The organism is Halomonas urmiana (genome assembly GCF_005780185.1).
GTDB classification, from domain to species: Bacteria; Pseudomonadota; Gammaproteobacteria; order Pseudomonadales; family Halomonadaceae; genus Halomonas; species Halomonas urmiana.
Map to the genome: position 1 here is coordinate 1 of NZ_VBUI01000021.1, position 56,404 is coordinate 56,404.

General features: G+C 68.0%; 55 protein-coding genes (1 of these 55 cut by a window edge). 30 read left to right on the top strand and 25 right to left on the bottom strand.

Annotated elements, in window-relative coordinates:
• The 11 genes from FEI13_RS19520 to FEI13_RS13570 form a co-directional block, all read right to left on the bottom strand.
• Positions 1–122 (bottom strand): pyruvate kinase (locus FEI13_RS19520; protein ID WP_240036532.1); only part of this gene is annotated, 122 nt, incomplete at its 3' end.
• Entirely contained in the window at positions 119–1,459 is a 1,341-nt protein-coding gene (locus FEI13_RS13525; RefSeq protein WP_138182049.1) for a glycerate kinase type-2 family protein, read from the bottom strand. The genes FEI13_RS19520 and FEI13_RS13525, both read right to left, overlap by 4 nt.
• Before the next feature lie 202 nt (positions 1,460–1,661).
• The gene (locus FEI13_RS13530; RefSeq protein ID WP_138182050.1) at positions 1,662–2,549 is read right to left on the bottom strand and encodes a 2-hydroxy-3-oxopropionate reductase; all 888 of its coding nucleotides are present in this window, start codon (positions 2,547–2,549) and stop codon (positions 1,662–1,664) included.
• A 50-nt stretch (positions 2,550–2,599) separates the two neighbouring features.
• A complete protein-coding gene (gene hyi / locus FEI13_RS13535) occupies positions 2,600–3,376 on the bottom strand; it encodes a hydroxypyruvate isomerase (protein WP_138182051.1) in 777 nt (258 codons plus the stop codon).
• An 87-nt stretch (positions 3,377–3,463) separates the two neighbouring features.
• A complete protein-coding gene (gene gcl / locus FEI13_RS13540) occupies positions 3,464–5,239 on the bottom strand; it encodes a glyoxylate carboligase (protein WP_138182052.1) in 1,776 nt (591 codons plus the stop codon).
• A gap of 403 nt (positions 5,240–5,642) precedes the next feature.
• On the bottom strand, positions 5,643–6,416 hold the full coding sequence (locus FEI13_RS13545) for a 2-keto-4-pentenoate hydratase (protein ID WP_138182053.1): 774 nt from the start codon (positions 6,414–6,416) through the stop codon (positions 5,643–5,645).
• Positions 6,417–6,418: 2 nt separating this feature from the next.
• Complete coding sequence (gene hydA, locus FEI13_RS13550; RefSeq protein ID WP_138182054.1) at positions 6,419–7,861, bottom strand: dihydropyrimidinase; 1,443 nt, start codon at positions 7,859–7,861, stop codon at positions 6,419–6,421.
• A gap of 68 nt (positions 7,862–7,929) precedes the next feature.
• Positions 7,930–9,231, bottom strand: coding sequence for a TRAP transporter large permease (locus tag FEI13_RS13555; RefSeq protein ID WP_138182055.1), 1,302 nt, complete (start codon positions 9,229–9,231; stop codon positions 7,930–7,932).
• The gene (locus FEI13_RS13560; protein ID WP_138182056.1) at positions 9,228–9,863 is read right to left on the bottom strand and encodes a TRAP transporter small permease subunit; all 636 of its coding nucleotides are present in this window, start codon (positions 9,861–9,863) and stop codon (positions 9,228–9,230) included. The genes FEI13_RS13555 and FEI13_RS13560 overlap by 4 nt, the downstream gene beginning before the upstream one ends.
• Positions 9,864–9,915: 52 nt before the next feature.
• Complete coding sequence (locus FEI13_RS13565) at positions 9,916–10,959, bottom strand: TRAP transporter substrate-binding protein (protein ID WP_166462137.1); 1,044 nt, start codon at positions 10,957–10,959, stop codon at positions 9,916–9,918.
• A gap of 76 nt (positions 10,960–11,035) precedes the next feature.
• On the bottom strand, positions 11,036–11,779 hold the full coding sequence (locus tag FEI13_RS13570; protein WP_138182057.1) for a maleate cis-trans isomerase family protein: 744 nt from the start codon (positions 11,777–11,779) through the stop codon (positions 11,036–11,038).
• 205 nt (positions 11,780–11,984) lie between these two features.
• Here FEI13_RS13570 and FEI13_RS13575 point away from each other — a divergent pair, with 205 nt between their 5' ends.
• The 6 genes from FEI13_RS13575 (at position 11,985) to FEI13_RS13600 (ending at position 17,590) form a co-directional block, all read left to right on the top strand.
• A complete protein-coding gene (locus FEI13_RS13575; RefSeq protein ID WP_158294549.1) occupies positions 11,985–12,683 on the top strand; it encodes a GntR family transcriptional regulator in 699 nt (232 codons plus the stop codon).
• Between the two features lie 366 nt (positions 12,684–13,049).
• Positions 13,050–14,048 carry a TRAP transporter substrate-binding protein gene (locus FEI13_RS13580; RefSeq protein WP_138182059.1) on the top strand — a complete coding sequence of 333 codons (999 nt, stop codon included), beginning with the start codon at positions 13,050–13,052 and terminating at the stop codon, positions 14,046–14,048.
• Positions 14,045–14,602, top strand: coding sequence for a TRAP transporter small permease (locus FEI13_RS13585; protein WP_138182060.1), 558 nt, complete (start codon positions 14,045–14,047; stop codon positions 14,600–14,602). The genes FEI13_RS13580 and FEI13_RS13585 overlap by 4 nt, the downstream gene beginning before the upstream one ends.
• Entirely contained in the window at positions 14,599–15,879 is a 1,281-nt protein-coding gene (locus FEI13_RS13590) for a TRAP transporter large permease (RefSeq protein WP_138182061.1), read from the top strand. Before FEI13_RS13585 ends, FEI13_RS13590 begins: the two co-directional genes overlap by 4 nt.
• 110 nt (positions 15,880–15,989) lie before the next feature.
• Entirely contained in the window at positions 15,990–16,754 is a 765-nt protein-coding gene (locus tag FEI13_RS13595) for an aspartate/glutamate racemase family protein (RefSeq protein ID WP_138182062.1), read from the top strand.
• A 134-nt stretch (positions 16,755–16,888) separates the two neighbouring features.
• The gene (locus FEI13_RS13600) at positions 16,889–17,590 is read left to right on the top strand and encodes a GntR family transcriptional regulator (protein WP_138182063.1); all 702 of its coding nucleotides are present in this window, start codon (positions 16,889–16,891) and stop codon (positions 17,588–17,590) included.
• A 71-nt stretch (positions 17,591–17,661) separates the two neighbouring features.
• Here the strand turns inward: FEI13_RS13600 and FEI13_RS13605 are convergent, their stop codons facing one another.
• The 4 genes from FEI13_RS13605 to FEI13_RS13620 all read right to left on the bottom strand — a co-directional run bounded on the left by FEI13_RS13605 (position 17,662) and on the right by FEI13_RS13620 (position 20,838).
• Positions 17,662–18,513, bottom strand: a complete 852-nt coding sequence (locus FEI13_RS13605; RefSeq protein WP_138182064.1) for a bifunctional allantoicase/(S)-ureidoglycine aminohydrolase — start codon at positions 18,511–18,513, stop codon at positions 17,662–17,664.
• Positions 18,510–19,046: an ureidoglycolate lyase gene (locus tag FEI13_RS13610; protein WP_138182065.1), complete on the bottom strand. Its 537-nt coding sequence runs from the start codon at positions 19,044–19,046 to the stop codon at positions 18,510–18,512. The genes FEI13_RS13605 and FEI13_RS13610 overlap by 4 nt, the downstream gene beginning before the upstream one ends.
• Before the next feature lie 67 nt (positions 19,047–19,113).
• On the bottom strand, positions 19,114–20,046 hold the full coding sequence (gene puuE, locus FEI13_RS13615) for an allantoinase PuuE (RefSeq protein WP_138182066.1): 933 nt from the start codon (positions 20,044–20,046) through the stop codon (positions 19,114–19,116).
• 132 nt (positions 20,047–20,178) lie between these two features.
• Entirely contained in the window at positions 20,179–20,838 is a 660-nt protein-coding gene (locus tag FEI13_RS13620; RefSeq protein WP_138182067.1) for an aspartate/glutamate racemase family protein, read from the bottom strand.
• Between the two features lie 437 nt (positions 20,839–21,275).
• Here FEI13_RS13620 and FEI13_RS13625 point away from each other — a divergent pair, with 437 nt between their 5' ends.
• From FEI13_RS13625 to FEI13_RS13665, 9 genes are all read left to right on the top strand, one after another.
• On the top strand, positions 21,276–22,067 hold the full coding sequence (locus FEI13_RS13625; RefSeq protein WP_138182068.1) for an aspartate/glutamate racemase family protein: 792 nt from the start codon (positions 21,276–21,278) through the stop codon (positions 22,065–22,067).
• Between the two features lie 277 nt (positions 22,068–22,344).
• Positions 22,345–23,802: an ABC transporter substrate-binding protein gene (locus tag FEI13_RS13630; protein ID WP_240036530.1), complete on the top strand. Its 1,458-nt coding sequence runs from the start codon at positions 22,345–22,347 to the stop codon at positions 23,800–23,802.
• A gap of 81 nt (positions 23,803–23,883) precedes the next feature.
• Positions 23,884–24,873, top strand: coding sequence for an ABC transporter permease (locus FEI13_RS13635; RefSeq protein ID WP_138182069.1), 990 nt, complete (start codon positions 23,884–23,886; stop codon positions 24,871–24,873).
• An 11-nt stretch (positions 24,874–24,884) separates the two neighbouring features.
• Positions 24,885–25,820: an ABC transporter permease gene (locus tag FEI13_RS13640; protein ID WP_138182070.1), complete on the top strand. Its 936-nt coding sequence runs from the start codon at positions 24,885–24,887 to the stop codon at positions 25,818–25,820.
• Between the two features lie 11 nt (positions 25,821–25,831).
• On the top strand, positions 25,832–26,872 hold the full coding sequence (locus tag FEI13_RS13645; protein WP_138182071.1) for an ABC transporter ATP-binding protein: 1,041 nt from the start codon (positions 25,832–25,834) through the stop codon (positions 26,870–26,872).
• 13 nt (positions 26,873–26,885) lie between these two features.
• A complete protein-coding gene (locus tag FEI13_RS13650; RefSeq protein WP_275668752.1) occupies positions 26,886–27,983 on the top strand; it encodes an ABC transporter ATP-binding protein in 1,098 nt (365 codons plus the stop codon).
• A 34-nt stretch (positions 27,984–28,017) separates the two neighbouring features.
• Positions 28,018–28,719 (top strand): flavin reductase family protein, encoded by a 702-nt coding sequence (locus FEI13_RS13655; protein WP_138182072.1) that lies wholly within the window; start codon positions 28,018–28,020, stop codon positions 28,717–28,719.
• A gap of 26 nt (positions 28,720–28,745) precedes the next feature.
• On the top strand, positions 28,746–29,939 hold the full coding sequence (locus FEI13_RS13660; RefSeq protein WP_138182073.1) for an amidohydrolase family protein: 1,194 nt from the start codon (positions 28,746–28,748) through the stop codon (positions 29,937–29,939).
• A 23-nt stretch (positions 29,940–29,962) separates the two neighbouring features.
• The gene (locus FEI13_RS13665) at positions 29,963–31,438 is read left to right on the top strand and encodes an amidohydrolase family protein (RefSeq protein WP_138182074.1); all 1,476 of its coding nucleotides are present in this window, start codon (positions 29,963–29,965) and stop codon (positions 31,436–31,438) included.
• A 92-nt stretch (positions 31,439–31,530) separates the two neighbouring features.
• Here FEI13_RS13665 and FEI13_RS13670 read toward each other — a convergent pair whose 3' ends face one another.
• The 3 genes from FEI13_RS13670 to uraH form a co-directional block, all read right to left on the bottom strand.
• Positions 31,531–32,271, bottom strand: coding sequence for a GntR family transcriptional regulator (locus tag FEI13_RS13670; protein ID WP_138182075.1), 741 nt, complete (start codon positions 32,269–32,271; stop codon positions 31,531–31,533).
• A gap of 124 nt (positions 32,272–32,395) precedes the next feature.
• Positions 32,396–33,634 (bottom strand): urate hydroxylase PuuD, encoded by a 1,239-nt coding sequence (locus FEI13_RS13675; protein ID WP_138182076.1) that lies wholly within the window; start codon positions 33,632–33,634, stop codon positions 32,396–32,398.
• A gap of 72 nt (positions 33,635–33,706) precedes the next feature.
• Positions 33,707–34,060, bottom strand: coding sequence for a hydroxyisourate hydrolase (uraH, locus tag FEI13_RS13680; protein ID WP_138182077.1), 354 nt, complete (start codon positions 34,058–34,060; stop codon positions 33,707–33,709).
• Positions 34,061–34,260: 200 nt separating this feature from the next.
• Here uraH and uraD point away from each other — a divergent pair, with 200 nt between their 5' ends.
• Positions 34,261–34,785: a 2-oxo-4-hydroxy-4-carboxy-5-ureidoimidazoline decarboxylase gene (gene uraD / locus FEI13_RS13685; RefSeq protein ID WP_138182078.1), complete on the top strand. Its 525-nt coding sequence runs from the start codon at positions 34,261–34,263 to the stop codon at positions 34,783–34,785.
• A gap of 229 nt (positions 34,786–35,014) precedes the next feature.
• Here uraD and FEI13_RS13690 read toward each other — a convergent pair whose 3' ends face one another.
• Both FEI13_RS13690 and FEI13_RS13695 read right to left on the bottom strand, forming a co-directional pair.
• A complete protein-coding gene (locus FEI13_RS13690) occupies positions 35,015–36,454 on the bottom strand; it encodes a uracil-xanthine permease family protein (protein ID WP_138182079.1) in 1,440 nt (479 codons plus the stop codon).
• 181 nt (positions 36,455–36,635) lie between these two features.
• Positions 36,636–37,499, bottom strand: a complete 864-nt coding sequence (locus tag FEI13_RS13695) for a hypothetical protein (RefSeq protein ID WP_138182080.1) — start codon at positions 37,497–37,499, stop codon at positions 36,636–36,638.
• Positions 37,500–37,729: 230 nt separating this feature from the next.
• Between FEI13_RS13695 and FEI13_RS13700 the strand changes: the two genes are divergently transcribed.
• Complete coding sequence (locus tag FEI13_RS13700; RefSeq protein WP_338035088.1) at positions 37,730–38,407, top strand: phosphoribosyltransferase; 678 nt, start codon at positions 37,730–37,732, stop codon at positions 38,405–38,407.
• A gap of 139 nt (positions 38,408–38,546) precedes the next feature.
• Here FEI13_RS13700 and FEI13_RS13705 read toward each other — a convergent pair whose 3' ends face one another.
• Positions 38,547–38,903: a phasin family protein gene (locus FEI13_RS13705; RefSeq protein ID WP_138182082.1), complete on the bottom strand. Its 357-nt coding sequence runs from the start codon at positions 38,901–38,903 to the stop codon at positions 38,547–38,549.
• A 193-nt stretch (positions 38,904–39,096) separates the two neighbouring features.
• On the bottom strand, positions 39,097–39,804 hold the full coding sequence (locus tag FEI13_RS13710; RefSeq protein WP_138182083.1) for a glutathione S-transferase N-terminal domain-containing protein: 708 nt from the start codon (positions 39,802–39,804) through the stop codon (positions 39,097–39,099).
• Positions 39,805–40,142: 338 nt separating this feature from the next.
• Here FEI13_RS13710 and FEI13_RS13715 point away from each other — a divergent pair, with 338 nt between their 5' ends.
• Positions 40,143–41,843, top strand: coding sequence for an L-lactate permease (locus tag FEI13_RS13715; protein ID WP_138182084.1), 1,701 nt, complete (start codon positions 40,143–40,145; stop codon positions 41,841–41,843).
• A 103-nt stretch (positions 41,844–41,946) separates the two neighbouring features.
• On the opposite strand, the gene glcC is transcribed toward FEI13_RS13715, so the two are convergent.
• The gene (glcC, locus tag FEI13_RS13720) at positions 41,947–42,726 is read right to left on the bottom strand and encodes a transcriptional regulator GlcC (protein WP_138182085.1); all 780 of its coding nucleotides are present in this window, start codon (positions 42,724–42,726) and stop codon (positions 41,947–41,949) included.
• Between the two features lie 192 nt (positions 42,727–42,918).
• Between glcC and glcD the strand changes: the two genes are divergently transcribed.
• The 10 genes from glcD (at position 42,919) to FEI13_RS13770 (ending at position 53,416) form a co-directional block, all read left to right on the top strand.
• A complete protein-coding gene (glcD, locus tag FEI13_RS13725) occupies positions 42,919–44,418 on the top strand; it encodes a glycolate oxidase subunit GlcD (protein WP_138182086.1) in 1,500 nt (499 codons plus the stop codon).
• A gap of 9 nt (positions 44,419–44,427) precedes the next feature.
• Positions 44,428–45,546 (top strand): glycolate oxidase subunit GlcE, encoded by a 1,119-nt coding sequence (gene glcE / locus FEI13_RS13730; protein ID WP_138182087.1) that lies wholly within the window; start codon positions 44,428–44,430, stop codon positions 45,544–45,546.
• A 23-nt stretch (positions 45,547–45,569) separates the two neighbouring features.
• A complete protein-coding gene (gene glcF, locus FEI13_RS13735; protein ID WP_138182088.1) occupies positions 45,570–46,853 on the top strand; it encodes a glycolate oxidase subunit GlcF in 1,284 nt (427 codons plus the stop codon).
• Between the two features lie 66 nt (positions 46,854–46,919).
• Positions 46,920–47,321, top strand: coding sequence for a heme-binding protein (locus FEI13_RS13740; RefSeq protein ID WP_138182089.1), 402 nt, complete (start codon positions 46,920–46,922; stop codon positions 47,319–47,321).
• Between the two features lie 153 nt (positions 47,322–47,474).
• Positions 47,475–47,741 carry a DksA/TraR family C4-type zinc finger protein gene (locus tag FEI13_RS13745; RefSeq protein ID WP_138182090.1) on the top strand — a complete coding sequence of 89 codons (267 nt, stop codon included), beginning with the start codon at positions 47,475–47,477 and terminating at the stop codon, positions 47,739–47,741.
• Positions 47,742–48,083: 342 nt separating this feature from the next.
• The gene (locus FEI13_RS13750) at positions 48,084–49,655 is read left to right on the top strand and encodes a bifunctional GNAT family N-acetyltransferase/carbon-nitrogen hydrolase family protein (RefSeq protein ID WP_138182091.1); all 1,572 of its coding nucleotides are present in this window, start codon (positions 48,084–48,086) and stop codon (positions 49,653–49,655) included.
• Between the two features lie 4 nt (positions 49,656–49,659).
• On the top strand, positions 49,660–50,481 hold the full coding sequence (locus FEI13_RS13755; protein ID WP_138182092.1) for a M90 family metallopeptidase: 822 nt from the start codon (positions 49,660–49,662) through the stop codon (positions 50,479–50,481).
• 105 nt (positions 50,482–50,586) lie between these two features.
• A complete protein-coding gene (locus tag FEI13_RS13760; protein WP_138182093.1) occupies positions 50,587–51,351 on the top strand; it encodes a glycosyltransferase family 2 protein in 765 nt (254 codons plus the stop codon).
• Entirely contained in the window at positions 51,348–51,629 is a 282-nt protein-coding gene (locus FEI13_RS13765) for a lipid-A-disaccharide synthase N-terminal domain-containing protein (protein WP_138182094.1), read from the top strand. Before FEI13_RS13760 ends, FEI13_RS13765 begins: the two co-directional genes overlap by 4 nt.
• Positions 51,630–51,658: 29 nt before the next feature.
• Entirely contained in the window at positions 51,659–53,416 is a 1,758-nt protein-coding gene (locus tag FEI13_RS13770) for an ArnT family glycosyltransferase (protein WP_138182095.1), read from the top strand.
• On the opposite strand, the gene FEI13_RS13775 is transcribed toward FEI13_RS13770, so the two are convergent.
• Positions 53,413–54,291: a LysR substrate-binding domain-containing protein gene (locus FEI13_RS13775; protein WP_138182096.1), complete on the bottom strand. Its 879-nt coding sequence runs from the start codon at positions 54,289–54,291 to the stop codon at positions 53,413–53,415. The genes FEI13_RS13770 and FEI13_RS13775 overlap by 4 nt on opposite strands.
• Positions 54,292–54,398: 107 nt before the next feature.
• On the opposite strand from FEI13_RS13775, the gene FEI13_RS13780 reads away from it, so the two are divergent.
• Together FEI13_RS13780 and FEI13_RS13785 are read left to right on the top strand one after the other, a co-directional pair.
• A complete protein-coding gene (locus FEI13_RS13780; RefSeq protein WP_138182097.1) occupies positions 54,399–55,571 on the top strand; it encodes a TauD/TfdA family dioxygenase in 1,173 nt (390 codons plus the stop codon).
• A gap of 96 nt (positions 55,572–55,667) precedes the next feature.
• Entirely contained in the window at positions 55,668–56,348 is a 681-nt protein-coding gene (locus FEI13_RS13785) for a TVP38/TMEM64 family protein (protein WP_138182098.1), read from the top strand.
• Positions 56,349–56,354: 6 nt separating this feature from the next.
• On the opposite strand, the gene FEI13_RS13790 is transcribed toward FEI13_RS13785, so the two are convergent.
• On the bottom strand, positions 56,355–56,404 hold the 3' portion of the coding sequence (locus FEI13_RS13790) for a glycosyltransferase (RefSeq protein ID WP_138182099.1). It continues 1,279 nt past the right edge of the window; only the last 50 of its 1,329 coding nucleotides appear in the window; its start codon lies beyond the right edge, outside the window; the stop codon is at positions 56,355–56,357.

Consider the following 56,404-nt stretch of genomic DNA (forward strand, 5'->3'; position numbering starts at 1 on the left):
TCGACGCCGGCGGACAGCATCTCTTCCAGCACGCCCTCCCGGTCGCTGGCGGGACCCAGGGTGGCGACGATCTTGGTACGGCGGATGGGGGCGTGAGTCGGGGCGTGGGTCGGCAGCGTCATGAGGTCCTCGGCAGTACCAGGATGGCACGAAAATCGTTGACATTAGTGCGCGTCGGCCCGGTGACGATCAGGTCGTCCAGGGCCTCGAAGAAAGTATACGCGTCATTGCGTGACAAGTAGTCGTCGGGATCGAGCCCCGCCGCCTGCGCCCGCCCCCAGTCCTCGGGGGAGCAGTGCGCACCAGCGTTGTCCTCGGAGCCGTCGATGCCGTCGGTATCCACGGCCACGGCGTAGATGCCGGGGGCGCCCTTGAGGGTCGCGAACAGGCCCAGCAGGTACTCGACGTTGCGCCCGCCGCGGCCATCACCCTCGACGGTCACGCTGGTCTCGCCGCCGGAGAGGATCAGCAGCGGCCGCTCCAGGCCGTCCTGGGCAGAGAGCGCCATGCGGCCCTGGGCGTGGCCCAGCGCGCGCGCCTCCCCTTCCAGGTCGTCGCCGAGCAGGCGAACCTCGATGCCGTCGTGCTCGGCGGCGGCCTGCCCGGCCGCCAGGGCGTCTCGGGCCCGGGCGAGGATCTCGCTGTCGTCCCGGGCGAAGCCGGGATCATCGGGCCGGGGTGGCGTGGCCTGCCCCGTCAGGCACTGGCGCACGCCGGCGGAGATCTCGATGGCGTGGCGCTCGAGGATCGCCAGGGCCTCGGCCGGGCGGCTCGCGTCGGACAGGGTCGGCCCGGAGGCGATCAGCGAGGCCTCGTCGCCGGGCACGTCAGAGATCAGCCAGGTCAGCACCCGGGCCGGGTGCGCGGCGGCCGCCAGGCGGCCACCCTTGATGGCGGAGAGGTGGCGGCGCACGGTGTTGATCTCGCGAATCGGCGCGCCGCTTCTCAGCAGCGCCTTGTTGATCGCCTGCTTCTCGGCCAGGCTCACGCCCGGTGCCGGCAGGGTCATCAGCGACGAGCCGCCGCCGGAGACCAGCGCGATCACCAGGTCGTCCTCCCCCAGGTCCTGCACGGCCTCGAGCATGCGGCGTGCCGCTCGCTCGCTCAGGTCGTCGGGCATCGGGTGCGACGCCTCGAGGACCTCGATGCGCCGGCACTCGCTCTCCGTCCCCTGGGGGCCCTTCCCTTGTAGACCATGGCCATAGCGGGTCACCACCAGGCCCTCGAGGGGCGCCTCGGGCTGATGGGCCTGCCAGCTGCGCTCCAGGGCCGCGGCCATGGCGGCGGCGGCCTTGCCCGCGCCGACCACCACGGTGCGCCCGCGGGGCGGCTCGGGGAGCCGGTCAGGCAGCAGGGTATCGGGGTGCACGGCCGCGATCGCGGTGTTGGCCAGCTGTCGAAGCCAGTCGCTCGGCGCCGCGAGCGCGCCGTGAGAGACCTGGGGGCTGAGTGTGTTCATGGGAGTCTCCTTCACGAAAAAGGCCCGGTGACGGGAGGGTACTTCAGGGGGAACCCACCACCGGGCAACGATCGCCAGCGGCGATCCGGCAGGCGACGACCCGACGCCTGCCGTCAGGGAGCAGTCACCTCCCTGTCACCCGCCGGCCCACAATGACGGCCGACGGGCAGAGTTCACGACCTGTCGATGAACGCGTCGTCACTCAGTCCTGGCCGATCTCGTGGTTGGCCAGAGACTCCAGGGCCCGAACCATGCCGGCGTGATCCCAGTCGGCACCGCCGTGGGCGGCACAGGCCTGGAACAGCTGCTGGGCGTTGGCGGTACCGGGCAGCGAGAGGTTGAGGGTGCGCGCGCCTTCCAGCGCCAGGTTGAGGTCCTTCTGGTGCAGCTTGACCTTGAAGCCCGGATCGAAGGTACGGTTGATCATGCGCTCGCCGTGTACGTCGAGGATCTTCGACTGGGCGAGGCCACCGAGCAGCGACTCGCGGACCTTGGCCACGTCGGCGCCGGCCTTGGAGGCGAACAGCAGCCCCTCGGAGACCGCCTCGATGGTCAGGGCGACGACGATCTGGTTGGCCACCTTGCAGGTCTGGCCGGCACCGTGTCCACCGATGTGGGTGATGGTCTTGCCCATGATCTCGAGCAGCGGCTGGGCGCGCTCGAAGCCTTCCGGGGTGGCACCGACCATGATGGTCAGGGCGGCATTGATGGCGCCGCCCTCGCCGCCGGAGACCGGGGCGTCGACGTACTCGCCGCCGGCGTCCTGGATGCGCTTGGCGAATGCCTGGGTGGGGATCGGCGCGATGGAGCTCATGTCGATCACCAGGGTGCCGGGCTTGAGGCCCTCGATCACGCCGCCCTCGCCGAACAGCACCTCTTCGACGTCGGGGGTGTCCGGGACCATGGTAATGATCACCTCGGAGGCCTCAGCGACTGCCTTGGGGTCGGCCAGCGCCTGCATGCCCTTGGAGGCCAACGTCTCGTCCAGGGTACCGCGCTTGACGGTGGTCAGTTCGTGGCCGGCGTCCAGCAGGTGGCCCGCCATGGGACGACCCATGATGCCCAGTCCAATAAAACCGATCTTGCTCATGATATCTCTCCTGTCACCTAGATGCGTGTCGTGAAATGTCGGAGTCCGGATCAGCGAACGCCGTCCAGCCAGCCCAGGCCTTCCTGGGTACCCGCCTTGGGCTTGTACTCGCAGCCGATCCAGCCGTCATAGCCGAGGCGATCGAGGTGCGCGAACAGGAAGGGATAGTTGATCTCGCCGGTGCCCGGCTCGTGGCGGCCGGGGTTGTCGGCCAGCTGCACGTGGGCGATGCGCGCGAGGTTCGCCTCGATGGTTGGGGCCAGATCCCCTTCCATGATCTGCATGTGGTAGATGTCGTACTGCAGCTTCAGGTTGTTCGAGCCCACCTCGTCGAACAGCGCCAGGGCCTGGGCGGTGCGATTGAGGAAGAAGCCCGGGATGTCGCGGGTGTTGATCGGCTCGGCGATCAGCAGGATGCCCTCGGCCGCGAGCTTCTCGGCGGCGAAGCGCAGGTTCTCGACCAGCGTCTGGCGCGCCTGATCGTCGCTGACGCCCTCTGGCTTGATGCCGGCCAGGCAGTTGACCTGAGTATTGCCCAGCACCTTGGCGTAGGCGATCGCGCGATCGACGCCTGAGCGGAACTCCTCGACGCGGTCCGGATGGCAGGCGATGCCGCGCTCACCCGCGCCCCAGTCGCCGGCCGGCAGGTTGAACAGCACCTGGGTCAGGCCGTTGTCGTCGAGGCGCTTTCTGATCTCGGCGGCCTCGACATCGTACGGGAAGAGGTACTCCACGCCCTTGAAGCCGGCCTTGGCGGCGGCCTCGAAACGGTCGAGGAAGTCGACCTCGGTGAACAGCATGCTGAGATTGGCGGCAAACTTGGCCATGTGCATCTCCCTGTCTCTTTTCGTGTGTTTCAGTCGTCGTCTCGGGGGCTCGCCGCCGGTCCCCACCGGCGGCGAGCCTGCTGCCCCTCAGCGAAGGGCGGCGATGGAGCTCGGGGCATCGGCGACGTTCTCGGCCAGCGCCTCGAACTCGTTGATGCCGCCCAGGTCGGTGCCCATGGCGATGTTGGTCACCTTCTCGAGGATGACCTCGACCACCACCGGCACACGATACTGCTTCATCAGCTCGCGGGCCTCGGCGAAGGCCGGCGCGATCTGGTCGGGCTCGGTGACGCGGATCGCCTTGCAGCCCAGCCCCTCGACCACGGAGACGTGATCGACGCCGTAGCCGTTGATCTCCGGGCAGTTGATGTTCTCGAAGGCGAGCTGCACCTGGTAGTCCATCTCGAAGCCGCGCTGGGCCTGGCGGATCAGCCCCAGGTAGGAGTTGTTCACCACCACGTGGAGGTAGGGCAGGTTGAACTGCGCCCCGACCGCCAGCTCCTCGATCATGAACTGGAAATCATAGTCGCCGGAGAGCGCGACGATATCGGTGTCCGGATCGGCGCGACGCACGCCCAGGGCGGCCGGAATGGTCCAGCCCAGCGGACCCGCCTGGCCACAGTTGATCCAGTGGCGCGGCTTGTAGACGTGCAGGAACTGCGCGCCGGCGATCTGCGAGAGCCCGATGGTGCTGACGTAGCGGGTGTTCTTGCCGAACGCCTTGTTCATCTCCTCGTAGACGCGCTGCGGCTTGACCGGCACGTCGTCGAAGTGGGTCTTGCGCAGCAGGATGCGCTTGCGCTCCTGGCACTCCTCGGCCCAGGCGCGGCGATCCTTGAGCTTGCCTTCGGCCTGCCACTCGCGGGCCACCTCGATGAACAGCTCGAGCGCCGCCTTGGCATCGGAGACGATGCCATAGTCGGGGCCGAAGATGCGCCCGATCTGGGTCGGCTCGATATCCACGTGAACGAACTTGCGATCCTTGGTGTAGGTCTCGAGCGTGCCGGTGTGGCGGTTGGCCCAGCGGTTGCCGATGCCCATCACGAAGTCGGACTCGAGCATGGTCGCGTTGCCGTAGCGGTGCGAGGTCTGCAGACCGACCATGCCCGCCATCAGGCGGTGATCGTCGGGAATGGTGCCCCAGCCCATCAGGGTCGGGATCACCGGCACCCCGGTCAGCTCGGCGAACTCGGTGAGCAGGTCGCCAGCATCGGCGTTGATGATGCCGCCTCCGGCCACCAGCAGCGGCTTGTCGGCCTCGTTGAGCATGCCCAGCGCCTTCTCCACCTGGGCGCGGCTGGCGGCCGGCTTGTAGACCGGCAGCGGCTCGTAGGTGTCCGGATCGAATTCGATCTCGGTCATCTGCACGTCGATGGGCAGGTCGAGCAACACCGGGCCCGGACGCGCGCTGCGCATCAGGTGGAAGGCCTGCTGGAAGGCGCGCGGCACCTGGGCCGCCTCCAGCACGGTGATGGCCCACTTGGTGACCGGGCCGGCGATCGCCTGGATGTCGACTGCCTGGAAGTCCTCCTTGTGCAGCTTGCCGGTCGGCGCCTGGCCGGTGATGCAGAGGATCGGGATGGAGTCCGCCGAGGCGGAGTACAGCCCGGTGATCATGTCGGTGCCGGCCGGGCCGGAGGTACCGATGCACACGCCGATGTTGCCCGGCTGGGTGCGGGTGTAGCCCTCGGCCATGTGCGAGGCCCCCTCGACATGGCGCGCCAGCACGTGGTCGACGCCCCCGACCTTGCGCATCGCGGCGTAGAAGGGGTTGATGGCGGCGCCGGGCAAGCCGAAGGCGACATCGACGCCCTCCTTGCGCAGCACGTGAACGGCAGCTTCCGCGGCGGTCATGCGAGCCATGGCGGTTCCTCCAGTGGCGGGTTTTATTCTTTGGAAAATATTTCTGTATACAGAGACTAGGCGCCGTCCACGGGACTCGTCAAGATTTCCTGGAAATTATTTCCAATATATTTTTAGGCCAAAAAATATTATTTAATATCAGAATCTTATATAGATGGAAAAATTTATCGAAAACTCACCCTACCGCCGAACGGGCGAGCGAGGCGCCCCCAGAACGGGCGACGTCGGAGCGAATAAGTGTATGCAATCCTGACAGGCGGCTCGCGACAGGGCCCGTCACGAGGGTGAGACACAGAGAGAGGAGGTGAAGCGGTGATGAAGAGGGCACAAGGCACCACGGCGCCCCAGGGCGCCGCGGTGCGTTGCGTCGGGCGAAGGGAGAGAGGGTCGAATCGAGCGCCGGCTAGTCGAGCGCCAGCATGGCCTCGCCGATGCCGGCGAAGGCGAGCCGGGCCCGCTGGCCGGCGCGCATCTCCACCACGCCGTTGAAGGTGCCGGTGGTGATCACCTCGCCGGCCGCGATGCCCTGCCCCGTGGCCGCCATGTGGTCGTTGATCATCTCCACCAGCAACCGCGCCGGGTCGCCCCCCGGATGACCGCCCTGGCCATCGAGCACCGGCTCGCCGTCCAGCTCGAGGCGATAGGCCGCGTCGCGCATCTGACCGAGATCTCCCGCCGGCGCGGCCTCGCCCAGCACGAAGGCACCGTGGCTGAGCCCGTCGGCCAGCTGCCAGAGCGCCGGCACCGCCGGCCACTCGACGAAGCGGCTGTCGACCAGTTCGATCGCCGCGTGGAGGCTCTCGACCCTGGCCGCGACCTCGTCGAGACGATAGGGCGCCTCCCGGAACGGCAAGGCCTCGCCCATCACCACCGCGAGCTCCGGTTCCAGGAAGACGCGATGGAAGGCGTCGCGGGTGAAGTTCCCCGGCGAGGCCTGGCTCCACTCGGCGAGCAGCCGCGAGTAGCGCGGCGTCTCGCCCGCCACGATGCCGCCGAGCTTCCAGCCGCGGGGCGTGCCCAGCGCGGCGGAGACCCGCGCCTGGACGGCATAGGCCTCGCGCTCATCCTCGAGGACCAGGTCCGTCGGCACCGGGATCATCGCCGCGGGGGGATAAGCCTCCAGCAGGCGCTGGGCGGCGCGGTCGATCCGGTCGTCGGTTCGCTCTTGCTGGGCCATCCTCAGAACCCCTTCGCCTGGCCGCGCGGCCGAGCGGGCGTGGGCTTGTCGCAGGTCAGGAAGCGCCCATGGCCGGCCGGCGCGGTGAAGGCACCGTCCCGGGACACCGCCTGGCCACGGCACAGCGTCAGCACCGGTTTGCCGGTGAGTTCCACGCCCTCGTAGGGGGTGTAGTCGACGGCATGGTGCAGGTCGGCGTTGCGGATGGTGGTGCGGGCGGCGGGATCCCACAGCGTCAGGTCGGCGTCGCTGCCGATGGCGATGGTGCCCTTCTGCGGATAGAGGCCATAGATCTTGGCCGGGTTGGTCGCGGTCAGCGCCACGAAGCGCGTCGGGTCGATGCGCTCCTTGACCACCCCCTCGGAGAACAGGATCGACAGCCGCGTCTCGAGCCCCGGGATGCCGTTGGGAATGTGCTCGAAGCTGGCCGATTCGCCGTGCAGCTTCTTGCCCTGGGGGTCGTCGAAGCGGAAGGGGGCGTGGTCCGAGGAGAACACCTGGAAGACGCCGCTCTCCAGAGCCTGCCACACCGCCTCCTGGGCCGCCTTGTCGCGGGGCGGCGGGCTGCACACGCACTTGGCGCCCTCGAAGCCCTCCTTGTCCAGGTCGGAGGCCGTCAGCATCAGGTACTGGGGGCAGGTCTCGCCGTAGACGCGCAGCCCGCGCCCCTGGGCCCAGCGGATCTGCTCGATCGCCTCGGGGCCGGAGACGTGCACGATCAGCAGCGGCACATCGATCAGCTCGGCCAGCGAGATGGCGCGGTGGGTCGCCTCGCGCTCGGCGATCGCCGAGTGCGCCACGCCATGGTAGTAGGGTGAGGTCTGGCCCTGGGCCTCGAGCAGCTCGGTCAGGTAGGCGATGCAGTCGGCGTTCTCGGCGTGGACCATGACCATGCCACCCTCGCGTCGGGCCATGGCCAGCACGTTGAGCACCTCGCGATCGTTGAGCTTCAGGTCGTCGTAGGTCAGGTAGATCTTGAAGGAGCTGTAGCCCTCGTTGATCAGCGCCGGCAGCTCCTCCTTGAGCACCGTCTCGGTGGGGTCGGTGACGATCATGTGGAAGGCATAGTCGATGAAGGCCTTGCCGTCGCTGCGCCGGTGATAGTCCTCCACGGCGGCGCGCAGGCTCTGACCCTTCTGCTGGGCGGCGAAGGGGATCACCGTGGTGGTGCCTCCCGCCGCCGCCGAGCGGGTGCCGGTCAGGAAATCGTCGGCCATCACCGCGCCGTCGCCGAGCGGCTGGTCGAGGTGGCAGTGGGCGTCGATGCCGCCGGGCATCACCCAGAGCCCCTGGGCGTCGATGACCTCGTCGGCCTCGCCCAGCGCCTCGCCCAGCGCCTGGCCCAGGGCGACGATGCGCCCGCCCTTGATGCCGATGTCGGCCGTGTAGCGGTCGGCCGCGGTGATCAGCTGGCCGTTCTTGATGATGGTGTCGAAGCGTGACATGTCGCGTGCCTCGTCTGAAGTGTCGGAATGGGCCGGCGGGGCGCCGGCCATGAAATGACGTCAGGGGCCTAGCCCATGGCCTCGGGCAGCCATAGCACCAGGCCCGGCCAGATGATGATCAGCGCCACGAAGGCCAGCATGATGGCGAGGAACGGCAGGCTGCCGAGCATCACGTCGGAGATCGAGCCGCGGCCGCGCACGCCCTGCACCACGTAGAGGTTCATGCCGATGGGCGGGGTGATCAGCGAGATCTCCATCATGATCACCAGGAAGATGCCGAACCACACCGGGTCGAAGCCGAACTGCACCACCATCGGCACCACGATGGGCACGGTGGCGATCATCATCGACAGCGTCTCGAGGAAGCAGCCCAGCACCAGGTAGAAGACCACCAGGGCGAGGATCAGTCCCAGCGGCGAGAGCCCCAGGTCGGCGACCCACTGGGTCAGGGTGTGGGGGATGCCGAGGATGCCGACGATGTAGTTGAGGAAGAAGGCCGCCACGATGATCAGCATGATCATCGCCGTGGTTCTCGCCATCGACAGGAAGCACTCGTGGAGCATGCTGAGCGTCAGCTTGCGGTTGATCGCGGCCAGCAGCAGTGCGGCCACCACGCCGAGCGCCGCGGCCTCGGTGGGCGTGGCCCAGCCGCTGTAGATGCTGCCGATGACGATGGCGAAGACGAAGGCCGGCGGCAGCAGGTCCACCAGCGAGGCCAGGCGCGCGCGCAGCGGCACCCGCGGCTCGCGCTCGCCGGCGACCTCGGGGCGCAGCAGGCTGAAGGCCATGATCGCCAGCATGAAGGCCCCGGCCAGCGCCAGCCCCGGCAGGATGCCGGCGATGAACAGCTTGCCGATGGAGGTGTTGGTGATCGCGCCGTAGATGATCATGTTGATGCTGGGCGGGATCAGGATGCCCAGCGTCGCCCCGGCGGCCAGGGTACCCAGCGCCAGGCGCTCGCTGTAGCCGCGCTCGGCGAAGGCCGGCAGCGCCACGGTGCCGATGGTGGCGGCGGTGGCCACCGACGAGCCGGACATGGCGGCGAACACCGAGGAGGCGCCGATGTTGGTGTGCAGGAGCCCTCCGGGCATGCGGTTGAGCCACACCGACAGGGCGCTGTACATCCGCTCGGTAATGCCACTACGGAGGAGTAATTCCCCCAACAGGATAAACAGCGGGATGGCGGTGAGGATGAAGTCGTTGAGCGTGCCCCACAGGGTGTCGCCGAAGGAGTAGAGCAGCGGCGTGCCCAGGTACATCAGGGTGCCCAGGGCGGCGACCGAGAAGATCGCCACCGCCACGTGGATGCCGGCCGCCATCATGCCCAGCATGATGCCAAAGCCGATCAGGACCTCGAGTGCGCCGATCATGTCGCATCACCTCCCTGGGTGGCGGTGGTGGCGGTGCGAGCGGTCGGGGAGACGCTGCCGCCGTAGTCCTGCTGGGCCTCATCCAGCTCATCCTGGGCGCTGCGCGGACCATAGTCCCGGTTGAGCGCCCTCACGCGGCCGGTGACCAGTTGCGCCAGGGCGTGCAGCGCCAGCAGGCTGGTGAGCAGGGCGAAGACCCCCAGGCCGATCACCCACAGGCTCTGGGGAATCCACAGCGGGGTCTGCAGCGGCGTGCTGGCCAGGCTGCCGAACTCCAGGGTCTCGTGGAGGGTCTCGATCGCCCGCCACAGCATGAACAGCGAGAAGGCGGCGAGCATCAGCATCGCCGCGGCGTTGAGCGGCGCCTGCAGCACGGCCGGCAGCCGCGCCATCAGCACGTCGACCCGGGTGTGGGCGCGGTGCAGCAGGGCGTAGGCGAAGCTGAACGAGACGCCGATCGCCAGCACATAGCCGCCGATCTCGTCGACGCCCTGCAGGGAGAAGTTGAACAGCTTGCGCGCAATCACCTCGAAGGTGATCAGCAGCGACAGGCCCAGCGCGGCGTAGCCGGCGGCCACGGCGGCGCCGTGGGCCAGGCTGCGGGCGAGCCAGTAGGGATTCCGGGGTAGCATCGGGCACCTCCAGGGGCGCCCCGGCCGCGGCCGGGGCGCGGGTTGACGACGCTTACTGGATGCTCAGGCCGGAGGCCTCGCCCACGGTGCGATTCCAGACCGCGGCGCAGTCGTCGTACTGCTGACTGCAGGTCTCGGCCCACACCGGCAACACCGCCTCGCTGGTGATCTGCTCGACGAGCTCGCGGGAGCTCGGGTCGATCTCCACCAGCTCCATGTCGTAGGCCTCGTGGTTGGTGCAGCTCTCCTGACCGGTGTTGCAGGCGATGGCGTCGTCGTTGACCTCGGAGGCCAGCCCCCACATCTGTGCTTCCAGGCGGGCGAAGGCCTCGGTCAACTCCTGCTGCTGGGCCTCGCTGAAACCGTTCCAGGTGTCGAGGTTCATGAAGTGGCCCTGCACCGAGTAGGCCAGCGGCAGCGGCACGAAGGTGTCGGTGACCTCCGGCCACTTGCCGTTGTTACCGGCGGAGGGCGCGGTCACGCCGCAGTCGGCCACGCCGCGCTGCAGCGCCAGGTAGACCTCGCTGAACTGCAGGGTCACCGGGGTGGCGCCGAGGCCTTCCACCAGGCGCGACATGGAGGGGGTGAAGACGCGCACCTTCTTGCCGGCGAGGTCCTGGACGCCGTCGATGTCGCCGTTGCAGAACATCATCTGCGGGCCGAAGGGCCAGAGCGTCATCAGCTTGGCATTGAAGCGCTCCTGCAGGCGCGCATCGAACGCCTCGCGCACCGCATCCACCGCCTCGCGCTGGGCATCGAGGCTCGGCGACACGCCGGCCAGGTCGATGCCCTCGAAGAAGGGCTCGTCCCGGGAGGCCATGCCGATCTGCACCGACATCACATCGAAGGCACCGGAGCGGATCAGGCGCAGGGCGTCGGCCGCCTCGACGCCGATGGCGTCCATGGGGTTGTAGACGACCGCCAGGTCGTCCCGGGCATCGAGCTCGTTGAAGAACGGCCGTTCGACCTCCTCGACGTGCAGCTTGTTGCCGGAGAAGTTGCCGACGGTGCGCAGCATGGTCTCGGCCTGGGCCAGGCCGCCGAGCAGCAGGCCGGTGGCCAGCGTACCGCCCAGCGCGATCTGTTTGGGGGTCATGGTTGGCATCGGGTCACCTCGTGATTGGGATTGTTGGTGGTGGTCTTGCCGTGGAGGTCGGGGAGCGTTGCCCGGCTCACGCCCGCAGACGCGAGTCCTGGAACAGCCCTCCCCAGCCGGTGATGCGGGCGGGATCGATCCCGGCCAGGGCCAGGGCCTTCCACACCGTGACGCTGACCGAGTCGTAGATGGGAATGCCGAGTTCGCGTTCCAGCGCCGGCACGATGCCGGCGCCGCGCAGGTTGGTGCAGAGGATGGTGATGGCCTGGGGCTTCGGCTTCGCCTTGGCCACCTCGCGCACCATCTGGGCCAGGGTCGCCTCATCGACCTCGGAGAAGGAGAAGTTGCCGCGGTCGTTGAGGTGGCGCTCGGCGACCACCTCGACGCCCTCGGCCCGGTAGTTGTCGATGATCGCCGCCTGGATGTCGTCGAGGTAGGGCGTCACCAGCCCGAGCCGGGCCACGCCGGTGCGTTCGAGCGCCTCGTTGAGCGCCAGCACGCTGGTGGTCGCCGGTGCGCCGGTCACCTCGGTGATGGCGGCGCACAGCCGGCGGTCGGCCGCGAAGCCCAGCCAGCTCGCCGAGGTGCCGTTCCAGGCGATGACGTCCATGCGGGCGTCGTTGAGCAGGCCGGCGGCCTCGAGCAGCGGGGCCGGGTCGAACTGCGCCAGCGCCGTCTCGCTCAGGGAAATCTCCTTGACCGTGAAGCGCTGAAAATGGGCGGTCACCTCGGGCATCAGCTCGCCAAGCAAGGCCGCGGTATAGGGCTCCAGCACGGTATTGGAGGAGGGAGTGAGCATCCCGATCAGGGTGCGTGGCATGGGCAGGATCCTTGTTCTTGTCGGCTGGCTTGTCGGGCGTTGTTTTCACCCTTCTTGTTCGGGCCTGTTACCGGGCCTTTGGCGTGCTCTGAATTTTGAATTCAAAATACAGTATGCAAAGAGTCGCACAAGATCCAGATTTTGCAAGTACACTTTTCGGCAACCGGCGACGCGGGTTCGCGTCGCCTTCCAACAGGAGATGACCATGGACGACACCGCAGATGTGAAGGCCCCCGAGGCCCTCGCCGGCTCGGCGCCGCTGCGCCGCCTGTCGCTCTACGAGGTGGTGGCGGAGCAGCTTCGCGAAATGGTGCTGGAAGGCGAGCTGATGCCGGGCAGCCGGATCTCCGAGAAGCGCCTCTGCGAGTCCTTCGAGGTCTCGCGCACCCCGCTGCGCGAGGCCCTCAAGGTGCTGGCCAACGAGGGGCTCGTGGAGCTGCTGCCCAATCGCGGCGCCAAGGTGACCGAGGTGGATCCCCGGGAGGTGGCCGACCTGTTCGAGGTCATGGTGGAGCTGGAGGCGCTCTCCGGGCACCTGCTGGCGCGGCGCGCCAGCGACGCCGAGATCGCCGAGCTGCGCGCGATGCACCAGCAGATGCTGGATCACTACCGGCGCCAGGAGCGGCCCGAGTATTTCCGCCTCAACCAGCGGATCCATCGCCGGCTGGCCGAGATCTCGGGCAACGGCGTGCTGCTCGAGCTCGAGACCGCGCTCAACCTCAAGATCACCCGCGCCCGCTACGCGGCCAACATGAAGCTCGGCCGCTGGGACGAGTCGGCCCGCGAGCACGAGTGCATCCTGGAGGCCCTGGAGCGCCGCGATGACGAGGCCCTGGCCGACGCCATGCGCGACCACATGCGCAAGACGGGCGATGCAGTGCTCGAGGGCCTGGCGGCGCGCTGAGCCCGGCCGGCACCCGCCGGCCGCTGCCTTGCGCGCCCTCGCCTCCCGATGTTCGCCCTGAGTGCCGTAGGGTCTCCGCTCGGAGGTGAGGCGCGCCCCTGCGCCTACTGTCCTCCCCTGGTTCTTCCCGACGCCTCGTCACGACACCCCAGGGATCACTGCGCCGGGGCCTCGCCTGCTGCTCCTGGTGAAAAGCCCGCTTCCATCGCCCTTTTTTAAAAACATAACAAACTGATTTTATTTGATAAATAAAAAAAACGTATTCTGTATTTTGAATTTTTATAAACCCTGACCTATGGTTTCCCTGAGTCTTCGGCGCGCTCCGGCCCGCCCCGCTTCCCCTCCATTGCCGCGAAGGAACCTAGGATGACAACAACAACGCGCACCGCTCGTTACACCACCCCCCTGCTACTGGCCCTGGGCCTCGGCGCGCCGCTGATGGCCGGCGCCGACACCCTGCGCTTCGGTGGCAACTTCACCGACGATCACTCCAGCAGCCGCGCCATGGAGATCTTCCAGGAGCAGCTCGCCGAGCGTACCGACGGCGACCTGACCGCCCAGCTGTTCCCCAACATGCAGCTCGGTGGCGCCGGCGAGAACGTCGACCAGGTGAACTCGGGCGCCATCATGGGCACCTGGATCGGCATCTCCTACCTGTCGCGCACCGTGCCCGAGCTCGAGGCGCTGAGCCTGCCCTTCGCCTTCGATAGCCGCGAGGACGCCTTCGCGCTGATCGACGGCGAGGTCGGCGGGCTGCTCGACGAGAAGCTCGCCGAGGCCGGCTTCACGGCCCTGGGCTACATGGAGCTCGGCTTCCGCCACGTCACCAACAACGCCCACCCCCTCGAGACCGTGGAGGATTTCCAGGACCTCAAGATCCGCCTGCAGCCCAACCAGACCCACCTGGACACCTTCCGGGCCATCGGCGCCAACCCGGTCTCCATGGACATCAACGAGGTCTACGGGGCCCTCCAGCAGGGCGTGCTCGACGGCCAGGAGAATCCCTACAGCATCATCAGCACCAAGCGCCTCGACGAGGTGCAGAGTCACCTCTCCGACACCGGCCACTTCTATGACTACATCGTGGTGGTCGCCAACCGCGACAAGTTCGAGTCGCTGAGCGACGAGCAGCAACAGGCCGTGCAGGCCGCCATGGACGAGGCCGTGGCCTGGCAGCGCCAGACCGCCGCCGAGGAGGACACGGCCGCCCGCGAGACGCTGATCGAGCGGGGCATGGAGTTCACCCCGATCAGCGACGAGACCCGCAGCGCGCTGCGTGACGCGAGCCAGGGCGTGGTCGATGACCTGCGCGACAAGATCGGCGCGGAGATCGTTGACCGGGTGCTCGAGGAGCTGGGGTCATGACACCCGCCTGGCACCGGCTGGAGGCGCATGCCTCCAGCCCGTTCACCCGCCATTTCCTGCACGGCCTGGCGCTGCTGGATCGCACCTCCTACTTCGCCATCCTGCTGGCCATGACCCTGATGACCGTGCTGGTCTCGGCCCAGGTGTTCGCCCGCTACGTGCTCGGCACCTCCATCGACTCCGCCGATGAGCTGTCGCGCCTGTGCTTCGTGTGGGCGATCTTCCTGGCCATTCCCCACGGCATCAAGGTGGGTATCCACGTCGGCATCGACGCCCTGGTGTGCCTGCTGCCGAAGGCCCTCCAGGCGCAGCTGGCTCGTCTGATGGCGCTGGTCGGCGCCGCGCTGATGGCGGTCCTCGCCTGGATCAGCGTCGGTGCGGTGGCCGACAAGTGGCAGGAGATGATGCCGACCCTGCCGATCACCGCCGCCGTCTTCTACATCGCTGTGCTGGTCTGTGCCGTCCACTGCTGCCTGCACCTGATCGCCCAGGCCTGCCGGCTGGAACCGCTGCAAAGCGCCCCGCCCGGTCGTCAAGGAGGGAGCGCCTCATGACCCCCGCCATCATCTTCACCTTCCTGGGCTTCGCCCTGCTGCGCATGCCGCTGGCCTTCGCCCTGGGCCTGGCCTCGCTGGTCGGCCTCTACGTCGGCGGCATGGACTTCTCGGTGATGCCCCAGCGCATGATGCACTCGGTCAACAGCTTCCCGCTGATGGCCATCCCTCTGTTCATGCTGGCCGGCGAGCTGATGGTCGCCGCCGGCATCCTGCAGCGCCTGGTCGACTTCGCCAACTCGCTGATCGGTCGCGTCCACGGCGGCCTGGCCCACGTCGCCATCGTCGCCGGCATGGTGCTGGCCGCGGTCAGCGGCGCCGCGGTGGCCAGCGCCAGTGCCCTGGGCAGCTCGCTGGTGCCCTCCATGCGCCAGCAGTACGACACCGGCTACAGCAGTGCCGTGGTGGCCTCGGCCGCCAACCTGGGCGCCATCATCCCGCCCAGTAACGCCATGATCATCTACGCCCTGATGGCCGGCTCCTCGGTCTCGGTGGGCGGGCTCTTCATGGCCGGCGTGATCCCCGGCGTGATCCTGGCACTGGGCTTCATGGGCCTGGCCAGCTTCATGTCGATGCGCCGCGGCTATCCGCTGGTCGGCGGCGTGGTGGGACTGCGCCACGTGCTGGTGCAGACCTGGCGTGCCCTGCCGATTCTGCTGATGCCCATCGTGGTGGTCGGCGGCATCGTCGCCGGCGCCTTCACCCCCACCGAGGGGGCCGCCATCGCCGTGGTCTATGCGCTGCTGATCGGCTTCTTCGTGACTCGCCAGCTGCGCCTCTCCGACCTGCCCAAGGCGATGTTCAACGCCGCGGTGACCGCCGCCATGGTGGGCGCACTGATCGCCTTCGCCTCGACCATGACCTTCGCCTTCACCATCGACCTGATCCCGATGCAGCTCACCAACTGGATCCAGGGGCTCACCGACGACCCGCTGATGTTCCTGCTGCTGGTCATGGCGCTGCTGATCGGCGTGGGCATGTTCATCGAGTCCAACGCCGCCTATATCATGCTGGTCCCGCTGCTGGCTCCCATCGCGCTGGCCTACGGCGTCGACCCGCTGCTGTTCGGCTTCCTGTTCGTGATGAACCTGGTGGTCGGCATGATGACGCCGCCGGTGGGCGTGCTGCTGTTCGTGATGTGCGGCATCTCCAACCTCAGCCTCAACGAGCTGATGAAGAGCGCCTGGCCGTTCATCCTCTTCCAGTACGCCGTGCTGATCGCCTGCATCGCCTTCCCCGGCATCGTCACCTGGCTGCCCCGCACCCTGGGCTACTGACCACGACCCGACCCTAACGAGAATCCCGCGCGCCGCCCGCCTTCACAGGCGGGTTGCGAGGGCCCCTGCGCCCAGAGCGCGGCATCGACACCCGCACACGAGAGCACGCCATGAAACTCCTGGTCATCAACCCCAACATCTCCACCGACGTGACCCGCCTGATCGAGGCCGAGGCGCGGCGCAGCACCCGCCCCGGCACTGAGCTGACCATGGCCACCGCGCCCTTCGGCGTGGCCTACATCGAGACCCGGGCCGAGTCTCAGGTCGGCGGCTATGCGGCCATGCAGGTCGCCGCCGAGGCCCATGCCAACCACGACGCCGTGGTGGTCGCCGCCTTCGGCGACCCCGGGCTTGCCGCGTTGCGCGAGATCCTGCCCATCCCGGTGGTCGGCATGACCGAGGCCGCCCTGGTCACCGCCTGCCAGCAGGGCAGCCGCTTCTCGGTGATCGCCATCTCTCAGCGCATCCAGGCCTGGTACCGCGAGACCATCGCCAACTACGGCTTCGCCGACCGCCTGGCCAGCATCCGCGCCCTGGACGAGCCACTGGCGCGCATCGGCCGCGTCCAGGAGGACCAGGGCGATCGCCTGGTGGCGCTGGCCGAGCGGGCGGTGGCCGACGACGGCGCCGACGTGCTGATACTGGCCGGCGCGCCGCTGGCGGGGCTCGCCCGCACGGTGGCGCATCGCCTGCCGGTGCCGGCCCTGGACGGGGTGACCTGCGCCCTGCACCAGGCCCAGGCGATGGTCGACCTTGCCCCCACCGCGCCCCGCGGGGGCAGCTTCGCCGTGCCGCCCAGCAAGGAGTGCCAGGGTCTGGGCGAGGCGCTCTCGCGGCTGGTCGGTCGCCAGCCGCTGGCGGCCACGCGGGTCTGAGCGGAGACCGAGCCGGCCGCCGGGACAGCTCCGGCGGCCTTCCCGCCCCGCCGCGACGCGCCCTATACTGAGCCCATTCGCCCGACGAGCATCTTCCGGCTCACCGCTGCTGCCCACCCAAGGAGACCCTTCCCATGACCCTGGACAGCGATGCCGCATCCGATATCGCCGACTCGCCGCCCAGCCGACGCCGCATCCAGACCACCTCGCTGGCCCAGGAGGCCTACGAGGTACTGCAGCGCATGATCGTGCGCGGCGAGCTGGCCCCCGGCGAGCGCATCGCCGAGCCGGCGCTGTGCGAGCAGCTGGGCATCTCCCGCACGCCGCTGCGCGAGGCGCTGCGCATGCTGGCCAGCGACGGCCTGATTGCCACGCGACGCAACCGCAACGCCGTGGTTACGCTGATCGACCCCCGCGAGCTCGAGCACCTGTTCGAGGTCGAGGCCGGCATCGAGAGCCTGGCCGTGAGCCTGGCCGCCCAGCGCATGACCAACACCGAGCTCAAGCAGCTGGAGACCCTGCAGGAGCGCCTCGAGAAGCTCCATGCGAAGGGCGACCGCGACGGCTACTTCGCGCTCAACCAGCGGATCCATGCGCTGCTGGTGGCCGGCGCCAAGAACCCGGTGCTGGAGGAGACGCACCGGCGGCTGCTCGGTCGCCTGGAGCGCGCCCGTTACCTGGCACTGGACCGCATCGGTCGCTGGCAGGAGTCCACCGACGAGCACCGCGCCATTCTCGAGGCGCTGAAGGCTCGCGACGGCGAGCGGGCGAGGCGCTTATTAATCGACCACGTCCAGCACACCGGCGAGTCGATCACCCAGATCAATCGCGACTGACGCCCCCTCTCCTACAACGACGACACCCGCCTCTCGGCGGGTGTCGTCGTTCGACGGGGCCGTGGGTCGCCTCAGCGGCGCTGGCTGTAGGGCAGCGCCATGTGACGGTTGACGTCCTTGTAGAGCAGGTAGCGGAAGGGCCCCGGGCCGCCCGCGTAGCAGGCCTGCGGGCAGAAGGCGCGCAGCCACATGTAGTCGCCGGCCTCGACCTCGACCCACTGCTGGTTGAGGTGGTAGACCGCCTTGCCCTCGAGCACGTAGAGGCCGTGCTCCATGACATGGGTCTCGTCGAAGGGGATCACGCCGCCGGGCTGGAAGGTGACGATGGTCACGTGCATGTCGTGGCGCAGGTCGTCCGGGTCGACGAAGCGGGTGGTCGCCCACACCTCGTTGCAGTCCGGCATCACCGTCGGCGGGATGTCGTTCTCGTTGACCACGAAGGCCTCCGGCACGTCGATGCCGTCGACGTATTCATAGGCCTTGCGGATCCAGTGGAAGCGCACCGGGGCGTCGGCCTCGTTGCGCAGCTGCCAGTCGCTGCCGGGCGGCAGGAAGGCGTAGCCGCCCGGCACCATGCGGTGCTTCTCGCCTTCGATGGTCAGCGTCATCTCGCCGTCCACCACGAACAGCACGCCCTCGGCGCCGGCGTCGGTCTCGGGACGCTCGCTGCCGCCACTCGGCGAGACCTCCATGATGTACTGGGAGAAGGTCTCGGCGAAGCCGGAGAGCGGCCGCGACAGCACCCACAGCCGGGTCTTCTCCCAGTGCGGCAGCTTGCTGGTGACGATGTCGCGATACACGCCCCGGGGAATCACCGCGAAGGCCTCGGTGAACATGGCACGGTCGGTGGTCATCACCTTCTGGCTCGGGTGGCCGCCCTGGGGGGCATAGTACTGGTGAGAGGACTGACGCGGCTGACTCATGAAGTGGACTCCTGTTCGCTATGCCTCGGCGCGACGGCCTCGCCTTGCGGCAGGGTCACGCGGATGTCGATGGGGTACTCGTCGCAGTTGTTGCCCTCGCCGCCGCGGTCGACCACCAGGAACTCGCCCTCGCGCTCGAGCACCGACTGGATGGCGTGCCAGGTGCCGGCGCGGTAGTTGACGCCCTGGCGGCCGTCGGTGACGAAGGCGCGCACGTCACCCGGCTCGATGGCCTCGCCGGGCGGCGCCACCACCACGATGAAGCGCTCCTCGTGCATCGGCACGAAGGCCTGGCTGCCCTGGGGATGGCGCTCGAGGAACGGCAGCTCGAGGGGCACCTCGACCGGCTGGCTGACGAAGATGCTGATCAGCGCGCGGGCCTGCTCGCCGAGGGTCTCGACCCGGGCCAGATCGTGGTAGCGCCGGGTGCGGCCGGCGTTGATGGGAAAGTAGTCGGAGGTGCGGGTATCGATCACGTCGCCGAAGGGCGCGAAGGCCTCCGGGGTGAGGGGCTGGGCCTCGAGTTCAAGCATGACGGCTCCTGAAGAATGCAGGGCGGGGCGGACGGCGCACCGCCCCGGGCTCGGGGATGACGCCGGATCAGGGCGCCGGGTGGTGATCGGCCCAGTGGCGGGCGATGTCCACGCGGCGGGTGACCCAGACACGATCGTGGGCCTCGATGTGGTCGAGGAAGCGCTGCAGGGCGCGGAAGCGTCCGGGACGGCCGAGCAGCCGACAGTGCATGCCCACGGAGAGCATCTTCGGGGTGTCCTCACCCTCCGCGTAGAGCACGTCGAAGGCATCCCGCAGGTAAGTGAAGAAGTGATCCGCGGTGTTGAACCCCTGGGGGGCGGCGAAGCGCATATCGTTGGTGTCCAGGGTGTAGGGCACCACCAGGTGACTACGCTCCTGGCCCTGGCTGTCCGCCTCGCGGGTCCAGAACGGCAGGTCGTCGCCGTAGTAGTCACTGTCGTAGAGGAAGTTGCCCTCGTCGAGCACCAGCCGGCGCGTGTTGGGGCTGTCGCGGCCGGTGTACCAGCCCAGCGGCTTCTCGCCGTAAAGCGACTGGAAGATCTCGATCGCCTTGCGCATGTGCTCGCGCTCGAGCTCTTCCGGGACGTTCTGGTAGTGGATCCAGCGATAGCCGTGGCAGGCGATCTCGTGACCCAGCTCCTTGAAGGCATGGGCCACCTCGGGGTTGCGCTCCAGCGCCATGGCCACGCCGAACACGGTCAGCGGCAGGCCGCGACGCTCGAACTCGCGCAGGATCCGCCACACGCCCGTGCGGGAGCCGTACTCGTAGATCGACTCCATGCTCAGGTGCCGATCGGGGAAGGAGGGTGCGCCGATGATCTCGGAGAGGAACTGCTCGGACCCCTCGTCGCCATGCAGCACGCAGTTCTCGCCGCCCTCCTCGTAGTTGAGCACGAACTGCACGGCGATGCGCGCCTTGCCGGGCCAGTTGGCCTGGGGCGGCGTGCGGCCATAGCCGATCAGGTCACGCGGATAGTCCCCTCGGGTCGGTGAGGTCATGGCGTAGCTTCCTTCTTGTTAGGGGCCGATGGTTAGGGGCTGGCTCGATGGCACATGGCGGCCATTTTGAGCAACACTAAATGTATACAATTAAATAGTAGATTGTGCCCATTATAGTTGCAAGATCCCCTGTCAGTCGGCAGTCAGCTGCATCAGCGCCAAGCTCTGGGCCAGGCCGGCGTCCAGGGAGTCGATCAGCCGCGTTCCGGGAGACGTGGCGAGCCCCGCGGCCAGGCCGGCGAAGGCGGCCCCGCCGATGATGATCGCCTCGTGCGAGAACCGCTCCTGCTGGTCGTCGACGGCCGCCTGCACCCGCTCGCGGGCGGCATCGCGCTCGGCCGGCAGGGCCAGGTCGCCGATCTCGACCGGCGTGATGCCAAGGCAATGACGCGCGGCGCCCAGGTCGTGGAGCACGTCCTCGATCATCCGCGGCCAGCGATGCCCGGGGGTCACGATCGAGAAGCGACCGCCGAGCTGCAGCGCCGAGAGCACCGCGGCCTCGAGCAGGCCGATCACCGGCACCGAGCTGATCTCGCGCGCCGCCGCCAGCCCCGGTTCGCCGAAGCAGGCCAGCAGCACGGCCGCGTGCTCCTGCGCGCCTCGCGCCTCGAGACTCGCCACCACGGCGGCACCGGCCAGGGCGCAGTCGCGCCGCGAGCCGATGTAGGCCACGCCCTGCTCGGCCGTCTCGGCGTCCACCTCGACCGCCTCGCCGAGAAAGGCCCTGGCCCGAGCGGCCATGGCATCGGTCATGGCGGCGTTGGTATTGCCGTTGAGCATCAGCAGGCGCATTGCATTTCCTCCGATCGAGCCGAGGCGCGTCCCTCAGACTCCAATTTTGTATACAAGAAATCAACCCCCCACGCCAAAGGAAAGGCGCCGCGTCGTCATCTCGCGCCGGATTCGCCCGTGTCTTCGCCCTCCCAGGGGGCGTCCGTCTCCGTCAGGGCGCCGCGATGACGAAGGGCAAGTCGTCACCGCCGCTATTGTATTCACTAGAAAGAGAAAAATGTATGCATTCCATAAAGAGAAGTAAATACAACATGTTGTATACATTGCATGACGGCACAACTTTTTCTCTAATTATTATTCATGCTCCTGATTTTAAAGGTTTTATGGGGCTGCATCACTGCTCCATCCGGACTTGATTTGCCGACCTTGGCATCCTATTTTGTGTACAAGAAATAAATTCCTTGTTCACAAAAATAATGAGACAGCGAGAGACCCCCATGCAGATTCGCGTCATCAACCCCAACACCACCCGCGGCATGACCGACACCATCGGCACCGCCGCCCAGGGCATCGCCGCCCCCGGCACCGTCATCACTGCCACCCAGCCGGCGCACGGGCCGGTCTCCATCGAGAGTCACTTCGACGAAGCCATCAGCGCCGTGGGCGTGCTCGAGGAGGTGATGGCCGGCGAGCGCGACGGCGTAGATGCCTACATCATCGCCTGCTTCGGCGACCCGGGCCTGCTGGCGGCCCGCGAGCTGACCCGGGCCCCGGTCATCGGCATCGCCGAGGCGGCCTTCCACATGGCCACGCTGATCAGCACCCGCTTCTCGGTGGTCACCACCCTGGGCCGCACCGGCATCATCGCCGAGCACCTGCTCGAGCAGTACGGCTTCGGCCAGCACTGCCGGCGGGTCCGCGCCGCCGAGATCCCGGTGCTCGACCTGGAGGATGACGGCGACGCCGCGCTCACCCGCATCATCGAGGAGGGCCGCCGCGCCCGCGACGAGGACGGCATCGGCGCCATCGTGCTGGGCTGCGGCGGCATGGCCGACCTCACCAACGAGATCAGCGAGGCCGTCGGCCTGCCGGTGGTCGAGGGTGTGACCGCCGCGGTCAAGCTCAGCGAGGCGCTGGTCGGCCTGGGACTCGGCACCAGCAAGGTGGGCGACCTGGCCTTCCCGCGCGCCAAGGCCTTCACCGGGCGCTTCGAAGACTTTTCTCGATACAGCTCACCGGAACCCTCAGCACTAAATCCATATCATCAACTGGAGCGCGCACCCACGTAACATCAAGATTCATTTATAGCACTTCCAATGTCGCAACCTTGGACATTCATTGGTATGAAAATGGCGAAATCCTGGCACTAGTTAATAAACATGCCTGGACCTATAACCGGCACACGAAAAATAATAATTTCAATTAGTTAACAATAACCGAGTGGAGAAGACCACCATGCAAAACATACATAAAAAGTTTGTGCTTTCTCTTCTGTCGAGCAGCATACTGATAGGCTCGGCTCATGCTAACACTATCACCTGGGCGGACACCTCCGACGTCTACTCGATGGATCCCCACGGCCAGGCCATCAGCCCGACTCTGGCCTTCCTGCACCATATCTACGAGCCGCTGGTGCGCTACAACAAGGAGCTGGAGATCGAGCCGGCGCTGTCCACCGGCTGGGAAGTGGTGGAGCCCGACCTGTGGCGCTTTACCCTGCGCGAGGGAGTGACCTTCCACGACGGCAGCGCCTTCACCGCCGAGGACGTGGTCGCCTCGCTGCAGCGGGCCACCCATCCGGATTCGCCCATCCGCGGCAACCTGCCCGCCGTGGCGAAGGTCGAGAAGGTCGACGAGTACACCGTCGACATTCACCTGAACGGCAACTACCCCCTGCTGCTCAACGATCTCACCAACGTCTATGTCCTCGACAAGACGTGGATGGACGAACACGGCGCGCTGAATCCCGTCGACCCCAGCAAGGGGGAGCAGAGCTACGCCACCACGCACACCAACGGCACCGGTCCCTTCGTGCTGGATATCCGCCGCCCAGACGCCGAGACGGTGCTCACCGTCAACGAGCAGTGGTGGGACGAGGCCCAGCACAACCTGACGCGCATCGAGTTCACCCCCATCGCTTCGGACGCCACGCGGGTATCGGCCCTGCTCTCCGGGCAGATCGACATGATGCTGAGCGTGCCGCTGCAGGATATCTCCCGCCTGGAGAACGCCCCGGGGTTCAACATTCTCGAGACGCCGGGGCTGCGGACCATCATGCTGGCGCTCAACCAGTCACCGGAGACGCTGGGGGACAGCGGTGACAACCCGCTGCGCGACCTGGGCGTGCGCAAGGCGCTCTATCAGGCCATCAACATGGAGCTGATCCGCGACAAGCTGATGCGCGGCAAGTCGCGCAACGCGGCCCTGCCGGTGGCCCCGGCCGTGCCCGGCTACGATGCCTCGCTCGACGAGCGCTTCCCCTATGATCCCGAGGCCGCCCGGCAGCTGCTCGCCGAGGCCGGCTACCCCGATGGCTTCAGCATCGGCCTGGACTGCCCCAACGATCGCTATGTCCGCGACGAGGAGATCTGCCAGGCGATCGCCGCCATGTGGGCGCGGGTCGGCGTCGAGACCCGGGTCAATGCGCGCAATGCCAGCAACCACTGGCAGACGGCCTTGAACGGCGGCTCCGATGTCTGGATGTTCGGCTGGGCCACCCTGCCGATGCTCGACTCCTTCAGCATCCTCTCCCAGGTGCTGACCAGCCCGCACGACAAGTACGGCGCCTGGAACCCCGGCGGCTATGAAAACGCCGAGGTCGACACACTCGTCGAGAAGATTTCCGTCGCCCAGGACGAGCAGGAACGCCTGTCGATGATCGCCGAGGCCTTCGCCATCACCAAGGCCGAGGTCCCGCTGATTCCCCTCCACCAGCAGCCGCTGATCTGGGCCACCAACGACAACATCCAGCTGCCCCAGACGCCGGATAACAAGGTGCGACTGTGGTACGCCACCGTCGAATAAGCCCGCCCTTGCGCTGGCAGGCGACGGCCTGAACCGGGCCGTCGTCCACCCCCTCACCTCCCAACGGGATAGGGCAATATCATGATTGCATTCCTGATTCGCAGGCTACTGCAGGGCGCGCTGGTCATGCTCACGGTCGCCTTCATCGCCTTTAGCATGTTTCGCTTCGTCGGTGATCCGGTCACCAACATGCTGCCCCAGGACGCCACGCTCGAGCAGCGCACCGAACTGCAGGAGCGGCTCGGCCTGAACGACCCGCTGCCCCTCCAGTTCGGCCACTTCGTCACCAACGCCGTGCAGGGTGACTTCGGCATCTCCTATCGCAATCAGCGGCCGGTCTCGGACCTGATCGCCGAGCGGCTTCCGGCCACCATGGAGATGGTCTTCGCTGCGGTGGTGCTGTCGCTGGTGATCGGCATTCCCATGGGCGTCTACACCGCCCTGCGGCGCGACAGCTGGCTCAGCCACCTGTTACAGGGTGTCTCGCTGGCCGGGATTTCCGTGCCGACCTTCGTCACAGGCATCCTGCTGATCCTGGTGTTCTCGGTGTGGCTCAACTGGCTGCCCTCCTTCGGCCGCGGCGACGTCGTGGAGATCGGCGGCTGGAGCACCGGACTCCTGACCGTCAGCGGCATCAAGGCGCTGATCATGCCGGTGATCACCCTGTCACTGTTCCAGATCACCCTGATCATGCGACTGGTCAGAGCGGAGATGCTGGAGGTCCTCAAGACCGACTACATCCGCTTCGCCCGGGCGCGCGGGCTGACCAACCGGGCCGTGCATTTCGGCCATGCCCTGCGCAACACCCTGATGCCGGTGATCACCATTACCGGGCTGCAGATCGGCGCCCTGATCGCCTTCGCCATCATCACCGAGACGGTCTTCCAATGGCCGGGCATGGGACTGCTGTTCATGCAGGCGGTGAGCTTCGTGGATATCCCGGTGATGTCCGCCTACCTGGTCATGGTGTCGCTGATCTTCGTGGTCATTAACACCATCGTCGACATGCTCTATTTCGTGGTCGATCCGCGCCTGCGCGTCGATGCGGGCAAGAACACCACCGGCGCCTGAGGAGCCTAGTTATGAGCACCGTAACGCAACGACTCAACGACGACTGGCGCAGGTTCATCGACAGTGACCTGTTCTACAGCTTTCGTCGCTCACCGATCACCATCGTCGCCTTCGTGGTGGTGGTCACCCTGATCCTGGCGGCGATCTTCGCCCCCTGGATCGCCCCCCACGATCCCTTCGATGTCAGCACGCTGAGCCTGCTCAACAGCGAGCTGCCTCCCGCCTGGGTCGCGGGCGGCGACCCGGCCTTCCTGCTGGGCACCGACGGCCAGGGACGCGACGTGCTGTCGGCCCTGCTCTACGGCGCCCGGATCTCGATCCTGGTGGGCCTGGCGAGCGTCGCCTTCGCCATGACGCTGGGGGTCTGTCTCGGCCTGCTGGCCGCCTACGTGGGTGGCACGGTCGATGCGCTGATCATGCGCATCGCCGACGTCATGATCAGCTTCCCGCCGATCCTGGTGGCCCTGCTGATCAACGGCGTCGCCCGCGGCGTCCTGCCGCCCGAGATGCAGCACGACGCCGTGATCTTCGTACTGATACTGGCCATCGGCCTGACCACCTGGGTGCAGTATGCGCGCACCGTGCGCGGCTCCACCCTGGTCGAGAAGAACCGGGAATACGTGCTGGCCGCCCGCGTCATCGGCCTGCGCTCGCGCTCGATCATGGCCAAGCACATCCTGCCCAACGTGATCGGACCGATCCTGGTGGTGGCCACGGTGAACCTGGCGATCGCCATCCTGATCGAGGCCGCCCTCTCCTTCCTGGGCGTGGGCATGCCACCCACCGAACCCTCGCTCGGCACGCTGATTCGCATCGGCAACGAGTTCCTGTTCTCGGGCGTCTGGTGGGTCGTGATCTTCCCCTCCGCCGTACTGGTGCTGCTGGTGCTGTCGGTGAATCTGCTGGGCGACTGGCTCCGCGATGCCCTCAACCCCAAACTGCGCTGAGCGAGGCAATCATGACAGAACACAACAACACCTCCCCCGTGCTGGACGTGCATGACCTGCACATCGAATTCGATACCCGCCACGGCGCCCTGAAGGCCATCGACGGCATCTCGCTGCAGATCGCCCCGGGAGAGATCCTGGGCGTGGTCGGCGAATCCGGCGCCGGCAAGTCGCTGACCGGCACCGCGATCACCGGCCTGCTGGAGAGCCCCGGGCGCATCTCCGGCGGCGAGATTCGCCTGGAAGGCCAGCGCATCGACAACCTCTCCCAGGACGAGTTGCGGCGCCTGCGCGGTCGGCGTATCGGCGCCATCTTCCAGGACCCGCTGACCAGCCTGAACCCGCTCTACACGGTCGGCCGCCAGCTCATCGAGACCATTCGCACCCACCTGCCGATGAACAGGGCCCAGGCGCGCCAGCGCGCCATCGAGCTGTTGGCCGAGGTCGGCCTGCCGGCGCCGGAGACGCGCATCGACCAGTACCCGCACCAGTTCTCCGGGGGCATGCGCCAGCGTGTGGTCATCGCCCTGGCACTGTGCGCCGATCCCAAGCTGGTGATCGCCGACGAGCCGACCACCGCCCTGGACGTCTCGGTGCAGGCGCAGATCATCACGGTGCTCAAGCGCCTGTGCCGGGAGCATGGCACCGCCGTGATGCTGGTGACCCACGACATGGGGGTGATCGCCGAGGCCGCCGATCGCGTGGCGGTGATGTATGCCGGACGCCTGGTGGAGGTCGGCCCCGTTGCCGACGTCATCAAACATGCCAAGCACCCCTACACCCAGGGCCTGATGAACTCCATTCCCACCATCCTCCATGATGTCGAACGCCTCGAGCAGATCGAGGGCTCGATGCCGCGACTGACCGCCATTCCCGAAGGCTGCGCCTTCAACCCACGCTGTCCGCATGCCTTCGAACGTTGTCGAGTCGAACGCCCCGACCTGATCGCCGTCGACGAGGGCGCGGCCGCCTGCTGGCTCGTCGAGGAGGGCGCCACCCCGCCACCCCAGGCGCGGGCCACCGCCGACACGCTGGTCGACCACCATGATTAAGGAGGCAGGGACCATGAACATGACCGAAACCATGTCAGCAAGCATGCGCGAGGCCGCGCCGCTGGCGGCCTCGCAGAACGCCGGGGCGAGCGTCGACTCCTCCGCGGAGCAGCCGGTGTTTCGCATCACCAACCTGAAACGCCATTTCGACGTCTCGCCGCCGCTGCTCAACCGCCTGCTGGAGCGCAAGGGCAGGCAGATCGTCAAGGCGGTGGATGGTGTCGACTTCGAGATCTATCGCGGCGAAACCTTCAGCCTGGTCGGCGAGTCCGGCTGTGGAAAATCGACCATCGCCAAGCTGGTCGTGGGGCTGAATGGCACCACGGACGGCAGCATCGAGTTCGAGGGGCAGGATATCGCCCGCCACAGCCGGCGGGACATGGACGCCGTGCGTCACCGGCTGCAGATGATCTTCCAGGACCCCTATGCCAGCCTCAATCCGCGCTGGCGGGTGGGCGAGATCATCGCCGAGCCGATCCAGGTCTTCGGCCTGCTCGAGGGCAAGGCCGAGATCAAACAGCGCGTCAAGGAGCTGCTGGAGGGGGTCGGCCTCAACGCCCAGGACAGCGAGAAGTATCCCCACGAGTTTTCGGGGGGCCAGCGCCAGCGCATCTCCATCGCCCGGGCGCTGGCCAGCAACCCCGAGTTCATCGTCTGCGACGAGCCGACCTCGGCGCTGGACGTCTCGGTGCAGGCGCAGATCCTCAACCTGATGAAGGAGCTGCAGCAGCAGCACGACCTGACCTACCTGTTCATCAGCCACGACCTCTCGGTGGTCTACCACATCTCCGACCGGGTGGGCGTCATGTACCTCGGGCGGCTGGTCGAGGTCGGCGAGAAGCACGAGCTGTTCCGGCGGCCCCAGCACCCCTACACGCGCATGCTGCTCGACTCCATTCCCGACCTGGAGATGACCGGCCGCGCGCGCACGCCGGTGGGCGGCGAGGTGCCGAGCCCACTGGATCCCCCCAGCGGCTGCGCCTTCCATCCGCGCTGCCCGCACGCCACGGCGCGCTGCCAGCAGGAGGTGCCCCTGCCGATCCACAACGTCGAACGCGGCTTCGTCGCCTGCCATGCGGTCGAGGAAGGGCGACTCATCGCCACCGACTGAGCCCTGCTCGAGAGACTCCGGAAAGGAAGAGACCATGGATTTCGATTTCAGCGAACTGACCAAGCAGGAGCGTTACAAGCTGCTGGTCAGCTTCATCGTGCCGCGCCCCATCGCCCTGGTCACCACCGTCGATGCCGACGGGGTGTCCAACGCCGGGCCGATGAGCTTCTTCAACGTGTTCGGCGACGAACCGCCGATCCTGATCCTGGGCATCCAGCACCGCCCGGACGGACGCTTCAAGGACACCACCCGCAACATCCACGACAGCGGGGAGTTCGTGGTGAACCTGGTCAATGAACGGATCGCGCCACACATGATCACCACCTCCCTGGACTTCGCCCCCGAGGAGGACGAGGCCTCGGCCGCGGGGCTGACCCTGGTGCCCAGCCGCCACCTGCGCGCCAGGCGCATCCAGGAGGCGCCGGTGGCGCTGGAGTGCCGCAAGACCGAGTCCCTGGAGTACCCCAACCGCTCGGTGATCGTCGGCGAGGTGCTGCACATGCACGTGCAGGACGAGTACATCGACCCGGCCACGCTGCGGGTGCGTCCCGAGGCCTACCACCCCCTGGCGCGCCTGCACGCCGACGCCTACTTCTACGCCGAGACGCAGTTCGAGCTGCCCCGGCCAAGCCTGGAGGAGTGGCGCGCCACCCAGGAGACCGTGGCCGAGCATGGCGTCACCGCGGCGTGCGCCACCCCCGTCACGAGCCATGACATCGACCAGACGGTCGACTAGAGCATCGACACAACAAGGAGGCGTGCATGTCGAATCCCCTGCTGCTGCGCAACGTTCGTCCGCTCGAGGGCGAGGCCCAGGACGTGCTGATCCGCGACGGCCACATCAGCCGCGTGGGCCCATCGCTCGAGGCGCCCGAGGCGCGCGTCGTGGATGGCCGAGGCGGCATCCTGCTCCCCGGCCTGGTGGATGCCCACACCCACCTGGACAAGACCCACTGGGGCCAGCCGTGGCACCGCCACAGCGCCGGCCCGACCATCGCCGAGCGCATCGCCAACGAGCGCGAGGTCAGGCGCCAGCTCGGCTACTCGCCGGCCGAGCAGTCGGCCAACCAGGTGCGCCAGGCCATCGCCATGGGCACCACCCATATCCGCACCCACGTCGATATCGACACCGACGTCGGCCTGGCCCACCTCGAGGGCGTGCTGGCGACCCGGGAGCGCTTCCGTGACGCCCTGACCATGCAGATCGTCGCCTTTCCCCAGAGCGGGCTGCTGGTGCGCCCCGGCACCAAGGAGCTGATGGCCGAGGCGATGCGCGCCGGCGCCGACCTGGTGGGCGGCATCGATCCCTCGAGCATGGATCGCGATCCCGTCGGGCACCTCGACAGCATCTTCGCCCTCGCCGAGCAGCAGGGGCGCGGCGTGGACATCCACCTGCATGAACCCGGCATGCTGGGCGCCTTCGCCCTCGAGCTGATCGCCGAGCGCACCGCGGCACTGGGCATGCAGGGTCGGGTCACGGTGAGCCACGCCTTCTGCCTGGGCATGGTCGACGACGCCTACCTCGAGCAGCTGACGAGGCTGCTGCTCGACAACCGCATCGCCATCATGACCCACGGTCCCGGCCACATCGAGTTCCCCCCGGTGCGCCGCCTGCTCGACGCCGGCGTCACCCTGTGCTGCGGCTCCGACGGCATCCGCGACTCCTGGGGCCCCTACGGCAACGCCGACATGCTGGAGCGCGCCATGCTGGTGGGCTTTCGCAGCGGCTTCCGGCACGACGAGGACCTCGAGCACACCCTCGATATCGTCACCCAGGGCGGCGCGACGGTCATGGAGGCCGAGGCCTACGGGGTGGCGCCGGGCTGCCGGGCCGACCTCGCCGTGGTGGCCGGGGAGACCCGCGTCGAGGCGATGATGAATCGTGCCCCGCGTATCGCCGTGATCAAGCACGGCCGCCTGGTGGCCGCCGACGGCGACTGCCTGATCCGAGACTGACCGCTACCCCACAGGAGGCCTCGATGACGAGGACACTGATCACCGGCCGCTACGTCGTCGGCTACGACGGCCAGGGCCATGTCATCCTCCCCGACGGGGAGGTCGTCTATGAGGGCGACACCATCATTCACGTCGGCTACGGCTACGATGGGCCGGTGGACGAGCGCATAGATGCCGGCAACGCCGTGGTCGGTCCCGGTTTCATCGACCTGGATGCCCTGGCGGACCTGGACTCCACGGTGCTCGGCTTCGACAACGCGCCGGGCTGGCGCCACGGCCGGGTCTGGGCCAGCACCTACGTCGAGCAAGGCCCCCGCGAGGCCTACACCGCAGAGGAGGAGGACACCAAGAAGGAGTACGCCTTTGCCCAGCTGCTGCTCAACGGCGTGACCACGGCGCTGCCCATCACCTCCCTGCTCTACCGGGAGTGGGACGAGACCTACACGGAGTTCGCCCGCGCCGCGGCGATCGGCGCCGAGCTCGGCATCCGCCTCTACCTGGGGCCGGCCTACCGCACCGGGGCCTCGGTGGTCCACCCCGACGGGCGCTTCGGCATCCACTGGGACGAGGCGCGGGGCAGGCGGGGCCTCGAGGCCGCCATCGCCTTCGTCAAGGACTACGAGGGCTACGCCGACGGCCTGGTGCGCGGCATGCTGGCGCCCGATCGCATCGAGTGCTGCACCCGGGAGCTGCTGGAGCAGACGGCTCAGGCCGCGCGCGCCCTCGACTGTCCCGTGCGCCTGCACTGCTGCCAGTCCCCGCTGGAGATCGAGACCATGGAGGAGCGCTTCGGCCGCTCTTCCATCGGCCTGCTGGACGAGATCGGCTTCCTGGACCGCCGCGCCCTGCTGCCCCACGGCATTCGCCTCGGCGGCCATCGACCGACGACGGCGAGCGTCGAGCAGGACCTCGACGCCCTGGCAGGCGCCGACGCGACCCTGGTGCAGTGTCCCATGGTGAGCGCGCGCATGGGCCACTTCATGGATTCGTTTGCCCGGATGCAGCGCCGCGGCATCAACGTCGGCTTGGGCACGGATACCTTCCCCCCGGACGTCATCACCAACCTGCACACGGGCATCATGGCGACCCGGCTGGTGGAGGGCGACGAGTCGGCCTGCTCGGCGGCCGACTACTACACGGCCGCCACCCTGGCGGGGGCGAAGGCCCTGAACCGTCCCGACCTGGGCCGGCTCGCGCCGGGGACCAAGGCCGATATCACGGTCTTCGACCTGAGTGGCTTCCACCTCGGCCAGCTCATAGATCCCATCCAGACCATGATCATGAGTGGCTCCGGGCGGGACTTCACGCGGGTCATCGTCAACGGCAGGACGATCGCCCAGGATCGGCAGATCAAGGGCATCGACCTCACTCGCCTGGCCGATCAGGCGCAGCGTCAGTTCGATCGCCTGCGCGCCTCCTACCCGGAGCGCACCCACCGCCACCCGCCGGAGCACGAAATCTTCCCCGGCGCCTTCCCGGTGCGGCGCACCTCGCTGTAGCGTCGATACCGACTCTCGAAAGCGCCCGCAACGCAACGCGCCCCGTGCCACTGGCACGGGGCGCGTCGTCGTTGGCGCGGCGAAGGAAGGCGCTAGCCGGAGAATATCTCGAACAGGTCCGGCGCTTCGTCCTCCTCGACGTGGATCGACAGCGAGGCCTCGATGGCCTTCAGGTGGCGGCCCATGAAGGCCTCGGCGCGCTCGCCGTTGCCGGCCTCCAGATAGCCGATCAGATCGTCGTGGTCGTGGGACTCGCAGCCCAGGTGGCCGGCGTTGCCGTAGACCGCGAGGATCAACGAGGAGCGCGAGCAGAGCCGCTCGACGAAGTCGGCCAGGGTGGCGTTGCCCGAGATGCTCGCCAGGCGCGTATGAAAATCCGCCGAGAGCCGGATCGCCGTGCTCTGCTCGCCGGATTTCAGGGCCTGGCGTTCGCGCTGTGCCATGTCGCGCAGCGCGACCAGGTCCTCGGCGGTGATCCGCCGGGCGATCTCCGGCATCAGGCCGCACTCGACCATCAGCCGCGCATCGAAGACGTCCTTGGCCTCATCGGCGGTGGGCCGCGTCACGCTGGCCCCGCGGCGCGGCGTCAGGGTCACCAGCTGCTCCAGGGCCAGGCGCTGCAGGATCTTGCGGATCCCGGTGCGGCTGATGCCGAACACCTCGGCCAGGGCGTCCTCGCGCAGGCGCGCCCCGGGCTTGAGACGGTGCTCGATGATCGCATCGCTGATCGACTGGTAGATCGCCTCGTGCCGCTTGGGGCCATCGCCGTTCTTGCCGGGGCGGCCCCCGCCGTCGCCGGACTTGTCCCCGGCAACGAACTGACGCTGGTTCATGGCCGCTACGCCTCCGTGGAAAACCCGATATATCGATCATTGTATACGCTTTTCGGCCCCCAACACGACAGCCGCCCGCCAAAAAGGCGGGCGGCTGGCAGCAACGCAAGGCCACGACCTCAGCTTACGGGGTCCAGGCGGCCACCTCCGCACGCTCCTCGTCGGTCATCCGGGTGATGTTGCCCAGCGGCATGTAGCCGCTCGCCACCACCTGGCGGACCTGGTCGATCTGGCGCAGCAGCTGATCCTCGGTCTCGAGGATCACCCCGGCCGGCGCCGCCGCGAAGCCGGCATGCTCGGGCGACTGAGCATGGCAGCTCACGCAACGCTGCTCGATGATCGCATGCACCTCGCCGAGCGAACCCGAGGCGGCCGGCGTCGGCGCCTCGCCGCTCACCGAGGACGACACGGCGGCCGTGGCCACGCCGTCGTTGCCGCTCGGCGCACCGACCCAGATCGCCACCAGGATCAGCGCGACGCCCGCCGCCGGGTAGGCCGGCTGGATGGAGCCCGCGTGCATCAGCACGAAGAACTGGCGAATCAGCGCGCCGGCGAAGATGAACAGCGCCATGATCACCCAGGAGAGCTCATGGGTGTAGGTGAAGGAATAGTGGTTGCTGAGCATCAGCAGCACCACCGGCAGCGTGAAGTAGGTGTTGTGGACCGAGCGCTGCTTGCCGCGCTTGCCATCGATCGGGTTCGGGGTCTCACCGGCCTTCATCGCCTTCACCATGCGGCGCTGACCCGGGATGATCCAGAAGAAGACGTTGGCCGACATGGCGGTGGCCATCACCGCACCGGTGAGCAGGAAGGCGGCGCGGCCGGCGAAGATCTGGGTGCTCAGGTAGGCGACCACCACCATCATCACCGCCACGGCCAAGCTCAGGATGCCGTCGCGCTCCATGTTGGGGCTGATGCGCTTACACAGCTCGTTGTAGACCACCCAGCCCGACAGCAGGAAGAACAGCGCTACCGCGTTGGCCTGCCAGCCGGTCAGTTCGGCGGCCCAGGCCCAGTCGCTGCCCGGGTTGACCAGGTAGAAGCCGGGATTGGTCATGTAGAGCAGCACGAACAGGCCGAAACCGGAGAGCCAGGTGGTGTAGGCCTTCCAGAACGACCAGTGCAGGTCCGCGGGCAGCTTCGCCGGGGCGCTGGCGTACTTCTGGTTGTGGTAGAAGCCGCCGCCGTGCACGGCCCACATCTCGCCGAACACGCCCTTCTTCTTGTCCTCGTCGGCCTTGGGTGGCCGCAGGCCGTTGTCCAGCATCACGAAGTAGATGGACTCGCCGATCCAGGCCACGGCGGCGATCACATGCAACCACCGCAGCAGGAGGTTGGCAAAGTCCAGGAGATACGCTTGCATGAGTCAGCTCTCGTCTTGTTCGTTGTTCGTCATCGCCCGGGCAGGGAGCCCGGGCCAGCGGCGCCGAGGGGCTCAGCTGCCGCGATAGGTGGAGTAGCTGTAGGGCGATACCAGCAGCGGCACGTGATAGTGCTGCGAGGCATCGGCGACGCCGAAGCGCAGCGGGATCACGTCGAGAAAGCGCGGGGTATCGCCGGCCAGGCCCTGGCGATCGAGATACTCGCCAGCATGGAAGACCAGCTCGTATTCGCCCGCGGTGAAGGCCTCGCCCTCCAGGATCGGGGCATCGCAGCGGCCGTCATCGTTGGTCACGACCTCGCCGATGCGCTGGCGGCTCTCGCCCTCGAGGCGGTAGACCTCGATGCGAATGCCCTGCCCCGGTCGGCCCTGTGCCGTGTCCAGCACATGTGTGGTCAAGCGTCCCATGAGTCTCTCCTCTACGCGGTAGCCGGCTCCCGTGGCGCGGGTGACCGGCGAGCAAGTGTATGGCGACGACCGGGGCGCCCTCCCGGATGTCGATACAGACATTTTTAGCTCGAAAGGGAGTACATTTCAAAGCATTTTTTGTATACAGTCGAAGTCTGTCTTGCGAGACACGCATCACCACCCGCAATGGAGGTCACGGCATGAGCGACAACACCCTTACCCCTCGCCCCAGCGAGCTCGACCAGGCGCGCTTCGTCGAGCAGTACGGCGAGATCTACGAGCACTCCCCCTGGGTCGCCGAGCTGGCCTGGCAGCAGGGCCTGGGCGGCAAACAGGACACGCCCGAGGGCCTGGCCGAGGCCATGGGGCGGGTGCTCACCGGCGCCAGTGCCGAGCGCCAGCTCGAGGTGATCCGCGCCCACCCGGACCTGGCCGGCAAGGCCGCCATCGCCGGGGAGCTCACCGACGACTCCACCCGCGAGCAGGCCGGTGCCGGCCTGGACCAGTGCACGCCCGAGGAGATGGCGCGGTTCGAGCGCCTCAACGCCGCCTACAAGGAGAAGTTCGGCTTCCCCTTCGTGATGGCCGTCAAGGGCAACGACCGTCATGACATCCTGGCCGCCTTCGAGACACGCCTGGAGAACGATCAGGCCGAGGAGCGCCGCACCGCGGTCGAGCAGATCAACCGCATCGCCCGCTTCCGCCTGCAGGCCCGCCTGGGCTGAGCCCAGGCGGTCGGCGCCTTCGGGCACACACCGAGACCGCCCCTGCATCGACGAGCCGCCGGCCTGCCGGCGGCTCGTTTTTTTATGCTCCGCCGTTGTGTGCCACCGGCGTCGGCTCACCGATCACACGAGCGGTGCGGGCGCGGCGCCGTCACTCCCTCGGACACGCCGACGCGGATGCCCGGCCGCTCATGGCCGGGCATCCGCGCTCGCCGGCTTACCGGTCGTGCTATTTGGTGGCGCTCGCCACCCGGGAGGCACGGCCTGGGTCATCGCCACCATCCGATGCATCGGCGTTGGCGCCGGCCGCCTCGGCATCCGCCCTGGCGATCTCCTCACGCTCTCGCGCCTCGTCCGACAGCGACTTCTTCGGCAGCGCGATGTTGAGCACGAAGGCGGTGATCGCCGCCACCACGATGGGCGCGCCGCCGATCACGTTCTGCAGCATCGCCGGGAACTGCTCGATGGCCGACGGCACCGAGGAGATGCCAAGGCTCAGCGCCAGCGCCAGCCCGACGATGGTCATGTTGCGGGCGGAGAGCTCGTCTTTGATCAGCAGCTGGATGCCGGTCATGGTGATCATGCCGAACACCGTGATGGTGGCCCCGCCCAGCACCGGGTAGGGGATGGTGGTCATGATGGCGCCGAACTTAGGGCTGAGGCCGGCCGCGATCATGAACACGCCGGCGATGGCCAGCACCGAGCGGCTGATCACCTTGGTCATGGCCACGATGCCGACGTTCTGGCTGAAGGTGGAGGTCGGCAGGGCGCCGAAGAAGGCGCTCGCCGCGGTGGTCAGGCCGTTGCCCAGCAGGCCACCGGTCAGCTCCTTGGTCTTCAGCTCGCGGTTCATGCCCGCCACGCTGGTGGCCGAGAGATCGCCGATGGTCTGTACGGAGTTGATCACGCAGATCACCACCATGGAGACGATGGCGGCGGTGTGGAACTCCATCTCGAAGGGCATCACCTCCGGCACGGCGATCCAGCGGGCGTTGGCCACGGCCTCGAAGCTGACCATGCCCAGCGCCAGCGACAGCAGGTAGCCGACCAGGATGCCGACGATGATCGCCGAGAGCTTGACCACGCCGCGCCCGAACTGAGAGGCCGCCAGCACCGTCAGCAGCGTGACGATCCCCACCACCCAGTTGAGCGGCTCGCCGAAGTTCGGCGCATTGACGTTGCCGCTGCCGGCCATGTAGCGAATCGAGATGTCGTAGAGCGACAGGCCGATGACCAGCACCACGGTGCCCGCGACGACCGGCGGGAAGAGATGGCGGATGTACTGAATGAAGTAGCCCACCACCATCATGGTGATGCCGCCCACCAGCTGGGCGCCGAGGATGCCCTCGATGCCGAACTGGCCGCCCACCGCGATCAGGGTCGGCACGTAGGCGAAGCCCACACCGAAGATGGCCGGCAGGCGGGCGCCGAACTTCCAGACGCCGTAGAGGTGGAACAGGGTGCAGATCCCCGAGGCCAGCACGGCGATCTGGATCAGCAGTAGCTTCTCCGCCGGGGTCGCCCCCACTACGCCGGCGATGATGATCGGCGGGGTGATGACGCCGGCGATCATCGCCAGCACGTGCTGCAGCGAGAGCGGCAGGGCCTTCCCGATGGGTGGCCTGCCGTAAAAATCGAAGATCGAGGTGTTCCTGGGATTGTTTGGCATGGTTGGACCACAGCTGTTGTTATGAGGGAGGGAGCGGTAATTGTTGTATGCCAGACAAGCTGCCACATTGTCGTACGATTTTAAATGCAACTAGATACAAAGTCGTACACAAAAGATTTTATAATAGTATACATTTACCGCCGACAGTGGGATGCGAGGCCTGCGGCCTTACCCGCGCAGGTTAGAGATGCCACTCCAGCTGGAGCATCAGGGCATCGGTATCCACGCCCGGCTTGTCCTGATTGCCGAACTTGTTGCGCCAATACTCGTAGCCGGCGCCGACCCAGAGGGTGTTCTCCCCGCCCCAGGCCAGCCGCCCCACGTCGAGCATCAGCGAGGTGCGCATCAACTGCTCGGCCGCGGTCTCGGCACCGAAATAGTCCTCGCCCTTCTCGCCATTGAGGTTGAAGAAGCCCTGAAACTTCATCGGCAGCGCCCCCGCCTCAAACGGCAGGCCCCAGGCCAGGTTGAGCTGGTAGTAAGGGTCGAAGCTGATGTCGGTCTCGTTGCCCGGCGCCGCGCAGGCGTCGAGGCCGCAGTGATTCCACTCATAGGAGTAGAAGAGGCTGAGGTCGAGAAAGCCCCGGGGCACGTCGAACTTCAGGGTCGGCCCCAGCAACAACTGGCGCTTGCGCGGCGCGAAGGCGGTGTTCTTGGTGTTGAGGTCAAAGCCGCCGCTCAGCGCCACGTCCCTAACCGGTCCGAAGGCCAACGGTGCGTCGAATACCTTGCCGGCGTGCAGCTGGTGGCGATAGACCAGGTAGGCCTCGGTGGCGCCCTCGTCGCTGTTGCGGGCGGGGTCGGCGCTGTCGGACTGCAGCAGGTCGAGGTTGAAGAAGTTCTGGCCCAGCGAGTAGCCGCTCGCGTGGGTGAACTGCAGGACGTGCTTGGCGACGTCCTCGCCATTGCCGGGTTCCCGGAACTGGGTGCCGTAGCGATAGCCAATGGCGGTATCGCTCCAGGTGGCGGCCTGGGCCGAGACGGAGGCGACGGCGAGGCACAGGGCCGCGCCCGCGGCCAGCGGCTGGGAAGTGCGTTGGAACATGTCAGGCATCTCCGGTTGTTGGTGTTATACCGAGACCGTTCCGTACCGACGCGACACCCATAGGATGTCGCCATCATACGGACAACATGTCCAACACTACCTAACAATTTTGTATACTGGAAATTATTTCCGTTAAATGCACAAACGGAGCACATTCCCCTGATAGGTAGCCGTCCGACGCCCGCCAAGAACTCGACCACCGGGACGAGAAGCGCGGCAAGAAGGGGCGCTTGCCGGGAGCGAGGGCCTACACTGAGAGAACACCTATCAGCCGGGAGCCCGCCATGTTTCGTGATCGCCGCGAAGCGGCCGAACACCTCATCGACCGCCTCTCCTACCTCAAGACAGAGAACCCGCTGATCCTGGCCATCCCCCGCGGCGCGGTGCCCATGGGGCGATGGATGGCCGATGCCCTGAACGGCGAGCTGGACGTGGTGCTGGTGCGCAAGGTGGGCGCGCCGAGCAACCCGGAGTACGCGATTGGCGCAATCGACGAAAACGGCCGCGTGGCCCTGGAGCCTGCCGCCGCCTACTACCGCGAGGAGGCGGTGAATCGAGAGGTGGAACACCAGCAGGCCCTGATCGAGGAGCGCCGCCGGCGCTATACCCCGGTGCGCTCGGCCATCGATCCCAGGGGGCGCATCGTGGTGGTGGTGGACGACGGCAGCGCCACGGGCGCGACCATGGCGGCTGCCCTCACCGCCCTGCGGGCCCGTGACCCGCGACGGCTGATCGCCGCCCTGGGGGCGGCGCCGCCCGAGACCGTGGCGCGGCTCGAGGCGCTGGCCGATGAGGTGATCTGCCTGGAGACCTCCCGGGACTTCCGGGCCGTGGGGCAGTTCTTCGCCGACTTCGGCCAGGTGGAAGACGATGAGGTGATCGCGCTGCTGGGACGCAATCACGGCTGAGCAGCCGCAGGCAAAGCGGACGGCGCCGAGCGCGCCTACATGACGCAAACGGGCGCCACCCGAAGATGGCGCCCGTATACGTTGGCGTGGCTCCCGCTCGCCCGGTCTTTACGGAGGCTCCGGCGAGCGCAGCCGAGCCTTACTTGGTGGCCGGGGTGGCGGCCTTGATGCCGTCCTCGGCGAGCTTCTGGCTCTCGCGAACGTACTCCTGGCTCAGGCTCATGATCTTCTCGGCGTCGCCCCGCAGGCGCTCGCCCATGTCCTGACTGGCCTTCTGCTGGGCGTCCACGGCCTTCTTCAGGCCCTCGGCGTCACGCACGTCGAGCCAGCCGCGTGCCTGGGAGAGACCCAGGTCGGTCAGGGCTCGCACGGCGTCGAACTGGGCGGCGACCAGCTTCTCGGTGTAGTCGAGGTTGAGGGCGCCGAGACGGCGGGCGGGTGCCACGAACGTGGACTCGAGCTGTTCGGTCGCTTGTTGTGTGGTTGCCTGGCTCATGTAACACCTCCATCGGTAGTGGACAGCGGGGGCATGCGCCCCGTGCTGCATTGCAACATAGCAGCCTGCTTTGTGCAGCGCAACATCCTCCTGATGGGGGATGCCGCACGTCCATGAAGAGCCCCGAAAGACAACGCCCGGCCGAAGCCGGGCGTTATGAGAGACGAGTCACGTCAGCGAGGGACAAGCCCCCTCAGCGATAGGCGCCCTCGATGTCGGTGACGCGCAGGGCCCGGCGCCCGAGGCCGCCGTGCTGGTCGAGCATGCGCTCGAGCCAGCCGTGCACCGGGTCGGCATTGGAGACCAGGTCGGCGCTGGAGACGCAGCGCGCCCACATGAAGTTGCCGAAGACCAGGTAGTCGGCGCCGGCCGGAGCGTCGCCGTCGAGGAAGTCGCTGTCCGTGAGCTGGGCGCGCAACGGCTCCAGGGCGGCATCGAGCTGGGCCAGGCCCTTGGCCGGCGAATGGAACTCCTCGAGGGTGCGGCCGAAACGCTTCTCGCGGGTCTCGCGGAAGTAGGCGCGGTCGTCGGGATGGATGGCGTTGAGCAGGTCCATGATGATGGTGCGCAGCATCGCCGGCGCCAGGGAGCGCTCGGCGTAGTACTTGAAGAAGCGCGCCCGGGTCTCGGCCAGCCCCTCGCCCAGCAGCGGCGCCTCGGGATAGGCGCGATCCAGGTAGCGCAGGATCTCGTAGCTCTCGGTCACCACCTCGTCACCATCGACGAGCACCGGCACCTTGTCGTGGCTGGCAAAGGCCAGGGCCTCCTTGTCGGTGAAGTGCCAGGGGCGCGTCTGCACCTCGAGGCCCTTGTGGGCCAGGGCGTAGCGCACTCGCCAGCAGTAGGGCGAGAAACGCAGCCCCTCGTCGATGCCGCAGAGATCATAGAGCACCCGTGTCATGCCGCCTCCTCGTGTCGGGTTCAGGACCCTCGATAGTGCCAGCCTTTGCGGCCGCCGCCAACGCCGCGCACGCCCGGTAATCCGGCGACAGCGACTTGCCCATTAGTCTAACTCCTTCACCCCACTCCCGGCCGGTGCAAGGCGCGCGAAGGCGTTACAAGTCATTGAATAGAAGCTTCTTTCACGAGTCGGCGATGAGACGATCCGGACGCTTAACTTTGGTCAGACCAATGTTCCAGCAGTGGTCAAGGCCACGGCTTGCGCTTAAGGTCGCCCGCTCACCATGCCCTGAGCGGGCACGCCAACGCTCCACCGTTCCCATGTGAAAGGAACCCTCCATGAACGAAACCACACTCGCGCTGTTCGCCTTCGTGCCCCTGGTGCTGGCCGGGGTGCTGCTGATCGGCCTGCGCATGGCCGCCCGGGTCGCCATGCCGATCGTCTTCGTGGTCACCGCGCTCATCGGCCTGCTCGCCTGGCAGATGAGTTTCACACGGATCCTGGCCTCGACCCTACAGGGCCTGATGCTGACCGTGGCGATCCTGTGGATCATCTTCGGCGCCATCCTGCTGCTCAACACCCTCAAACACTCCGGAGGGATCACCGCCATCCGCAACGGCTTCTCGGGCATCAGCCCGGACCGTCGCGTGCAGGCGATCATCGTCGCCTGGCTGTTCGGCTGCTTCATCGAGGGGGCCTCGGGCTTCGGCACCCCCGCCGCCGTGGCCGCGCCGCTGATGGTGGCGCTCGGCTTCCCGGCGCTGGCCGCCGTGGTGGTGGGCATGATGATTCAGTCCACGCCGGTCTCCTTCGGTGCGGTGGGCACGCCGATCGTAGTCGGGGTCACCGGTGGCCTAGACCGCGTCGGCATCACCGAGGCCCTGGACGCCGGCGGCCAGAGCTGGCTTGCGTACTATCACCTGATCGCCGGCGAGGTCGCGGTGATCCACGCCATCGTCGGCGTGCTGATGCCGCTGATCATGGTGATGATCATGGTGCGCTTCTTCGGCGCCAACCGCTCCTGGAAGGAGGGGCTCTCCATCACGCCCTTCGCGCTCTTCGCCGGAATCTGCTTCGTGGTGCCCTACGCCTTGGCCGGCGTGCTGCTGGGGCCGGAATTCCCGTCGATGATCGGCGCCATGGTCGGCCTCGCCATCGTCGTGCCGGCGGCCCGCCGCGGCTTCCTGCTGCCCAAGGACACCTGGGACTTCCCGCCCTCCTCCGCCTGGCCGGACCAGTGGATCGGCAAGCTGGTGATCAAGACCGAGGACGTGGTGGGCAAGACCCCGATCACCACCGTCATGGGCTGGGTGCCCTACGTACTGCTGGCCGTCTTCCTGGTGGCCTCGCGCACCATCGAGCCGCTCAAGAGTGCGCTCACCTCCTTCGCCTTCGGCTGGAGCGACATCCTCGGCGAGACCGGCGTCTCCGGCAGCATCCAGCCGCTCTACCTGCCCGGCGGCATCCTGCTGGCGGTGGTGCTGGTCACCGCCGTGCTGCACCGCATGCGCCTGGGTGAGCTAAAGGCGGCCTTCAGCGAGTCCAGCCGCACCCTGCTGGGCGCCGGCTTCGTGCTGATCTTCACCATCCCCATGGTGCGGATCCTGATCAACTCGGGCGTCAACGCCGCCGACCTGGTCTCCATGCCGGTGGCCATGGCGCAGTTCGTCGCCGATGGGGTGGGCGGTGTCTACCCGCTCTTCGCGCCGGCCGTAGGCGCCCTGGGGGCCTTCATCGCCGGATCGAACACCGTCTCGAACCTGATGCTCTCCGACTTCCAGTTCAACGTCGCCCAGCAGCTCGGCGTCTCCACCGCCATGATGGTCGCCCTGCAGGCCGTGGGCGCCGCGGCGGGCAACATGATCGCCATCCACAACGTGGTCGCGGCCTCCGCTACCGTGGGCCTGCTGGGCCGCGAGGGCGAGACCATCCGCAAGACCATCCTGCCGACGCTCTACTACCTCGTTGCCGCCGGCGCGCTCGGCCTGGTGGCCTTCTACGTACTGGGCATCGGCGACCCGCTGCTGAGCCTGGGCTGATCGGAGTGAGCCTGGCCCGAGGCCAGGCGAACCCACAACGGCGCACCGCCCCCACGGCTCGGCCGTGGGGGCGGTGCGTCTTCAGGCGTTTGGCTCGGCATCGCTACTCCCACTCCTCCAGCCGCATCGCCGAGCGCTCCAGGCGCTGCTCCTCCGCCTCGATCTCGCCCAGCTGCTCGCCGATGCTCGAGAGGTGCTCCAGGGCGGCGCGCCGGGCGAGTTCGGGCTTGCCCTCGATCACCGCGCGATACAGTCGGGCGTGCTGGCGATTGATCATCTCGCGACAGTGGGGACGGTGATAGAGGTTCTTCACCGAGGCGAACACCGAGCTCAGCAGCAGGTCCGTCAGGCTCTGCAGGGTGTGGACCAGCACCGGGTTGTGGGAGGCCTGGCAGATGGCCAGGTGGAAGCCGTGATCGAAGCGCGCCAAGCGCTCGGCCTCGATCGTCTCGGCGCTCTCCACGTAGTCGACCATCTCCCGGTAGCGGCGGGTGATCAGCACCCGGTCCGAGGCCGTGCCGCGGCTGGCCGCCAGGCTCGCCGACTCGCCCTCGAGCAGTGCCCGTACCTCCAGCAGGTCGAACAGGGTCCGCGGATGATCGCGGAAGAGGTACATCAGGGGGGAATCCAGGGGCGTCGACACCAGCGGAGCGACCACCGAGCCCCGCCCCTGGCGGGTGTCGATGACACCCTTGCTGCGCAGCGTCCGCAGCGCCTCGCGCAGGGAGGCACGCGACACCTGCAGGCGCTCGCTGAGCCGCCGCTCCGAGGGCAGCAGCTGGCCCGGGCGGAACACACCGTCGAGGATCAGCTCCTCGAGACGGGCCGCGATGGCGTCGGGCGTGCGCGAGGTGATCCGCAGCTCTTCATGGTAACGGGGCATGATCGTGCTCTCCGGGGATGCCAGGGCGAGCCTCAAGGGTGTATTGTGGAAAAACTTTCCACAATACTACCAACGACTGGTCTGACCAGCGAACCAGAGACTGGACACGCCCCCTATTAAGGCACAGATTGGGGCCACACAGGTCATGTGCCCGGCCCCAGTGGGCGATGGGCACTCCAGCGAGGAAGCCCCATGAACATCCTCTACGACGAACGGCTCGACGGCGAGCTGGCCCCTACCGACAAGGCCGAAGTCCTGGCCGACCTGCAGCGCTCGGCGCCGGGCCTCACGCTGCTGCACCGCGAGGAGGACCTGCGCCCCTTCGAGTGCGACGGCCTCTCGGCCTATCGCGTGCTGCCGATGCTGGTGGCGCTGCCCGAGACCCTCGAGCAGGTCGAGACGCTGATGAAGCGCTGCCGGGCGCTCGGCGTACCGGTGGTGACCCGCGGCGCCGGCACCGGCCTGTCCGGCGGCGCGCTGCCGCTGGAGCAGGGCGTGCTGCTGGTGATGTCGCGCTTCAATCGCATCCTCGACCTGGACCCGGACGCCCGCATCGCCCGCCTCCAGCCCGGCGTGCGCAACCTGGCCATCTCCGAGGCGGCGGCGCCCTATGGGCTCTACTACGCCCCCGACCCTTCGTCACAGATCGCCTGCTCGATCGGCGGCAACGTGGCCGAGAACGCCGGCGGGGTGCACTGCCTGAAGTACGGGCTGACCGTGCACAACGTGATGAAGGTGGAGGTCATCACCATCGAGGGCGAGCGCATGACGCTCGGCAGCGAGGCGCTGGACGCCCCGGGCCTCGACCTGCTGGCCCTGTTCACCGGCTCCGAGGGCATGCTCGGCGTGGTCACCGAGATCACCGTCAAGCTGCTGCCCAAGCCCGAGACCGCCAAGGTGCTGATGGCGAGCTTCGACGATGTCGAGAAGGCCGGCCGCGCGGTGGGCGACATCATCGCCGCGGGCATCATCCCCGGCGGGCTCGAGATGATGGACAACCTGGCGATCCGCGCCGCCGAGGACTTCGTCAAGGCCGGCTATCCGGTGGAGGCCGAGGCCATCCTGCTCTGCGAGCTGGATGGCGTGGAGGCCGACGTCGACGACGACTGCGCCACCGTGCGCGCGGTGCTCGAGAAGGCCGGCGCCACCGACATCCAGCAGGCCCGGGACGAGGCCGAGCGCGCCCTCTTCTGGGCCGGGCGCAAGAATGCCTTTCCCGCGGTGGGCCGGATGTCGCCCGACTACTACTGCATGGATGGCACCATCCCGCGCCGCGAGCTGCCGCGGGTGCTGAAGGGCATCGGCGATCTCTCCGAGGCCTACGGCCTGCGCGTCGCCAACGTCTTCCATGCCGGCGACGGCAACATGCACCCGCTGATCCTCTTCGATGCCAACCGTCCCGGCGAGCTGGAGCAGGCCGAGGAACTCGGCGGCAAGATCCTCGAGCTGTGCGTCGAGGCGGGCGGGTCGATCACCGGCGAGCACGGCGTGGGCCGCGAGAAGATCAACCAGATGTGCGCCCAGTTCAACCCGGGCGAGCTGACCACCTTCCATGCGGTGAAGGCGGCCTTCGACCCCGACCGCCTGCTCAACCCGGGCAAGAACATCCCGACCCTGGCCCGCTGCGCCGAGTTCGGTGCCATGCACGTCCACAACAACGAGCTCCCGCACCCCGAGCTGCCCCGATTCTGAGGATTACTCATGGCCGAGACACGACCCACATCGACCGACCAGGACATCAGTGAGGCGCTCGGCGAGCGCGTGCGCCGGGCCGCCGAGGCGGGGACGGCATTGCGCATCGCCGGCGGCGACACCAAGGCCTTCTTTGGTCGAGAAATTCAGGGCCGCCCCGAGGAGATCGAGACGCTCTCGACCCGCGAGCACCGCGGCATCACCGCCTACGACCCGGTGGAGCTGATCATCTCGGTGCGCGCCGGCACCCCGCTGGCCGAGCTGGAGGCCACCCTGGCCGACAACGGTCAGATGCTCGGCTGCGAGCCGCCCCACTTCGGCGAGGGCGCCACCGTGGGTGGCATGGTCGCCACCGGCCTCTCGGGCCCACGCCGCCCCTGGGCCGGCAGCGTGCGCGACTTCGTGCTGGGCACCCGGGTCATCACCCACGAGGGGCACCAGCAGCGCTTCGGCGGCGAGGTGATGAAGAACGTCGCCGGCTATGACCTGTCGCGGCTGATGGTCGGTGCCCAGGGCACCCTGGGGCTGATCACCGAGGTGTCGCTCAAGGTGCTGCCGACGCCCGGCGCCCGCCACAGCCTGCGCCTCGAGATGCCGCTGGCCGAGGCCCTGGCGAAGCTGGCCGAGTGGGGCCGCTCCCCGCTGCCCATCACCGCCGCCGCCTGGCACGACGGCGCCCTGCACCTACGCCTGGAGGGCGGGCCGAGTTCGGTGGCCGCCACCCGCGAGCGGCTGGGCGGCGAGGAGCTGGACAACGGCTTCTGGGAGGACCTGCGCGAGCAGCGCCTGGCGTTCTTCTCCCGCGAGGATGACCGCGTCCTGTGGCGCCTCTCGCTACCCCACAACACCCCGTCGCTGTGCCTGCCCGGCGTCGAGGAGGCGGACCTGATCTACGACTGGGCCGGCACCCAGCGTTGGCTGCGCAGCGACCTCGAGGCGGACACCCTGCGCGAGGCCTGCGCCCGCGCCGGTGGACACGCTACCTGCCTGGGCAACCGCCATGGCCCGGGCCAGGCCGACCCGTTCATGCCGCTGGAACCCGTGGTGGAGAAGTACCATCGCAACCTGAAGGCCCAGATGGACCCGAAGGGCATCTTCAATCCTGGCCGACTCTACGCGGCGATCTGAGACCTCTAGGGGGAATAGCCGAGATGCAGACGCACTTTACCGAGGAAGACCTCCAGAAGCCCCATATCCGCGAGGCCGACCGGGTCTTGCGCACCTGCGTGCACTGCGGCTTCTGCAACGCCACCTGCCCCACCTACCAGCTGCTGGGCGACGAGCGCGACGGCCCCCGCGGACGCATCTACCTGATGAAGGAGATGCTCGAGAGCCCGGAAGACGACACCCAGGTCACCGAGGAGACCCGGCTGCACCTCGACCGCTGCCTCACCTGCCGCAACTGCGAGACCACCTGTCCCTCCGGGGTGGAGTACCACAAGCTGCTCGACATCGGCCGCGCCGAGATCGAGCGTCGGGTGCCGCGCCGGCCCGCCGAGCGTGCCCTGCGCCTCGGGCTGCGCAAGGCACTCGTGGAGCCGAAGCGCTTCCAGGCGCTGCTCAAGCTGGGCCAGACCTTCCGCCCGCTGGTGCCCGGCGCGCTGGCCGACAAGATGCCCCCGACGCCGGTGGATGCCGGCGTGCGCCCCGAGGGCAGGCGCCACGCGCGACAGATGCTGATCCTCGAGGGCTGCGTGCAGCCCGGACTCTCGCCCAACACCAACGCCGCCACCGCCCGGGTGCTTGATCGACTCGGCATCGGCCTGACCCCGGCGCCGGAGGCCGGCTGCTGCGGCGCCATCGACTTCCACCTCAACGCCCAGGAGGCCGGGCGAGCCCGCATGCGCGCCAACATCGATGCCTGGTGGCCGCATATCGACAAAACGGGCGAGGCCGGTGTTGAGGCCATCGTCCAGACCGCCAGTGGCTGCGGGGCGATGGTCAAGGAGTACGCCGAGGTGCTCGCCGACGACCCCGACTACGCCGCCAAGGCCGAGCGCGTCAGCGCCCTGGCCAAGGATCTCGTGGAGGTGCTGCGCGACGAGGACCTCGCGACCCTGGAGGTGAAGGAGAGCCGGCGACTCGCCTTCCACTGCCCCTGCACCCTGCAGCACGCCCAGAGGCTCAACGGCGCCGTGGAGCAGGTGCTGCGCGGGCTCGGCTTCACCCTCACTCCGGTCCAGGACGCCCACCTCTGCTGCGGCTCAGCCGGCACCTACTCCGTCACCCAGCCGGAGCTGGCCACCCAGCTGCGTGACAACAAGCTGGATAGCCTCGAAGCCGGCAATCCCGAGGTGATCGTCACCGCCAACATCGGCTGCCAGACCCACCTCGCCGGCGCCAACCGGACCCCGGTGCGCCACTGGATCGAGATCGTCGATGAGGCATTAACCCCAGCTACGAGCAACGAGCTGCGGGCCACGAGCAGCCCGTAGCTCGAAGCTCGAAGCTCGAAGCTCGAAGCTCGAAGCTCGAAGCCATTATCCAAAAAGGAGACTTCCATGAAGAGCAAGCCCGTAATGACCCTGGATGACGTCAACGCCCTGCTGGACGCCGGCCAGAAGGAAGCCGAGGCCAACGGCTGGGCCGTGACCATTGCCGTGGCCGACGATGGCGGCCACCTGCTCGGCCTCCGCCGCCTCGACGGCGCCCCGCCCTTCAGCGCCAACGTGGCCGGCGAGAAGGCGCGCAACGCCGCCATCGGCCGCAAGGAGACTCAGGTATTCGAGGACATGATCAACAACGGCCGCACCGCCTTCGTCACCGCGCCGATGCAGGCGCTGCTGGCCGGCGGCGTGCCGGTGATCGTCGAGGGTCAGGTGGCCGGCAGCGTCGGCATCTCCGGCGTCACCCCGCCCCAGGACGTCCAGGTGGCCAAGGCCGCGGTCGCCGTCCTCGGCTGACCGTTGCCCGCCCAGCCCTTCTAAAGGCCCCGCCATGGCGGGGCCTTCTTGATGCGGGCCTTGGGCCGGCAGGAGATGGAACTCAGCCCGGGCGTGGTCCAGACTGACAGCGTGTCCGCGCTGATCGACGCCCCAGGCGTCGGGGATGAGTTCATGGCAGGTGGATGGTCGAAAGATGGTGCCGTCCAGGAGCAGATCGACAGCACCGTCGAGGATGCCCTGGCACGTTCGCGCCAACAGTTGCCGGACGGCGAGAGCGCCGAGCAGTGTGACGAGTGCGGGGAACCGATCCCCCAGGCGCGCCGCGATGCGATCCGCGGCGTGCGCTTCTGTCTCGGGTGCCAGGCCGAACGGGACAAGCGGCAAGGCCCGGCCGCCGGGTACAACCGGCGCGGCAGCAAGGACAGCCAGCTGCGCTGAGGCGCCACTACCTCGCCACTACCTCGCCGTTCCCGCCGGAAGCGAGGCGCCACTCAGGACGCCCCTTCCTCCTCACCGGCCTCATTGCACGGCTTACACGCCTCCTGCTCCCCCTCCTGATCGGGGCAGAGCCGAACCAGTTCTGCGTCGGCTCGGGCCTGCCGCCCGGGGCCTCCTCGGAGCCCCGCCGACCCGCTCACCGCGCTGGGCGGAATGCTGGCGGGACTCGCGCCTTGTGTGCTGCCCCTTGCCCGACGTCGGCACGCCGCCACGGCGTTGCATCATGCACGACTCGGCCCCATGGTAGACTGCACGATTTCTAAGGTGGGAGCCCCGGCACACATGTCCCTCGACGACCTGCACCTCAACCTGCGCAACCTCGGCCCGGACGACTACCCGCAGCTCAAGACTCTGATGGACCGGGTCTATCACGATATCGGCGGGGCCTGGCCCCAGGCCACCATCGACAAGCTGATCGCGGAGTTCCCCGACGGCCAGATCCTCATCGAAGACGACGAGACCATCGTCGGCGTGGCCCTGACCGTGCTGGTCGACTACGACACCTTCTCCAACCCGCACCGCTACGACGACTTGATCGGCAAGCGCGAGACCATCCTCAACGATCCGGATGGCGATGCCATGTACGGCCTCGACGTGCTGATCCATCCGGACTATCGCGGCTATCGCCTGGGGCGGCGGCTGTATGAGGCGCGCAAGGAGCTGTGTCGCTCCATGAACCTGCGCTCGATCCTGGCCGGCGGGCGCATCCCCCACTACCACCAGCACGCCCACGAGCTCTCCCCGGCCGAGTACCTCGACAAGGTGGCCCGCAAGGAGATCCACGACCCCATCCTCTCCTTCCAGCTGGCCAACGACTTCCAGGTCAAGCGCCTGCTGCGCAAGTACCTGCCGGAAGACGAGAAGTCCCAGGGCTTCGCGACACTGCTGGAGTGGAACAACATCCTCTTCGAGCCGGCCGAGCGGGTGCTGGAGAATCGCCCGACCCAGGTGCGAGTCGGCGCGGTGCAGTGGCAGATGCGCGAGTTCTCCTCGGTGGAATCGGTGCTGCAGCAGGTCGAGTACTTCGTCGACGCGCTCTCCGACTACCAGAGCGACTTCGCCGTCTTCCCCGAACTCTTCAACGCGCCGCTGATGGGCCTGCAGGACCGCGCCGCCCAGCAGGACCAGATGGCCGCCATCCGCTTCCTGGCCGGCTTCACCGAGCAGTTCAAGACCGAGCTCTCGCGCATGGCGGTCTCCTGCAACATCAACATCGTGGCCGGCTCAATGATCGAAGAGCGCGAGGATGGCCAGCTCTTCAACGTCTGCTACCTGTTCCATCGCGACGGCAGCCTGGAGGCCCAGTCCAAGCTGCACATCACCCCCCAGGAGCGCCGCGACTGGGTGATCGAGGGCGGCGACGAGCTCAAGGTCTTCGACACCGACGCCGGCCGCGTGGGCATCCTGATCTGCTACGACGTCGAGTTCCCCGAACTCTCGCGCCTGCTGGCCGACCAGGACATGGACATCCTCTTCGTGCCCTTCTGGACCGACACCAAGAACGGCTACCTGCGGGTGCGTCACTGCGCCCAGGCCCGAGCCATCGAGAACGAGTGCTACGTGGTGCTGTGCGGCAGCGTCGGCAACGTGCCTTCCATCGAGAACATGGAGATCCAGTACGCCCAGTCGTCGGTCTTCTCGCCCTCGGACTTCGCCTTCCCCCACGACGCCGTGCTCTCCGAGACCACACCCAATACCGAGATGATCATGTTCTCGGACCTCGACCTGACCCGGCTCACCGTGGTGCGCGCCGAGGGCTCGGTGACCAACCTCAAGGACCGACGAAAGGACCTGTTCGACCTGCGCTGGCGCGACTGGTCCTGGAAGTCCGGCGCCAACCTGGAGGAGAGCTGACGCCATGCTCGCCCGGCTGCTGCGCCTGGGGAGCCGGCGCTTCGAGCAACGCCACCCCGTCCCCGCCGCCGAGTGGGCCGAGGCCCGGGAACGGGTGGCGTTGCTCGCCGCCCTGCCCGACGACCAGGCCGAACGGCTCGGTCAGCGGGCCTGGCAGTTCGTGCATGCCAAGCGGTTGAGCCTGCACCCGGAGCTTGCCGAGACGATCACCTTCGACGCCCCGGCCCGGCTCGCCCTCGCGGGCCAGGCCTGCCTGCTGACCCTTGGCTGGTGCGAGAGCGAGCACATTGATGCCTTCGCCAACGTCCACGAGATCCTGATCCTTCCCGACGCCTTCCAGCGGCGGGTGGAAGAGATGGACGAGTTCGGCGTGGTCCACGAGTACGAAGACGAGCGCGCCGGCGAGACCTCCCTGCAGGGCCCGGTGGTGGTCGCCTGGCCCGACCTCATGGCAAGCGGCGGGCTCGACGGCTTCAACGTGCTGATCCACGAACTGGCCCACAAGCTCGACCTCGGTAACTCCCTGGACGTCGACGGCTTTCCGCCGCTGCCCAGAGAGATCGATCCGCGGGAGTGGTATCGCATCTTCATGGGGGTCTGGGAGGATCTCCAGGCGCGCCTCGCCCGGGGCGAGGCGACGCCCATCGACGACTACGCCGCGAGCCACCCGGGGGAGTGCTTCGCGGTCTGCTGCGAGCACTTCTTCAGCGATCCCGACCGCCTCCACCGGGCCTATCCGGCGCTCTATGGCCTGCTATCGCGCTATTTCCATCAGGATCCGCTGGCACGCCTCCCGTCGGACGCCGGCTCCCTACGCCCCGGCTAGCCCCGGTGCGCGACGCGGGCTCTCATCTGCTCCCATAAGCCTGTGGTAAGACTGGGGTGACAGAGTGCTGCATCGGCAAGCCCTGTCAGTGGAGAAGAAACCGCCGTGACCTCCCCCCTAGTATCCGTGATCGTTCCCGCCCGTGATGAAGCGGGCAACCTGCCCGGCCTGCTGAATGAAATCGACACTGCCCTGGCCACCATCGAGCATGAGGTGCTGGTCGTGGACGACGGCTCCCGGGATGACACCTGGGCGAAGCTCGAGGCGTGGGCGGCCGAAAATGCCAGGCTTCGCCCCCTGCGCCACACCGAGAGCGCCGGTCAGAGCACCTCGGTGTGGCAGGCCGGATACGAGGCCCGAGGCGAATGGCTGGCCACCCTGGACGGCGACGGCCAGAACGACCCCGCCGACCTGCCGAGCCTGATCGAACGGGCCCGCCAGGGCGACGTCACCCTGGTCGCCGGCCACCGCACCAGCCGTCATGATGACTGGCTCAAGCGTATCTCCTCGCGGGTCGCCAACGGCGTGCGCGCCCGGCTGCTGGGGGACGAGACCCCGGATACCGGCTGCGGGCTGAAGGTCATGCGGCGCGAGGCCTTCCTGCGCCTGCCCTACTTCAACCACATGCACCGCTTCCTGCCGGCGCTGGTCCAGGCCCAGGGCGGCCGCTGCGTCTCGCTGCCGGTCAATCATCGACCCCGGGGCGCCGGCCGCTCCCACTATGGTCTCAACGACCGGCTCTGGGCCGGCCTCGTCGACATGGCAGGCGTAATGTGGCTGCGTCGCCGCTCGCGCCTGCCGGCCGCACTCGAGACCCTCGCCCCGGTGGACACCGCGGCCCGAGACGAGCGGATGGAGCGCACGACATGACGGTCGAGTGGCTGTGGCTGGGCGTCGGCTTTCTGGGCCAGGCGCTGTTCTCCGCCCGCTTCCTGGTCCAGTGGCTGGCCAGCGAGCGCGCACGGCGCAGCATTGTGCCCCGGGCCTTCTGGTTCTTCAGCCTGGCCGGGGGGGTCACCCTGCTGGCCTACGCCCTCTACCGCCGTGATCCGGTGTTCATCGCCGGCCAGGGAGCGGGGCTGTTCATCTACGCGCGCAACCTGATGCTGATCCGCCGCGAGGTCCAGCTGCGCCGGGCCCGCCAGTGATAAACCGCCACACCGACCGGATCCTTTGCATGCATCGTCCCGCCTATCTCCATCACCTGCCCTCGCTGCACTGGCTCTGGCTGCTGGCACTGGCCGCGCTGTTCCTGAGCGTCGGGATGGGCATGCGTGATCCCTGGCCCGCCGACGAGCCGCGCTTCGCCCTGAACGCCCTGGAGATGCTGAAGACGGGGCAGTTCTGGATTCCCCACCGGGCCGGCGAGCCCTATCCCGACAAGCCGCCGATCTTCATGTGGGCCACGGCCGCCTCGATCCAGCTGAGCGGCTCGGTGCGTCTGGGCTTCCTGCTGCCCTCCTTGCTGGGCGCGCTGGGCACCCTGGCCCTGGTCATGGACCTGACTCGCCGGCTGCACGGCCGCCGGGTGGCGCTGCTCGCCGGCCTGGCCCTGCTGTCGAGCTTCCAGTTCGGGCTGCAGGCGCGCACCGCCCAGATCGACATGCTGGTCACCTTCTTCGTCATGCTGGGCACCTACGGCCTGCTACGCCATGCCCTGCTGGGGCCCGCCCGTCGCTGGTGGTTCATCGGCTGCGCCGGCATGGGACTCGGCATCCTTACCAAGGGAGTAGGCTTCCTGCCGCTGCTGATGCTGCCCCTCTGGACCCTGCTGGCCTGGCGACGGCAGGCGGTGCCCCTGGCGTGGCGCGACCTGGGGCTCGGCATTGCCGTGATCCTCGGCGTCGTCGCGCTCTGGGTGGTGCCCATGGCTCTCTACACCACCTTCTCCGACGACCCCGCCTTGGCGGCCTATCGCGACAACATCCTGTTCAAGCAGACCGGCGAGCGCTACGCCGATGCCTGGCACCACGTGAAGCCCTGGTACTACTACCTCCTCGAGGTAATCCCCTGGGCCTGGCTGCCCCTGGTGCTGGCCCTGCCCTGGCTGGTGCCCGCCTGGTGGCATCGTGCCCGGCGCCTCGATGCGCGGGTCCTGCTGCCGCTCGGCGGCCTGGTGCTGGTGATCGTCTTCTTCTCGTTCTCTCCCGGCAAGCGCGGCGTCTACCTGCTGCCGACCCTGCCGCTGCTGGTGCTGGCCTCGGCGCCGATGCTGGCGGGCCTGCTGAGCCGCCCGCGGCTCCACTGGCTGGGGGCCAGCGTGCTGGCCCTGTTCGGCATCGTGTTCCTCGCCGCCGGCGTGCTCGGCGCCCTGGGGCTGCCGCCCCTGGCCCGGCTGGCGAAGCATCACGGGGTCGTCCCCTGGGCCTGGTGGAGCCTACTCGGGCTCGTCGCCTTCGGACTGCTGGCCTGGGGGCGGCCGCGGCATGGCCTGCTGGCGCTGGCCGGCTGGCTGGCGGTGTTCTGGCTGAGTTGGTCGACCTGGGGGTACCAGCTGATGGACCCGGCGCGCTCCCCCCGCGATCTGATGGCCGAGATCGTGGCCCAGACCGGCCCGACGGCCTGGCTGGCCATGCCCGACTTCGACGAGGAGTTCGTGCTCCAGGCCCGTCAGCCGATGGTGCAGTTCGGCTACCACACGCCGGATGACGACCAGTTCCGTCGCGCCTTCGCCTGGCTGCAAGAGGCCCCCGGCGAGCGATGGATGCTGATGCCCCAGCATCGCGATGGCGAGATCGCCTGCGCGGACCTGACACGCGCCCGGGATCTCGGCGTGCAGAACAGCGAGGCCTGGTGGCTGATCCCGGGCAGCGCCTTCGGCGCCTGCCGGGGGGACCGCGAGGCCGCCCCGCTCTATATCGCCCCGACGACCCTCGCCGGCAACGAGACCGCAAGCGCCGAGCTCCACGACACACGACATCAGAGCCGGCCCTAGGCGGCCTCCTCGTCGAGGCTTGCCACCAGCCACTCCCACAGCCGTACGGTGTCGGAGCGTGCCTCGCCCCGCGTCGGCCTGACCAGCCAGAAGCGCTCCGCGGTGGGCAGCGCCAGTGAAAGCGGCGCCACCAAGTCACCGCGGCCTTCGGCGAGGCGTTGGTGCGTCAGCGCCACCCCGGCGCCCTGAGCGGCCAGGGCCAGGGTCATCACCTGGCTGTCGCAGGTGAGTGCGGCACAGCGCGACTCGAGGCCGGCCGGGCCGAACCGCTCCAGCCAGCTCGGCCAGCCCGCGGCGAAGCCCACCGCGTGCAGCAGGGTGTGGCCGGCCAGATCCGTCGGCGCGCGGATCGCCTGAGCGAGCGAGGGCGCGCAGACCGGCAGCATGGCATCGTCTCCCAGCGAGACCGCCTCCATCCCCGGCCAGTCGCCGCGGCCATAGCGAATCTCGATATCCGCGCCTTCGGGACCGAAGTCGTCCGGCCACAGGGCGCTCACCAGCCGCAGGGCAATATCGGGGCAGTCGCGCTGGAAAGCCGGCAGTCGGAGCGCCAGCCAATTCTGCTGAATCACCGGAGTGGTGCGCAGCGTCACCGGCGCCTCAGAGGCGCCACCGAAGACCTCATCGGTCCCCTCGACCAGGCGCGTGAAGGCGTCTTGCAGGCACGGCAGCCAGGCCTGCCCCGCCGGGGTCAAGCCGAGGCTGCGCGGATGACGCACGAAGAGCTTCTGGCCCAGGCGATCCTCGAGCAGGCGCACGCGCTGGCTGATCGCCGCCTGGGTCACGCCGAGCTCCTGACCGGCGGCGGTGAAGCTCAGGGTGCGTGCCGCCGTCTCGAAGGCCTGCAGCCACGGCAGGGGAGGAAGGCGGCTCATGAATAAGCTTGGCATAAGCTGAATAGGGTCATAGGGGCCAGATTAATCGTTTGTCGGTACCCCGACCAGTCTTCACCATGAGCGCATTCTTAAGGGAGGAGCCGATCATGACCGATACGCCGATCACCGACGCACGCACCGTGCAGCCCATGGGCGAACTGTCCCCGCACACCGAAGGGCCGCCGCTCATCGAGGCCACGGATGCCGGACGACAGCTGGCCCTGCGCTGGAGCAACGGCAACCAGGCCCGGTTTCCGCTGACCTGGCTGCGCGACCACTGCGCCTGCGCCGAGTGCCGCCACCCGATGACCCGGGAACGCCTCTACATGGCCCTGGAAGTGCCGGAACAAGCACCGGCCATGCGCCTCGAGGACGGCAACCTCATCCTGACCTGGGCCGATGGCCACGTCAGCCGCTTCGATGCCGTCTGGCTGCATCAGCGCCGCCCGGGCCAGACGCGCGACGATGCCGTGCCGTCTCGCCGCCCCTGGGCCCAGGACTACCGCCCGACCCGCGTCGCTCACGCCGACTTCATGGCCGGCACCGCAGGTGAGCGTGCCTGGCTCACCGCCCTGCTGCGCGATGGCCTGGTGCTGCTCGAGAACGGTCCGCTGGCCGACGAGGAAGTCCGCCGCCTGGCGGGCCGCATCGGGCCGCTGCGCGCCACCAACTTCGGTGCCCGCTTCGACGTGAAGTCCAAGCCCAACCCGAACAATGCCGCCTACACGGCCATTGGCCTGGCGCTGCACACCGACCTGCCCAACTGGCGCAACCCGCCGGATATCCAGCTGCTCTACTGCCTGGAGAACGACGCCGAGGGTGGCGAATCCACCTTCTTCGACGGCTTCGCCGCCGCCGAGGCCCTGCGTCGCCAGAACCCGGAAGCGTTCCGTCGGCTCAGCGAGACCGAGATCGACTTCCGCTTCCAGGATGAAGAGCATGACTTGGTGTGGACCGCGCCGCTGCTGTCCCTCGACGAGCAGGGCCAGGTCATCGAGGTGCGACTCAACAACTGGATCCGCGACACCCTGCGCCTCCCCCTCGAAGAGATCGATGCCTGGTACGACGCCTACCGCGCGTTCTGGGCGCTGGCACAGGATCCCCGGAACCGACTCGAGTTCTCCCTGGCCCCGGGCGAGATGGTCGCCTTCGACAACCGCCGGGTGCTGCACGGCCGCCGCGCCTTCGACCCGAGCACCGGCCGGCGCCACCTGCAGGGCACCTACCTCGACCTCGACATGTGCGAGTCCCGCCTGCGGGTGCTGGCGCGCCGGGGCTGAGACGGCGCCGGGAGGGGTGCGGCGGCACGCCGCCGCTTTGGCCGCCGCGCCCGCTGACGTATGCTTGGGGCCTCCTGCCCCATGGATACGCGCGACATGAGCCACCGCCTCGTCCTCGTCACCGGCCTGCTGGCCGCCCTCCTGGCCCTGGGCCTGCTCTGGCAGTGGCTCGCCATGCGCGACCTGCTGACGGTGGAGACCCTGATGACGCTGGTGACGGGAGCGGTGGCCTGGCGCGACGCCCCCTGGGCGGTCGCGGTGGTGATGGCGATCTACGCCGGTGCCTCGCTGGTGATGTTCCCGCTCAGCCTGCTGGTGGCGCTGACCGGCCTGATGTTCGGGCCCTGGTGGGGATTTGCCTACGCCCTGGCCGGCACCCTGACCGCATCAATACTGACCTGGTGGGTCGGGCGCCGGCTGGGCCGCGAGGCGCTGATGCGCCACGGCGGCCGGCGCCTCAAGGGCCTCTCGCGCTACCTTTCGGGGCGCGGCATCCGCACCATGACGCTGGTCAACCTGCTGCCGCTGGCCCCCTTCACCCTGACCAACATGATGGCCGGCGCCTTCCGCCTGCGCTTTCGCGACTACATGATCGGCTCGCTGCTGGGCATCGCCCCGGGGCTCGCCGGCGTCACCCTGCTGGGCAGCCAGCTGGGCCAGCTGGCCACCGCCGAGAGCCGCGGCGAGCTTTACTGGGCGATCGGCGGCCTGCTGGTCGGGGTGGCCCTGCTGGTCGGGCTGAAGCGCTGGTCGGAGCGGCGCCGTCGCGCCCGCTGAAGCGCGCTACTCCCGCGGCGCTTCGGTCTCGTCCTCCTCGCGGTGGCCGGGCCACC

Coding starts and splice junctions, on each gene's coding strand:
- FEI13_RS13525 (WP_138182049.1), bottom strand. CDS start 1,459: ATGAACACACTCAGCCCCCAGGTCTCTCACGGCGCGCTCGCGGCGCCG.
- FEI13_RS13530 (WP_138182050.1), bottom strand. CDS start 2,549: ATGAGCAAGATCGGTTTTATTGGACTGGGCATCATGGGTCGTCCCATG.
- hyi (WP_138182051.1), bottom strand. CDS start 3,376: ATGGCCAAGTTTGCCGCCAATCTCAGCATGCTGTTCACCGAGGTCGAC.
- gcl (WP_138182052.1), bottom strand. CDS start 5,239: ATGGCTCGCATGACCGCCGCGGAAGCTGCCGTTCACGTGCTGCGCAAG.
- FEI13_RS13545 (WP_138182053.1), bottom strand. CDS start 6,416: ATGGCCCAGCAAGAGCGAACCGACGACCGGATCGACCGCGCCGCCCAG.
- hydA (WP_138182054.1), bottom strand. CDS start 7,861: ATGTCACGCTTCGACACCATCATCAAGAACGGCCAGCTGATCACCGCG.
- FEI13_RS13555 (WP_138182055.1), bottom strand. CDS start 9,231: ATGATCGGCGCACTCGAGGTCCTGATCGGCTTTGGCATCATGCTGGGC.
- FEI13_RS13560 (WP_138182056.1), bottom strand. CDS start 9,863: ATGCTACCCCGGAATCCCTACTGGCTCGCCCGCAGCCTGGCCCACGGC.
- FEI13_RS13565 (WP_166462137.1), bottom strand. CDS start 10,959: ATGACCCCCAAACAGATCGCGCTGGGCGGTACGCTGGCCACCGGCCTG.
- FEI13_RS13570 (WP_138182057.1), bottom strand. CDS start 11,779: ATGCCACGCACCCTGATCGGGATGCTCACTCCCTCCTCCAATACCGTG.
- FEI13_RS13575 (WP_158294549.1), top strand. CDS start 11,985: ATGGACGACACCGCAGATGTGAAGGCCCCCGAGGCCCTCGCCGGCTCG.
- FEI13_RS13580 (WP_138182059.1), top strand. CDS start 13,050: ATGACAACAACAACGCGCACCGCTCGTTACACCACCCCCCTGCTACTG.
- FEI13_RS13585 (WP_138182060.1), top strand. CDS start 14,045: ATGACACCCGCCTGGCACCGGCTGGAGGCGCATGCCTCCAGCCCGTTC.
- FEI13_RS13590 (WP_138182061.1), top strand. CDS start 14,599: ATGACCCCCGCCATCATCTTCACCTTCCTGGGCTTCGCCCTGCTGCGC.
- FEI13_RS13595 (WP_138182062.1), top strand. CDS start 15,990: ATGAAACTCCTGGTCATCAACCCCAACATCTCCACCGACGTGACCCGC.
- FEI13_RS13600 (WP_138182063.1), top strand. CDS start 16,889: ATGACCCTGGACAGCGATGCCGCATCCGATATCGCCGACTCGCCGCCC.
- FEI13_RS13605 (WP_138182064.1), bottom strand. CDS start 18,513: ATGAGTCAGCCGCGTCAGTCCTCTCACCAGTACTATGCCCCCCAGGGC.
- FEI13_RS13610 (WP_138182065.1), bottom strand. CDS start 19,046: ATGCTTGAACTCGAGGCCCAGCCCCTCACCCCGGAGGCCTTCGCGCCC.
- puuE (WP_138182066.1), bottom strand. CDS start 20,046: ATGACCTCACCGACCCGAGGGGACTATCCGCGTGACCTGATCGGCTAT.
- FEI13_RS13620 (WP_138182067.1), bottom strand. CDS start 20,838: ATGCGCCTGCTGATGCTCAACGGCAATACCAACGCCGCCATGACCGAT.
- FEI13_RS13625 (WP_138182068.1), top strand. CDS start 21,276: ATGCAGATTCGCGTCATCAACCCCAACACCACCCGCGGCATGACCGAC.
- FEI13_RS13630 (WP_240036530.1), top strand. CDS start 22,345: ATGGATCCCCACGGCCAGGCCATCAGCCCGACTCTGGCCTTCCTGCAC.
- FEI13_RS13635 (WP_138182069.1), top strand. CDS start 23,884: ATGATTGCATTCCTGATTCGCAGGCTACTGCAGGGCGCGCTGGTCATG.
- FEI13_RS13640 (WP_138182070.1), top strand. CDS start 24,885: ATGAGCACCGTAACGCAACGACTCAACGACGACTGGCGCAGGTTCATC.
- FEI13_RS13645 (WP_138182071.1), top strand. CDS start 25,832: ATGACAGAACACAACAACACCTCCCCCGTGCTGGACGTGCATGACCTG.
- FEI13_RS13650 (WP_275668752.1), top strand. CDS start 26,886: ATGAACATGACCGAAACCATGTCAGCAAGCATGCGCGAGGCCGCGCCG.
- FEI13_RS13655 (WP_138182072.1), top strand. CDS start 28,018: ATGGATTTCGATTTCAGCGAACTGACCAAGCAGGAGCGTTACAAGCTG.
- FEI13_RS13660 (WP_138182073.1), top strand. CDS start 28,746: ATGTCGAATCCCCTGCTGCTGCGCAACGTTCGTCCGCTCGAGGGCGAG.
- FEI13_RS13665 (WP_138182074.1), top strand. CDS start 29,963: ATGACGAGGACACTGATCACCGGCCGCTACGTCGTCGGCTACGACGGC.
- FEI13_RS13670 (WP_138182075.1), bottom strand. CDS start 32,271: ATGAACCAGCGTCAGTTCGTTGCCGGGGACAAGTCCGGCGACGGCGGG.
- FEI13_RS13675 (WP_138182076.1), bottom strand. CDS start 33,634: ATGCAAGCGTATCTCCTGGACTTTGCCAACCTCCTGCTGCGGTGGTTG.
- uraH (WP_138182077.1), bottom strand. CDS start 34,060: ATGGGACGCTTGACCACACATGTGCTGGACACGGCACAGGGCCGACCG.
- uraD (WP_138182078.1), top strand. CDS start 34,261: ATGAGCGACAACACCCTTACCCCTCGCCCCAGCGAGCTCGACCAGGCG.
- FEI13_RS13690 (WP_138182079.1), bottom strand. CDS start 36,454: ATGCCAAACAATCCCAGGAACACCTCGATCTTCGATTTTTACGGCAGG.
- FEI13_RS13695 (WP_138182080.1), bottom strand. CDS start 37,499: ATGTTCCAACGCACTTCCCAGCCGCTGGCCGCGGGCGCGGCCCTGTGC.
- FEI13_RS13705 (WP_138182082.1), bottom strand. CDS start 38,903: ATGAGCCAGGCAACCACACAACAAGCGACCGAACAGCTCGAGTCCACG.
- FEI13_RS13710 (WP_138182083.1), bottom strand. CDS start 39,804: ATGACACGGGTGCTCTATGATCTCTGCGGCATCGACGAGGGGCTGCGT.
- FEI13_RS13715 (WP_138182084.1), top strand. CDS start 40,143: ATGAACGAAACCACACTCGCGCTGTTCGCCTTCGTGCCCCTGGTGCTG.
- glcC (WP_138182085.1), bottom strand. CDS start 42,726: ATGCCCCGTTACCATGAAGAGCTGCGGATCACCTCGCGCACGCCCGAC.
- glcD (WP_138182086.1), top strand. CDS start 42,919: ATGAACATCCTCTACGACGAACGGCTCGACGGCGAGCTGGCCCCTACC.
- glcE (WP_138182087.1), top strand. CDS start 44,428: ATGGCCGAGACACGACCCACATCGACCGACCAGGACATCAGTGAGGCG.
- glcF (WP_138182088.1), top strand. CDS start 45,570: ATGCAGACGCACTTTACCGAGGAAGACCTCCAGAAGCCCCATATCCGC.
- FEI13_RS13740 (WP_138182089.1), top strand. CDS start 46,920: ATGAAGAGCAAGCCCGTAATGACCCTGGATGACGTCAACGCCCTGCTG.
- FEI13_RS13745 (WP_138182090.1), top strand. CDS start 47,475: ATGGCAGGTGGATGGTCGAAAGATGGTGCCGTCCAGGAGCAGATCGAC.
- FEI13_RS13750 (WP_138182091.1), top strand. CDS start 48,084: ATGTCCCTCGACGACCTGCACCTCAACCTGCGCAACCTCGGCCCGGAC.
- FEI13_RS13755 (WP_138182092.1), top strand. CDS start 49,660: ATGCTCGCCCGGCTGCTGCGCCTGGGGAGCCGGCGCTTCGAGCAACGC.
- FEI13_RS13765 (WP_138182094.1), top strand. CDS start 51,348: ATGACGGTCGAGTGGCTGTGGCTGGGCGTCGGCTTTCTGGGCCAGGCG.
- FEI13_RS13770 (WP_138182095.1), top strand. CDS start 51,659: ATGCATCGTCCCGCCTATCTCCATCACCTGCCCTCGCTGCACTGGCTC.
- FEI13_RS13775 (WP_138182096.1), bottom strand. CDS start 54,291: ATGAGCCGCCTTCCTCCCCTGCCGTGGCTGCAGGCCTTCGAGACGGCG.
- FEI13_RS13780 (WP_138182097.1), top strand. CDS start 54,399: ATGACCGATACGCCGATCACCGACGCACGCACCGTGCAGCCCATGGGC.
- FEI13_RS13785 (WP_138182098.1), top strand. CDS start 55,668: ATGAGCCACCGCCTCGTCCTCGTCACCGGCCTGCTGGCCGCCCTCCTG.